Source organism: Acinetobacter marinus (genome assembly GCF_900096915.1).
Lineage (GTDB): Bacteria > Pseudomonadota > Gammaproteobacteria > Pseudomonadales > Moraxellaceae > Acinetobacter > Acinetobacter marinus.
On record NZ_FMYK01000002.1, the window covers coordinates 461,372 to 519,042 of the forward strand.

At 43.7% G+C, this 57,671-nt stretch carries 50 protein-coding genes and 1 tRNA gene (2 of these 51 running past the window's edge); 18 read left to right on the forward strand and 33 right to left on the reverse strand.

The window, feature by feature from the left end:
• Positions 1-157, reverse strand: the beginning of a protein-coding gene (locus BLQ60_RS05580; RefSeq protein WP_092617162.1) for an Lrp/AsnC family transcriptional regulator. 314 nt of this gene lie to the left of the window's left edge; 157 of the gene's 471 nt are visible here — the first part of the coding sequence; its start codon is at positions 155-157; its stop codon lies beyond the left edge, outside the window.
• A 126-nt stretch (positions 158-283) separates the two neighbouring features.
• Between BLQ60_RS05580 and rarD the strand changes: the two genes are divergently transcribed.
• On the forward strand, positions 284-1,183 hold the full coding sequence (rarD, locus tag BLQ60_RS05585; protein WP_092617447.1) for an EamA family transporter RarD: 900 nt from the start codon (positions 284-286) through the stop codon (positions 1,181-1,183).
• Between the two features lie 33 nt (positions 1,184-1,216).
• Here rarD and ribA read toward each other — a convergent pair whose 3' ends face one another.
• Entirely contained in the window at positions 1,217-1,804 is a 588-nt protein-coding gene (gene ribA, locus BLQ60_RS05590; protein WP_092617165.1) for a GTP cyclohydrolase II, read from the reverse strand.
• Positions 1,805-2,138: 334 nt separating this feature from the next.
• Between ribA and dxs the strand changes: the two genes are divergently transcribed.
• Both dxs and BLQ60_RS05600 read left to right on the forward strand, forming a co-directional pair.
• Positions 2,139-4,091: a 1-deoxy-D-xylulose-5-phosphate synthase gene (gene dxs, locus BLQ60_RS05595; RefSeq protein ID WP_092617168.1), complete on the forward strand. Its 1,953-nt coding sequence runs from the start codon at positions 2,139-2,141 to the stop codon at positions 4,089-4,091.
• Positions 4,092-4,499: 408 nt separating this feature from the next.
• The gene (locus tag BLQ60_RS05600) at positions 4,500-5,336 is read left to right on the forward strand and encodes an inositol monophosphatase family protein (RefSeq protein ID WP_092617170.1); all 837 of its coding nucleotides are present in this window, start codon (positions 4,500-4,502) and stop codon (positions 5,334-5,336) included.
• Positions 5,337-5,442: 106 nt separating this feature from the next.
• Here BLQ60_RS05600 and BLQ60_RS05605 read toward each other — a convergent pair whose 3' ends face one another.
• The 3 genes from BLQ60_RS05605 to BLQ60_RS05615 are packed head-to-tail and all read right to left on the reverse strand — an operon-like array spanning position 5,443 to position 7,290.
• Positions 5,443-6,138, reverse strand: a complete 696-nt coding sequence (locus BLQ60_RS05605) for a hypothetical protein (RefSeq protein WP_092617173.1) — start codon at positions 6,136-6,138, stop codon at positions 5,443-5,445.
• A gap of 26 nt (positions 6,139-6,164) precedes the next feature.
• Entirely contained in the window at positions 6,165-6,614 is a 450-nt protein-coding gene (locus BLQ60_RS05610; protein ID WP_092617176.1) for a ClpXP protease specificity-enhancing factor, read from the reverse strand.
• Between the two features lie 10 nt (positions 6,615-6,624).
• Positions 6,625-7,290 (reverse strand): glutathione S-transferase N-terminal domain-containing protein, encoded by a 666-nt coding sequence (locus BLQ60_RS05615; RefSeq protein ID WP_092617179.1) that lies wholly within the window; start codon positions 7,288-7,290, stop codon positions 6,625-6,627.
• A 369-nt stretch (positions 7,291-7,659) separates the two neighbouring features.
• Here BLQ60_RS05615 and BLQ60_RS05620 point away from each other — a divergent pair, with 369 nt between their 5' ends.
• The 7 genes from BLQ60_RS05620 to BLQ60_RS05650 all read left to right on the forward strand — a co-directional run bounded on the left by BLQ60_RS05620 (position 7,660) and on the right by BLQ60_RS05650 (position 12,716).
• Positions 7,660-8,019 carry a roadblock/LC7 domain-containing protein gene (locus tag BLQ60_RS05620; protein WP_092617183.1) on the forward strand — a complete coding sequence of 120 codons (360 nt, stop codon included), beginning with the start codon at positions 7,660-7,662 and terminating at the stop codon, positions 8,017-8,019.
• 81 nt (positions 8,020-8,100) lie between these two features.
• Positions 8,101-9,072: a hypothetical protein gene (locus tag BLQ60_RS05625; RefSeq protein WP_092617186.1), complete on the forward strand. Its 972-nt coding sequence runs from the start codon at positions 8,101-8,103 to the stop codon at positions 9,070-9,072.
• A gap of 9 nt (positions 9,073-9,081) precedes the next feature.
• The gene (locus BLQ60_RS05630) at positions 9,082-9,621 is read left to right on the forward strand and encodes a GTP-binding protein (protein ID WP_092617189.1); all 540 of its coding nucleotides are present in this window, start codon (positions 9,082-9,084) and stop codon (positions 9,619-9,621) included.
• A gap of 34 nt (positions 9,622-9,655) precedes the next feature.
• Positions 9,656-10,072 carry a roadblock/LC7 domain-containing protein gene (locus BLQ60_RS05635; RefSeq protein WP_092617192.1) on the forward strand — a complete coding sequence of 139 codons (417 nt, stop codon included), beginning with the start codon at positions 9,656-9,658 and terminating at the stop codon, positions 10,070-10,072.
• A gap of 235 nt (positions 10,073-10,307) precedes the next feature.
• On the forward strand, positions 10,308-11,681 hold the full coding sequence (locus BLQ60_RS05640) for an amino acid permease (protein WP_092617195.1): 1,374 nt from the start codon (positions 10,308-10,310) through the stop codon (positions 11,679-11,681).
• Positions 11,682-11,753: 72 nt separating this feature from the next.
• Positions 11,754-11,826, forward strand: a tRNA-Arg gene (locus tag BLQ60_RS05645).
• A 194-nt stretch (positions 11,827-12,020) separates the two neighbouring features.
• On the forward strand, positions 12,021-12,716 hold the full coding sequence (locus BLQ60_RS05650) for a YidX family protein (RefSeq protein ID WP_092617198.1): 696 nt from the start codon (positions 12,021-12,023) through the stop codon (positions 12,714-12,716).
• 91 nt (positions 12,717-12,807) lie between these two features.
• Here BLQ60_RS05650 and aspS read toward each other — a convergent pair whose 3' ends face one another.
• Positions 12,808-14,592, reverse strand: a complete 1,785-nt coding sequence (gene aspS / locus BLQ60_RS05655; RefSeq protein ID WP_092617201.1) for an aspartate--tRNA ligase — start codon at positions 14,590-14,592, stop codon at positions 12,808-12,810.
• A gap of 284 nt (positions 14,593-14,876) precedes the next feature.
• Between aspS and BLQ60_RS05660 the strand changes: the two genes are divergently transcribed.
• Complete coding sequence (locus BLQ60_RS05660; protein WP_092617204.1) at positions 14,877-17,057, forward strand: TonB-dependent receptor domain-containing protein; 2,181 nt, start codon at positions 14,877-14,879, stop codon at positions 17,055-17,057.
• A gap of 110 nt (positions 17,058-17,167) precedes the next feature.
• The gene (locus tag BLQ60_RS05665) at positions 17,168-17,677 is read left to right on the forward strand and encodes a methylated-DNA--[protein]-cysteine S-methyltransferase (protein ID WP_092617207.1); all 510 of its coding nucleotides are present in this window, start codon (positions 17,168-17,170) and stop codon (positions 17,675-17,677) included.
• 4 nt (positions 17,678-17,681) lie between these two features.
• Here the strand turns inward: BLQ60_RS05665 and bla are convergent, their stop codons facing one another.
• From bla to BLQ60_RS05680, 3 genes are all read right to left on the reverse strand, one after another.
• Positions 17,682-18,506 carry a subclass B1 metallo-beta-lactamase gene (gene bla / locus BLQ60_RS05670; RefSeq protein WP_171259057.1) on the reverse strand — a complete coding sequence of 275 codons (825 nt, stop codon included), beginning with the start codon at positions 18,504-18,506 and terminating at the stop codon, positions 17,682-17,684.
• 28 nt (positions 18,507-18,534) lie between these two features.
• The gene (locus BLQ60_RS05675; RefSeq protein WP_092617212.1) at positions 18,535-19,071 is read right to left on the reverse strand and encodes a lytic transglycosylase domain-containing protein; all 537 of its coding nucleotides are present in this window, start codon (positions 19,069-19,071) and stop codon (positions 18,535-18,537) included.
• 104 nt (positions 19,072-19,175) lie between these two features.
• Positions 19,176-20,564, reverse strand: coding sequence for a dihydrolipoyl dehydrogenase (locus BLQ60_RS05680; RefSeq protein ID WP_092617214.1), 1,389 nt, complete (start codon positions 20,562-20,564; stop codon positions 19,176-19,178).
• A gap of 198 nt (positions 20,565-20,762) precedes the next feature.
• Here BLQ60_RS05680 and BLQ60_RS05685 point away from each other — a divergent pair, with 198 nt between their 5' ends.
• Positions 20,763-22,742 (forward strand): Ig-like domain-containing protein, encoded by a 1,980-nt coding sequence (locus tag BLQ60_RS05685; RefSeq protein WP_092617217.1) that lies wholly within the window; start codon positions 20,763-20,765, stop codon positions 22,740-22,742.
• A gap of 273 nt (positions 22,743-23,015) precedes the next feature.
• Here BLQ60_RS05685 and BLQ60_RS05690 read toward each other — a convergent pair whose 3' ends face one another.
• Positions 23,016-23,351 (reverse strand): protein tyrosine phosphatase family protein, encoded by a 336-nt coding sequence (locus BLQ60_RS05690; protein WP_092617220.1) that lies wholly within the window; start codon positions 23,349-23,351, stop codon positions 23,016-23,018.
• Between the two features lie 237 nt (positions 23,352-23,588).
• The gene (lgt, locus tag BLQ60_RS05695) at positions 23,589-24,401 is read right to left on the reverse strand and encodes a prolipoprotein diacylglyceryl transferase (protein WP_092617223.1); all 813 of its coding nucleotides are present in this window, start codon (positions 24,399-24,401) and stop codon (positions 23,589-23,591) included.
• A gap of 129 nt (positions 24,402-24,530) precedes the next feature.
• Between lgt and BLQ60_RS05700 the strand changes: the two genes are divergently transcribed.
• Together BLQ60_RS05700 and BLQ60_RS05705 are read left to right on the forward strand one after the other, a co-directional pair.
• Positions 24,531-25,334 (forward strand): NRDE family protein, encoded by an 804-nt coding sequence (locus BLQ60_RS05700; RefSeq protein ID WP_092617226.1) that lies wholly within the window; start codon positions 24,531-24,533, stop codon positions 25,332-25,334.
• Positions 25,335-25,490: 156 nt separating this feature from the next.
• Positions 25,491-25,865, forward strand: a complete 375-nt coding sequence (locus BLQ60_RS05705) for an endonuclease domain-containing protein (protein ID WP_092617229.1) — start codon at positions 25,491-25,493, stop codon at positions 25,863-25,865.
• Between the two features lie 174 nt (positions 25,866-26,039).
• Here the strand turns inward: BLQ60_RS05705 and BLQ60_RS05710 are convergent, their stop codons facing one another.
• Positions 26,040-28,235 (reverse strand): PhoX family protein, encoded by a 2,196-nt coding sequence (locus BLQ60_RS05710; RefSeq protein WP_092617232.1) that lies wholly within the window; start codon positions 28,233-28,235, stop codon positions 26,040-26,042.
• A 193-nt stretch (positions 28,236-28,428) separates the two neighbouring features.
• On the opposite strand from BLQ60_RS05710, the gene BLQ60_RS05715 reads away from it, so the two are divergent.
• The gene (locus BLQ60_RS05715; protein ID WP_092617235.1) at positions 28,429-29,106 is read left to right on the forward strand and encodes a hypothetical protein; all 678 of its coding nucleotides are present in this window, start codon (positions 28,429-28,431) and stop codon (positions 29,104-29,106) included.
• A gap of 11 nt (positions 29,107-29,117) precedes the next feature.
• On the opposite strand, the gene tatC is transcribed toward BLQ60_RS05715, so the two are convergent.
• The 9 genes from tatC to BLQ60_RS05760 all read right to left on the reverse strand — a co-directional run bounded on the left by tatC (position 29,118) and on the right by BLQ60_RS05760 (position 37,666).
• On the reverse strand, positions 29,118-29,897 hold the full coding sequence (gene tatC, locus BLQ60_RS05720; protein ID WP_092617238.1) for a twin-arginine translocase subunit TatC: 780 nt from the start codon (positions 29,895-29,897) through the stop codon (positions 29,118-29,120).
• A 58-nt stretch (positions 29,898-29,955) separates the two neighbouring features.
• Positions 29,956-30,435, reverse strand: coding sequence for a Sec-independent protein translocase protein TatB (gene tatB / locus BLQ60_RS05725; RefSeq protein ID WP_092617241.1), 480 nt, complete (start codon positions 30,433-30,435; stop codon positions 29,956-29,958).
• Positions 30,436-30,481: 46 nt separating this feature from the next.
• Positions 30,482-30,697, reverse strand: coding sequence for a Sec-independent protein translocase subunit TatA (gene tatA / locus BLQ60_RS05730; protein ID WP_092617244.1), 216 nt, complete (start codon positions 30,695-30,697; stop codon positions 30,482-30,484).
• A gap of 133 nt (positions 30,698-30,830) precedes the next feature.
• Complete coding sequence (ruvB, locus tag BLQ60_RS05735; RefSeq protein WP_092617247.1) at positions 30,831-31,838, reverse strand: Holliday junction branch migration DNA helicase RuvB; 1,008 nt, start codon at positions 31,836-31,838, stop codon at positions 30,831-30,833.
• A gap of 57 nt (positions 31,839-31,895) precedes the next feature.
• The gene (gene ruvA / locus BLQ60_RS05740) at positions 31,896-32,501 is read right to left on the reverse strand and encodes a Holliday junction branch migration protein RuvA (protein WP_092617250.1); all 606 of its coding nucleotides are present in this window, start codon (positions 32,499-32,501) and stop codon (positions 31,896-31,898) included.
• 98 nt (positions 32,502-32,599) lie between these two features.
• Positions 32,600-33,925, reverse strand: coding sequence for a deoxyguanosinetriphosphate triphosphohydrolase (locus BLQ60_RS05745; RefSeq protein ID WP_092617450.1), 1,326 nt, complete (start codon positions 33,923-33,925; stop codon positions 32,600-32,602).
• Positions 33,926-34,206: 281 nt separating this feature from the next.
• The gene (locus tag BLQ60_RS05750; protein WP_092617253.1) at positions 34,207-35,247 is read right to left on the reverse strand and encodes an HlyD family secretion protein; all 1,041 of its coding nucleotides are present in this window, start codon (positions 35,245-35,247) and stop codon (positions 34,207-34,209) included.
• A gap of 68 nt (positions 35,248-35,315) precedes the next feature.
• Entirely contained in the window at positions 35,316-35,522 is a 207-nt protein-coding gene (locus tag BLQ60_RS05755; protein WP_092617255.1) for a DUF1656 domain-containing protein, read from the reverse strand.
• Positions 35,519-37,666 carry an FUSC family protein gene (locus BLQ60_RS05760; RefSeq protein WP_092617258.1) on the reverse strand — a complete coding sequence of 716 codons (2,148 nt, stop codon included), beginning with the start codon at positions 37,664-37,666 and terminating at the stop codon, positions 35,519-35,521. The genes BLQ60_RS05755 and BLQ60_RS05760 overlap by 4 nt, the downstream gene beginning before the upstream one ends.
• 294 nt (positions 37,667-37,960) lie before the next feature.
• Between BLQ60_RS05760 and BLQ60_RS05765 the strand changes: the two genes are divergently transcribed.
• Together BLQ60_RS05765 and purL are read left to right on the forward strand one after the other, a co-directional pair.
• Entirely contained in the window at positions 37,961-38,749 is a 789-nt protein-coding gene (locus BLQ60_RS05765) for an IclR family transcriptional regulator (protein WP_092617261.1), read from the forward strand.
• A gap of 194 nt (positions 38,750-38,943) precedes the next feature.
• The gene (purL, locus tag BLQ60_RS05770) at positions 38,944-42,777 is read left to right on the forward strand and encodes a phosphoribosylformylglycinamidine synthase (RefSeq protein WP_092617264.1); all 3,834 of its coding nucleotides are present in this window, start codon (positions 38,944-38,946) and stop codon (positions 42,775-42,777) included.
• A 191-nt stretch (positions 42,778-42,968) separates the two neighbouring features.
• Here the strand turns inward: purL and BLQ60_RS05775 are convergent, their stop codons facing one another.
• From BLQ60_RS05775 to leuA, 12 genes are all read right to left on the reverse strand, one after another.
• Complete coding sequence (locus BLQ60_RS05775) at positions 42,969-43,745, reverse strand: hydroxypyruvate isomerase family protein (RefSeq protein ID WP_092617267.1); 777 nt, start codon at positions 43,743-43,745, stop codon at positions 42,969-42,971.
• A 28-nt stretch (positions 43,746-43,773) separates the two neighbouring features.
• On the reverse strand, positions 43,774-44,649 hold the full coding sequence (locus BLQ60_RS05780; protein ID WP_092617269.1) for an NAD(P)-dependent oxidoreductase: 876 nt from the start codon (positions 44,647-44,649) through the stop codon (positions 43,774-43,776).
• A 36-nt stretch (positions 44,650-44,685) separates the two neighbouring features.
• Positions 44,686-45,480 (reverse strand): crotonase/enoyl-CoA hydratase family protein, encoded by a 795-nt coding sequence (locus tag BLQ60_RS05785; RefSeq protein ID WP_092617272.1) that lies wholly within the window; start codon positions 45,478-45,480, stop codon positions 44,686-44,688.
• Between the two features lie 143 nt (positions 45,481-45,623).
• Positions 45,624-48,467, reverse strand: a complete 2,844-nt coding sequence (locus BLQ60_RS05790; RefSeq protein WP_092617275.1) for a response regulator — start codon at positions 48,465-48,467, stop codon at positions 45,624-45,626.
• A 173-nt stretch (positions 48,468-48,640) separates the two neighbouring features.
• Positions 48,641-49,729, reverse strand: a complete 1,089-nt coding sequence (locus BLQ60_RS05795) for an ABC transporter permease (RefSeq protein WP_092617278.1) — start codon at positions 49,727-49,729, stop codon at positions 48,641-48,643.
• Complete coding sequence (locus BLQ60_RS05800; RefSeq protein ID WP_092617281.1) at positions 49,726-50,856, reverse strand: ABC transporter permease; 1,131 nt, start codon at positions 50,854-50,856, stop codon at positions 49,726-49,728. The genes BLQ60_RS05795 and BLQ60_RS05800 overlap by 4 nt, the downstream gene beginning before the upstream one ends.
• Before the next feature lie 52 nt (positions 50,857-50,908).
• Entirely contained in the window at positions 50,909-52,087 is a 1,179-nt protein-coding gene (locus BLQ60_RS05805) for an HlyD family secretion protein (protein ID WP_092617284.1), read from the reverse strand.
• Positions 52,084-53,529 carry a TolC family protein gene (locus BLQ60_RS05810; RefSeq protein WP_378235231.1) on the reverse strand — a complete coding sequence of 482 codons (1,446 nt, stop codon included), beginning with the start codon at positions 53,527-53,529 and terminating at the stop codon, positions 52,084-52,086. Before BLQ60_RS05810 ends, BLQ60_RS05805 begins: the two co-directional genes overlap by 4 nt.
• Before the next feature lie 305 nt (positions 53,530-53,834).
• Positions 53,835-54,428, reverse strand: coding sequence for a tetratricopeptide repeat protein (locus tag BLQ60_RS05815; protein ID WP_092617290.1), 594 nt, complete (start codon positions 54,426-54,428; stop codon positions 53,835-53,837).
• Positions 54,425-55,018: a methionine biosynthesis protein MetW gene (gene metW / locus BLQ60_RS05820; RefSeq protein ID WP_092617293.1), complete on the reverse strand. Its 594-nt coding sequence runs from the start codon at positions 55,016-55,018 to the stop codon at positions 54,425-54,427. The genes BLQ60_RS05815 and metW overlap by 4 nt, the downstream gene beginning before the upstream one ends.
• 2 nt (positions 55,019-55,020) lie before the next feature.
• On the reverse strand, positions 55,021-56,202 hold the full coding sequence (gene metX / locus BLQ60_RS05825) for a homoserine O-succinyltransferase MetX (protein WP_092617295.1): 1,182 nt from the start codon (positions 56,200-56,202) through the stop codon (positions 55,021-55,023).
• Positions 56,203-56,278: 76 nt separating this feature from the next.
• Positions 56,279-57,671: the 3' portion of a 2-isopropylmalate synthase gene (gene leuA, locus BLQ60_RS05830; RefSeq protein WP_092617453.1), read on the reverse strand. It continues 302 nt past the right edge of the window; the window shows 1,393 of its 1,695 coding nt (coding positions 303-1,695); its start codon lies beyond the right edge, outside the window; the stop codon is at positions 56,279-56,281.

The following is a 57,671-nucleotide window of genomic DNA, read 5'->3' on the forward strand; positions in this document are numbered from 1 at the left end:
TATTGCCCGTAATATAGCCATGTTCACGTAATTTTTGGATACGGCGTTGCACGGATGCGGTCGATAGATGCACCGTGTCGGCTAAGCTGCGCAAAGGCGCCAAACAATCCTGTTGCAATAAGCGAAGTAAGTGCAAATCAAAGGCGTCAAGATTCATATTTGAGCAAATACAGCTGATTGTGTGATAAATTTTCTCATTCATCCTATGAATTATCAGTAAAATTATCAAGTGATGTGCAATAAAATATTAAGCATTATATTAATGACCAGATGTGTGCTGAAAATGTCGATCTCATCCAATACTACGCTCGGTGTCACGCTCAATGTGATTGCTTCGATGTTATTTGCATTGATGTTTGCCTATACCGCTTTGTTAGATGTGTTACAGGGCAATGAAATCTATGGGTGGCGCATCTTGTTGACTTTTCCTTGTCTGACGCTTTTTATTATTGTTCAAGGTCAATGGTCTCAGGTTCAGCGTATTTATCAGCGCATCATCAAGAATCCTTATTTTCTACTGACGCGTTTTGTCTCGTCAGCATTAATTGGTGTTCAGCTCTGGCTATTTATGTGGGCACCTGCAAATGGCTATGGGCTGGATGTGGCACTTGGCTATTTTATGATGCCGATTGCGATGGTGGTGCTTGGTGCAGTGGCTTTTCGGGAAAAAATGTCCACCTTGCAAAAAGTATCCTGTGCTTTTGCGGTGATCGGTGTGCTGAACCTATTGCTGATTTCGAGCAGTTTGAGTTGGGTGACTTTATTGATCTGTCTGGGCTATCCGCTTTATTTTTGGTTAAGGCAAATTAGCCAGACCAATAATGTGGGTGGGCTGTGGTTTGATATGATCCCGAGTTTACCGATCAGTCTATTTTTTATCATTCAGGGCGGGGTGTTGTCAGGTGACTTAGGCACAGTGTTTCACGCCACTTGGTTGATTCTCGGCTTGGGTCTCATCAGTGCATTGGCATTAGGCTTTCAATCGTTGTCTGCACCGCATTTAAACATTAGCCTGTTTGGGCTGTTGGTTTATGTCGAGCCGATCTTATTGCTTGGCGTCGCACTGATGCTTGGCGAAAGCATTCAAGGTACAGAGTGGTTGACTTATATTGCGATTTGGTTGGCAGTGAGTGCGCTATGTCTAGAAGCGGTTTTGCATCTCAGAAAGCCAGCCATCGCTTAAGTTTAGCCACGGCTCGAATTAGGTCAATCTGCGTTAATACATATGATCCATACGATCACGCTTGGTACGCAGGTAATCTTCATTCAACGGATTTTTCCCCACCACCAACGGTAAGCGATCGACCACATCGATGCCGAGTTTTTTTAGGGATTGGATTTTCTTTGGATTATTGGTAATCAGTTTGACTTTTTGAATGCCAAGCTGTTTCAGCATAATGGTAGTCATGTCATAGCGACGTGCGTCGGCAGGCAAATTTAATAATAGATTAGCATCAACCGTATCGTGCCCTTGATCTTGTAAGGCATAAGCACGGATTTTATTGGTCAAGCCAATGCCACGACCTTCTTGGCGCAAATATAAAATTGCCCCACGTCCTTGCTGTTGAATCAACGCCATCGTGGCATTGAGCTGAGGACCACAATCACATTTTAATGATGAAAATGCATCGCCCGTTAAGCACTCTGAGTGTACACGCACCAAAGTTGGCTCGTTAGAAAACTGCTCCAAGCCCACAGATAGCGCCACATGTTCTTCTTTTGTTTCAGGATCTTGAAAAACACTAATGATAAATTCGCCATGTGCAGTAGGGAGTTTTGAACTGGCAACAAATTCGATCGACACGTCGTACACTCAAGTTTAAAAAAGCACTCCATTATAACTGAATCCTTCACCAAAACTGAAATTTGGCGTTGTTTTTGTGCAAGAACAACACTTTTTTGTATTCATCAGTCAATAATAGTTGCTATCACAGTGCAATATTCAGGATAATCTACGCTTTATTTTGCGACCTAAATTTGCGCAATGTGCTGAAATTGTGCGTGTTATGGCACAGTAGCATTGTTTGCAATTTTTTTAATTAAAATGTGGCAGTGATATGTTGTAATATGAATATTGCAATGCGCTGACAAACATTCCCGAGCAACCTTTCGCAAGGCATTTGAAGGCATAGCCACATATGTTGTATACCAAGATTCCTACACAAAGACCGCATACCCCACTTTTAGATAGCATTGATTATCCAGCACAGTTACGTCAGTTGCCAAGCGATCAGTTAGCGACTTTGGCGGATGAGTTACGTCATTACTTGCTCTATGCCGCAGGGCAAAGCGGTGGGCATTTTGGTGCGAATTTGGGTGTGGTTGAGCTCACGGTTGCTTTGCATTATTGCTTTAATACGCCACATGATCGTCTGATTTGGGATGTGGGTCATCAGGCGTATGCGCACAAGGCATTGACGGGTCGTCGTGAGGCGTTGACCTCGATTCGTGCGCAAGATGGTTTGGCGGCGTTCCCTGCCCGTGAAGAGTCTGAATACGATACCTTTGGTGTTGGGCATTCGTCTACTGCGATTTCAGCGGCGCTCGGTATGGCGCTTGCGAGTCGTTATCAAAACCAACAACGTGAATGTATAGCTGTGGTTGGCGATGGTGCAATGACCGCAGGTATGGCGTTCGAGGCGATGAATGATGCAGTCGCACATCAAGCCGATGTGTTGGTGGTGCTAAATGACAATGATATGTCGATCTCATGTAGCACAGGTGGTTTTGCTAAGCATTTAGCAGCGATTTGGAAAAGTGGTCAGTCGGTCAGCTTGGATGCACAAGGTCAAGTGGCGATCTTGCCTCATCCTGAGTGGACGTATACTTCTCGGTTGCACGATGCAGCAACAGATGCAGCAGATAATCTCTTTAAAGCATTGGGTTTTGAGTATTTTGGACCTTTTGATGGGCATAACATTGAAGAGCTCACGCAAGTTTTAAATGCAGTGAAACAGCGCAAAGGCCCTCGCTTAATCCACGTCTATACTAAAAAAGGCAAAGGCTTTGAGCCTGCCGAAGCTGATCCAATTGGCTACCATGCGATTAGCAAAATTAGCCCAAATGTTAGTAAGTCTGTCCCAGTTAAATCTGCAAAAAAATATTCTGATGTATTCGGTGATTGGCTCTGTGATGAAGCCAATTTAGATCAACGCCTTTTAGCCATTACTCCTGCGATGTGTGAAGGCTCGGGCATGGTTGAGTTTGCCAAACATTTTCCACAGCGATTCTTTGATGTAGCGATCGCAGAGCAACATGCGGTGACGCTTGCTGCGGGTATGGCGTGCGAAGGTGCAAAACCTGTGGTTGCGATTTATTCGACTTTTTTACAGCGTGGCTATGATCAGCTGATTCATGATGTGGCTCTGCAAAATCTTGATGTGACTTTTGCTATTGATCGTGCGGGCTTGGTCGGTGAAGATGGTCCAACCCATGCTGGGGCGTATGATTATGCCTACATGCGTACTGTACCGAATATGGTAATTCTCGCACCGAAAGATGAAGATGAATGCCGTCAGATGTTGCACACCGCTTACCATTATCCAGGCCCAGCGGCAGTGCGTTATCCACGTGGCGTAGGTGTAGGTGCAGAGATCATGAGCGAAATGGCGATCCTGCCACTTGGGCAAGCGGAAATCGTTGCTGAATATGGTACTGCACCGTATGCGGTATCTATTCTCGCTTTTGGTAGTCGGGTTTATCCTTGTATGGCAGTTGCAGAGCAATTGGCTGAACAGCTCAATATTGCCGTGCGTGTAGTGAATATGCGCTACGTCAAACCGATTGATCATCGTATAATTCAGCAATGTGCTTTAGACAGCGAGCTGCTGGTTACGGTTGAAGAGCATGCCGTCATGGCGGGTGCGGGCAGTGCTGTGAATGAAAGTTTGGTGGCGCAGTCGTTGTCAGTGCCGAGCCTGAATATTGGTTTGCCTGATCAGTTCTTGGCGCAAGCTACTCCTGCACAAATGCTTGCCAGTGTCGGACTTGATGAGGTGGGTATTTTCCATCAAATTAAACAGCGTTACCTATCGCTTACAGAACAGTCAGCATCTACGCAGAATTCTGCTAAAGTTTTCGCCTCACAATAAGTTGGTTGTAAAAAGATCATTTCCTGACAAGAAATTCTACTTCACCAAAATGCTTAAAGTTTGCTAGAATACGCAGGCTTTAGGCATAAGGGTTTGTTGACACTTCACAGATGCTTGCGACAACAGAAGCTTTTTAGGCGATACTAGGCATGAATGATGAAATTTAGTTATTCTAAATGAGTTATTCATAACGACGTAGCGTCAAAAAGCTTCTTTGTCCCTAAGGGTTATAGCTAAAACTGCTATAAACTTCGTTATGAAACTTGGCAAGGGAGTAACCATTCCCTTCGTTTCATGCCTTGTTTATATTGTTTTAGCTAATAACGCAATGCATGTATGAAGTGTCAACAGACCCCACTCTTTTTAATCTGTATTTTCTCATCTGTAATTATTCAAGGTCGGTGTTCAATGGAACCTATGGTGGTGATGGCTGCTCGTGCGGCACAATTGGTCGGTGAAGAGCTACTCAAGGCGCATAAAAATCGCCATATGCTCGATTTACAAGTCGAAGAAAAGGGCATTGATGGACCAGTTACCCGTGTAGACCGTTATCTTGAACAGATGATTATTGATACTTTAAAACGTAGTTATAAAAATCATAGCTTCCTCGGCGAAGAATTTGGCTATCAAGAAGGCAAAGGTCATGATGCGGACTGGTGCTGGATTATTGATCCACTAGATGGCACACAAAACTTTATAAATGGTTTTCCACATTTTTGTATTTCAATGGCTGTGCAACACAAAGGCGTTACGCAACATGGCGTAATCTACGATCCTGTGCGTGATGAGTTGTTCTCTGCAAGTCGTGGTCGTGGTGCGATGCTCAATCAACGTCGTATCCGTGTCAATGTGAAAGACAGCCTTGAAAATACCTTCCTTGCAGTCGGTCATCCATTCAAATCTTTACGTGGTGAAGAAGTCGTATCCCATGCGGAACAACACTTTGCATCATTACTTGCGGTGACCAAAGCAGGTGCGCAAATCCGCCGTGCAGGTTCGGCAGCCCTTGATTTAGCCTATGTAGCAGCAGGTCGCTTTGATGGTTTCTTTGAAGTGAATCTTAAGCCGTGGGATATCGCATCGGGTGAATTACTGGTTCGTGAAGCAGGCGGTACGGTAGTCGATGCACGTGGCGGTCAAGATAGTCTTGATAATGGTCAAGTCTTAGCATGTTCATTAAAGCTATTAAAGCCATTGATGAAAACTGTAGTGCCTGCGTGGGGTGATGCGGTGAAAAGCAAATAATTGCTCAATCAACATTAGAAAAGAAAAAACGCATGCGCTGTTGAGCTCATGCGTTTTTTTTATGGCTAGGATTTAATATCCAAGATTTAAAGTCATGATTGAAACTTTAGAAAAGCACTTTATAGATAAAAATAATGATCGCCAATGCAATCAGTGGATTTAAAACTAAAAAGAATCTTGACGCTTCAGCACTTGGAATGATTTCCACGCTTTGATGTGCGTGCTGATGTGCATGAGCATGGTCTGCTTGATGCGTATCATGTTGTGCATTTTGACTGATCATTTGGCTAAATTCCTGCATCACTTGTTGACCATCGACTGCGTCATCAACGACTTCAATATCTTCTGCACGCTTATATTCAGGTTGCCCAATACTGTCCCAGAACCAGCCATCGGCATGCACTTGTAGCCAATGATGTTGTCCATCAATCAGCTCAGCAATGCCGTCCTGCCCAAGTGAAGCACTTTGATCGAGATGTGCGAGTTCATTCAAGAATGTTTCAGCGACGATGCGATTGCTTGCTGGGAGCTCACTTTGAATTGGGGCAAAATATTGCTGTGCCAGATCTTCATTTTGGATATGTGTGGCAGTGGCGTTTGCCAATGCTTCAGCATCCGTATTTTGAATTTGTGTATAGACCGTATCGGCGCTTTTTTTCTGCGTAGCGATCAATTCTGCGACTTGTAAAGCCAAAATGTGCAAGATAAATTGCTTGCGCTCAGTCTTAGGCTGTGAGGCTAAAAGCGTTGGCTGTTGCTGTTCGACCTGTTGTTCGATATAGCTAATAAAGTCAAATGCCATGATGATTCCTTATTGTTTTATGACGATTAATCTAACACACGCAGTGATGGTTTTTTCTTCGGCGCATCGCTTTTTTCAGTCGTATCTGAATGTTCTGTACCGTCTTGCGTGAATTCAGGCAAAGCATCATCCTGATTCACGATATTTTCATATTCTTTAGGATCAAAAAATAAGCCCTGACCATTTTCACGACTATAAATCCCAAGTACCGCAGACATTGGCACATAGATTTCTTGGGGAACGCCACCAAATCGTGCGCTAAAGAAAATCGCCTCATTGCTACTTTGAAATTGATGCACTGCATGCGGTGCAATATTTAACACGATTTGCCCATCTTTAATATGTTGCGTGGGTACTTTGACATGATTTTGTGTGGCATCCACCAACAAATAAGGTGTCAGCTGATTGTCACAAATCCACTCATATATTGCACGAGCAAGATAGGGGCGGGTTGGGGTCAAGTTGGCATCTGTCATTCTGAGAACCTTAGTTGTTGAATCGCTTTAAATAATCACTATACCGTGAAAGCTCTACTTGTGTCATGGATTGTTTAAAACTGTCACGATTAAAAACACGTTTACAATAGAGCAAAAGCGCCTTGCTGTGTTTATTTGATAATGAAATCCCAATCGACGGCAAGCGTAATAACAGCGGCGCAAGACTACAATCCAAAATTGAAAATTGATCGGACATAAAATAATTAGAATGTTGAAATAATTGGCTTAAATTAATCAAAATATCTTGCAACTCAAGTTGCGCCTTTTTTTGATCCTGCTCGCTCAGCTGTTCAGGATGACGTAATAGTTGATCTGCATATTTAAACCAATCTTGTTCTATGCGCCATAACAGTTGTTTTTGTTGCGCTTTTTCCGCAGGTGCATCAGAGAATAGACGATTTTGACGATAACGATCGTCGATATATTCATTAATAATCAAGTGGTGATACAGCTTAGTTTGTGGATCGACCAACGCAGGTAACGAGCCATACGGATTGAGCTGGGTCAGATCATCAATTTCTGTATCCTCAACGAGAATCAAGCGATACTGAATCCCTTTTTCCGCCAAAATCAGACGCGTGCTGTGGCATTGATAGTCATTATTATGACTATATAAGGTAATCCCGTGATAAGGCTGAATATCAGAAAGTTGCATAATGACCAGACAAAAAGTCGAAGCGCACATTTTAAAGCAAATTGCGCCGTACAACAAAGGCTTGTGCAAACATGAAAACTTTGTGTAAAGTACATGAGGAGTATTGTTTTTACATTGTAAGAACAAGTTACAAATAAAATAGGTTAATTTCTTGCAAAATTTGTCAAATAGGCAGATAAATTGTCAATGAAAACAAGATTTTTCAATGAAAATTTGATGAATTGTTAGTTGCAAAAATTTGTTTTCTAAGTATAATGTTTTGTTAAGTTGATCACCTTTTTTAAGAATTTTGTTAATTAAAGATAAACTTAACTGAGGGTTAAAAGGATTAACTTAGTTTCAATTTATTTATAAAAAAGGGTATACATCATGGCTAAGGTTTCTCTAGAAGCATTATCAGATATCGACGGTTTCGTTGCAGCAGCATTGGTTGATAGCGAAAGCGGTTTGGCATTGGCAACTCAAGGCGGTGGCGGTATTGATCTTGAGCTTGCAGCAGCAGGTAACACCGAAGTTGTACGTGCAAAACGTAAAGTCGCAGCAGCGTTGAATTTGGGTGACGAGATCGAAGATATCTTGATCACATTGGGTAAAGCGTATCACATCATCCGTCCTTTGGATCGTAACGATGCATTGTTCTTGTACCTTGTACTTGATCGTTCTAAGTCAAACCTTGCAATGGCTCGTCATGAGTTAAAAAGTTTTGAAAAAGGTTTAGATTTCTCTTAATAAGAAATAATATATGCTCATAATTCACAATGTGGTGGATTATGGGCTTTTTATTCAATTTTACCTTGCTTGGTAGTTCTTATGAGTGCTAGAAAATCGGTATATCTTGCTGTATTCGGCTTAAGTCTGCGTGACTTAAATGATTTAAAAGAGCAAATAAAAAAAATAATTCCAAGCAGTGTGGAAATTCATTGGTCGAATGTGGCTGAACCAAAATTACAAGCCTTATTAATCAATGAAAATTTTTTTGAAACCCCAAGTATTCAAAATTTAATTCGCACCAATAATGTCAATGTACTAAGAATTATTAGTCGTTCAGGTCGAGATAGTGTCATCGAAGACAATATTTTGTATTTGCCTGTGATTAATAGCTTGCCACTTGAAAATTGGCTGTCTAAAAATGTCTTGGATGATTCGCAAGTTGCACAGCATCAGCCTGTGGTTGAGAAGAAGACAAGCTCTGAAAGTTTTGCCAATAAAGCGAATTTTATCAAAGAATTATTAAGCCCACAGAATGGTCGTATTCAAGTATTCGATCGTCATGGACAACTCGGTATTGCCGATACACGTAAGCAAATTATTTTTACTGAGCCAGCACGTACGCTGAAAAATACCGATCATTCCTTGAACTTCACCTACGCCACCATGAATGACAGCGCAAGATTGCGTGAACAAAAGCAACAAGATTTGCTGTTTTGGCTGTGGAGTGTGTTGTGGAAATCTCCAGAATATTTGGACTTAGCACCAAGAGATGGTTGCTTGCAGTTGAAGTTTTGGCCACAACCTGAAGAAGGGGTTGACCGTCGAGATATTTTACGAATGTCAGCCTGTTTCTCAGAAGGTGCTGATATTGAAGTCGTTGCCAAGCATTTGGACATTCCATTAGAGCGTATTCGCCAGTATGTCGCAGCAACAATAGCCGTTGGTTTTGGGGAAATGATTCCGAAATCTAAAGCGAAGTTTTCTATTCCAAGCGAAGAGCAAGCGCAAAAAGAAGAAGCGGGCGGAATCCGTAAATTCTTTGGTAGTTTGCGCCGTCGTTTAGGCTTGTAAGGGTAATTCATGATTTTACATCAATATAAAATTGTTTTTGGTGGCTCAATGGGCGCTGGTAAATCCTCAGCGATTCAGGCGCTTTCCGACATTCCAGTACTGACCACGGAGGCGTTGAATACCGATACGGCGGCACATCAAAAAATGCAAACCACAGTCGGCATTGACTATGGTGAAATCACTTTGGAAGATGGCTTGCAAATTGGACTGTATGGAACGCCAGGTCAGGATCGTTTTGACTTTATGTGGTCGGTGATCTGTAAAGGCGCCATTGGCACCATCGTACTGATTGATCACTCTGGTCCAAACTCTTTAAAAGAATTGGATTTTTATCACCAAGCATTTAAAGAATATACCGATAATATTGTGATTGCGGTGACGCACATCGATGCGCAAACTGATCGTGAAACCACGATTTATCGAGATTGGATTGCGAAACAAGATAAGGCATATCCGTTGTATTATATTGATGCGCGTGAAAAGAAAGATGTATTGCTTTTGGTGGAGTCGTTGATTTCTTCGATCGAAGTGAAATTGGCAAAATCGTAATCTAGGTCAGAATAGGCAGAAATAAAGGTAAGTTATGTTTAATCATGCGAATAATCAACGTAAAGCCCCACCTGAGCTTTTACAAATTGCCAAAATTGAAATTAATGAAATTTTGCGTAATGTTGGTGGCGTAGATTTTGTGATGTTGTGTTCAACCGATGGTTTTGAGCTGGCAACTGTACATAAAAAAGATGTGCCAAACAGCAGTAAATTGGCTGCGGTCAGTAGCTCAATTTTGGCGATGGTGACAGCATTTATTACTGAAATTAAGTTACAGGGCTGTCAAACCATTACTTTGGATGCGGAAAATGGTAAAGCGGTCTTGTCAGCAGTACCTGCACCAAAACATCCGATGATCATTGTCACCATGAGTGCCAAAGATGTTTTGCTGGGTCAATTGTTGCATTCAGTGAAAAAAGCCTCAGAAGCGATTGTGAAAGCAGACCAATAATTGCTGACCATGTTTGCATATGCCGTCCTAGTTTAACTGGGTACAAGCGCCGAAGCGAAATCAATGATTCCGCTTTTTTTTATGCCAATTTTCTATGTCAATTTTATGTGCAATAACCATCTTAAAAAATTTACTTTGAAGTAGGGTTTGAGTGACAGCCAATTCACGGAGATAACTATCACAAAGTGCAACGATCTATTACAATGCGTTGACAGTTTTGTGTAGAGTTTTAACTTTGGATCAACACGCTTCACATTTACAGCGCGGTTTAAAAAACCGACATATTCAATTGATTGCCATGGGTGGCGCGATTGGAACGGGATTGTTCCTTGGTTCGGCTGATGTGATTCAGTCGGCGGGGCCTTCGATTATTTTAGGCTATGCGATTGGCGGTTTTATTGCATTTTTGATCATGCGTCATCTTGGCGAAATGATCGTGCAGGAACCTGTCGCTGGTTCATTTAGTTATTTTGCCAATAAGTATTGGGGACGCTTTGGCGGATTTCTTGCGGGGTGGAATTACTGGATTTTATATATTTTGGTGGCGATGACTGAGCTCACTGCGGTTGCCAAATATATTAATTATTGGTGGCCACATATTCCTGCGTGGGCATCGGTATTGTTTTTCTTCATCGTGATTACTTTGATCAATCTGACCAATGTGAAATTCTATGGTGAATCTGAATTTTGGCTGGCGATCATCAAAGTGACCGCCGTGATTGCCATGATTGTGTTTGGTTTATATTTGCTACTTTTCCCAGCACCAGATTCAACCGCATCATTTAGCAACCTTTGGGCACACGGCGGATTCTTCCCGAATGGCTTTGATGGCTTATTCATGATGATGGCATTCTTGATGTTTGCTTTCGGCGGGATTGAGTTGATCGGGATGGCTGCCGCAGAAGCGCAGAATCCTGAAAAAACCATTCCAAAAGCAATCAACCAAGTGGTCTATCGTATCCTGATTTTCTATGTGGGTGCGCTTACTGTATTGCTATCTTTAGTACCTTGGAATCAGCTCGATCTTGGTGGTTTGGATAAGAGTCCATTTGTGATGATCTTTAGTCAAATGGGGATCAACTGGGCTGCGAACTTGCTCAACTTCATCATCTTGACGGCAGCACTGTCTGTGTATAACAGTGGGATGTTTGCCAATAGTCGCATGTTGTACGGCTTGGCACAGCAGGGCAATGCACCAAAAGTCTTCTTAAAGCTGAATAAACAAGGTGTGCCGATTCCTGCGGTATTGATGTCTGCGGTGTTAATCTTCGGCTGTGTATTGCTGAACTATTTCGTTCCTGAAAAGGCACTCAGTCATTTGATCTATGTGGTGGTCGGCGCATTGGTGTTGAACTGGGCGATGATCAGCTTGACGCATTTGAAGTTTAAGCAAGCGACCAAGTCGATCAAGACCTCGTTCCCTGCATTGTTTTCACCATTCAGTAATTATTTGGTCTTGGCATTTATCGCAGTGGTGCTCTACATCATGTGGCAACAGGGCTTTAAAGAATCTGTATTAATGATTCCAATCTGGATCGTATTGATGTGGGGTTTCTTTAAGTTGATTAATCGTCATTCAGCTGATCAAAATGAGCGTGTAGATCAATAAATCGATTAATCACCGATCATCTACTTGCACAATTGTTTGCAAAAACAAGAATTTCAGTTAAGTTATGGGCATACGCCTATAGCTTAACTGGATAGAGCAGTTGCCTCCTAAGCGACCGACGTGGGTTCGAGTCCCGCTGGGCGTACATTAGAAATATAATTCTCACTTTATTGATAGCAAATTATTCATTTGAGTTTAAAAAAACAGCCATTGTTTGTAATTGTCGAAACCCTTAACTTTTGAATTTATACTGATATTTTGCCAATGTTGTGCAGAATTGAGTTTGTTATATTAAACTTTGCTTAGATAAAACAATTTGAAAAATGAAAGGATGTCGTGATGAAAAAGATTTTGACGGTATGTATTTTGGCGCTGGCAGGTTCAGGTTGTGCAACATCTGCACTGATGAATGATACAGGGCGTGATGTAGAAAGAACAGTACGTGAAACCCTGATCAAAGATACTGTGGTGGCATTTGCACAGCCTGCTAAGCCAATCCAAGATGTAGCCAATGATAATGTGGTAATCGTTGGGCAACAATACAGCTATCTACTCACGCAGGGTGGCAAAAATTTTGTCAATGTATTGCGACGCTTGGATGCGAAAAATATCAAAGTCGACAATGAGCTGGCTTTTCTTTCTGAAAAAAATGATGGGACGTTTAAGGGCACTTTGCCATTAACCTATGTGGCGCTGAAAGAAGATATTAGTAAGGACGATCTGAATTTCTTTATTGAATATGATGCCAAAGAGTGCAGTAACTACAGTGATAAGCAGATGAAAGCACAGCGTTTTTGTTTGAATATTCCGCTCAGTGGCGTGATTTATCCGCAAGCTAGAAATATTGCGAGCTTAAATTCAAATCTGCAGCATCTGAGCAAACCGTATCATGTGTCGATTTATACTGAGAAAAAGCAAAAAGAACATATAGATAGTCGCAACAATCCTGCCAAGAAACTGGTGTTATTGCCATTTGCGGTGGCATTTGATGTGATCACCTCACCATTCCAAGTAGCAGCGGAAATTTTTGATTAACAAAAATATGTAGCTGTCAAAAAAGAAGCCTTGCAATCGCAAGGCTTCTTTATTTTTCCAATCAAGAGTTTATCAATCAAGACCTTATCAATTAAGCCTGATCTTCTTTTTTCGGTTGTTCACGTAAGCGAATACCTAAGTCACGAAGTTGCGTTGCTTCCACAGGTGCAGGCGCTTGAGTCAATGGACATTCAGCAGTCTTGGTTTTCGGGAATGCAATCACATCACGGATAGATGAGCCGCCTGTCATGAGCATCACTAAACGGTCTAGACCAAATGCCAAACCACCATGTGGTGGCGCACCATAACGTAGTGCATTGAGCAAGAAGCTGAATTTCTCTTCGGCTTCTTCTTCGCCAATACCTAAGGCTTCAAAAATTGCTTTTTGCATCTCTAAAGTATAAATACGAAGCGAACCACCACCGATTTCAGTACCGTTCAATACCATATCGTAAGCAACTGAAAGCGCTTCACCTGGATTGTTCTTCACTTCTTCAACCGTTGATTTTGGCAAGGTGAATGGATGGTGAACAGATGTCCATTTGCCATCATCAGTTTCTTCAAACATTGGGAAGTCAACCACCCAAAGTGGTGCCCACTCGCATGTCGCAAGGTTTAAGTCATGACCGATCTTGACACGAAGTGCGCCCATCGCATCATTCACAACTTTGGCTTTGTCCGCACCGAAGAATACGATGTCACCATTTTCAGCGCCAACACGTTTGAGTAGATCAAGCACGATTGGCTCGATAAATTTCACGATTGGAGATTGTAAGCCTTCGATGCCTTTTTCAAGTTCATTGACTTTGATGTACGCCAAACCACGTGCGCCGTAGATGCCAACGAATTTGGTGTATTCATCAATTGCAGAACGTGGCAGTGAACCAGCACCCGGTACACGTAAAGCGACGATACGACCTTTAGGGTCTTTGGCAGGCCCTGCGAAGACTTTGAACTCCACGTCTTGCATCAAGTCAGCAACGTCAACCAATTTCAACGGAATACGCATATCGGGTTTGTCAGATGCATAGTCACGCATCGCATCGTTGTATGTCATGCGTGGGAATTTGTCGAAATTCACGTTGAGAAGCTCTTTGAACATCTTCACGGTTAATGTTTCCATTAAATCCATGATGTCATCGTCACTCATGAACGATGTTTCAACGTCGATTTGGGTGAATTCAGGCTGACGATCCGCACGTAAGTCTTCATCACGGAAACATTTTGCGATTTGGTAATAACGATCAATACCACCGACCATTAGCAATTGTTTGAACAACTGCGGCGACTGTGGAAGCGCATAGAAGCTACCATTTGAAACACGGCTTGGTACGAGATAGTCACGTGCGCCTTCTGGTGTAGCACGAGTGAGAATCGGTGTTTCAACGTCTAAGAAACCATTGTCTTCGAAATAGTTACGAATCAGGTTGGTGAGTTTAGAACGGAAACGTAAGCGCTCTAACATCTCTGGACGGCGAATATCCAAGAAACGGTATTTCAAACGAATTTCTTCTGAAATATTAGTATTTTCATCATTTAATGGGAATGGCGGTGTTTCAGACTGTGCAAGCACTTCAATGTCTTTGCCCAACACTTCGATTTGACCACTCACCATATTGGCATTTTCAGTGCCTTCGTAACGACGACGCACACGACCTGTAATCTTTAACACGAACTCTGAACGTGCTTTGTCTGCAGTTGCGAATGCCTCAGGGGTGTCAGGGTCGATCACCACTTGCACTAGACCATCACGATCACGCATATCTAAGAAAATTACCCCACCGTGGTCACGGCGACGATGTACCCAACCGCATAATGTCACGGTTTGATCGATTTGCGCTTCTGTCAAAGAACCGCAGTAATGAGTTCGCATCATGTTATTTTTAAACCTATTTCCAAACTATATTGGGTGTTGTGGCGCATACGTAAACAGCGTACCGCCTGTGAACTAGCGATTATGCCTATTTGTGTGCTTTGGCTCAAGTCGAGTTTGTCTGAGTTGCCAAGAATTGCGGTAAATTTATCGAATGATTTGTCGGACGAATTATTTTGGGTAAAATTTCAACAATTAAAATCAGCATAGATAAAAATAAGTTGTAAAAATAAATACATGTTATAACATAACAATAATTTTTAGAAATATCATTCTGGGGAATCATCATGCGTGTAGCATATACACAGTTAAGTCTTGCGATAACAGCCATTTTATTGAGTGGCGTAGTCCATGCGGAAGTCGATCATGTAGAAGTTGATCAGGTGGAAACTGTCAATACCAAAACAGCGGTTCAGCAATCACAAAATGTGACAACGACAAAAGATGAAATTATAGAAGGCACAGCTACAAAAAGCACAGAACCACAAGTCCATCAATTACAAGTGATTACCGTACAGGCGCACCCACTAAGTCAAAGCGAAAATGACTTGGTACAAGCCAGTAATATCATTGAAAAAGAACAGCTGAGTCAGGGTGCGACGACTTTGGGTGATGCGCTCAATGGTCAGTTGGGTATTCACAGTGATAACTTTGGTGCAGGGGCGAGTCGTCCTGTGATTCGAGGGCAAACTGCGCCACGAGTCAAAGTCCTGACGGATTCATCTGAGGTGATGGATGCTTCGCAAATTTCGCCTGATCATGCCTCAACGGTCGATCCTGCATTGGCTCGACGCATTGAAGTGCTGCGAGGACCATCGACTTTACTCTATGGTGGTGGTGCAGTCGGTGGTGTGGTGAATGTGTTGGATGAAAAAATTCCAACGCAAATGCCTGAGGGCGCTGTCGATGGTGAGGTGCATTTGCGAGGGAACACGGTTGCGAATGAAAAGCTCGGTGCTGCAGGAATTACCGTTGGTTTGGGTGAGCAATTTGCCTTACGCCTAGAAGGGGATAAGCGAGAGGCAGACGATTATGCAGTTTCAGGCTATACGCATGACGGTGAAAAAGAAAAGCGTGTCAATGGCACGTGGAATGAAGGGCAAAATGTGTCAATCGGCTTGTCGTGGATTGGTGATCGAGGTTATGCAGGTGTTGCCTATAGCGAGCGCAAAGATCAATATGCTTTGCCTGGACACAGCCATGAATATGAAGGCTGTCATCCGCATGGTACGCATTTACATTGTGGCTCACATGATGATCACGATGAAGAGGGCGAAGACCACGACCATGAAGCGCATGCACATGAAGATGCGCCGTGGGTTGATCTTGAGTCAAAGCGTATCGATTTCCGTGCTGAATATCAACAACCTTTTGCAGGGATTGAAACCGTCCGCGCACGAGCAGGCTATACCGATTATCAACATGACGAAATTGATGATGGTGCAGTCAGTACAACCTTTAAAAACAAAGGCTACGATGGGCGATTAGAATTTGTCCATGTGCCACTTGCAGGTTGGGAAGGTGTGTTTGGCGCACAATATAGCAACTCAGAATTCCAAGCGCTCGGTGCAGAGGCATTTCTACCTAAAACCACCACTGAAAATTTAGCAGGATTTTTAATTGAGCATTATCAATGGAATGATGTGCATTTCGAAGTCGGTGCACGTGTTGAACAACAGCAGATTGACGCTACCGAAAGTGGTTTAAAAGACTATGACGATACTGCCTATTCAGCCTCTGCATCGGCAAAATGGCAATTTGCACCTGAATATGCGGCGAGCATTGCCTATAGCTATGGCGAGCGTATGCCAAATGCACAAGAGCTTTATGCCAATGGCGTTCACCTTGCCACCAATACTTATGAAATTGGTAATGAAAATCTTGACAAGGAAAAGTCACACAATATCGAAATTGGCTTGAGTAAAGATGCGGGTGATCTCGGTTTTGCCTTGAATGCGTTCTATAACCAAGTCGATGACTATATTTATGCCAATACTTTAGATCGCTATGAGAATTTCAGGTTGGTTGAATATCAACAACGAGATGCAGACTTTATCGGAGCGGAAGGGCAGATTAGCTATCAATTTAGCCCGATATATCAAGGCAAAATTTTTGCCGATCACGTCCAAGCCCAGTTTAAGGATAACTCAGATTTACCACGTATTCCTGCAACACGTACAGGTATGCGTTTTGATGCCGATTTTACGGATGGCATTCATGGTGGCGTAGAATATATTTATGGATTTGAACAAGATCGTATCGCCGATTTTGAAGAAAAAACCTCAGATTATCATCTTGTGAATCTCGACATCAGTTATGAGCAACAGCCAAGTGATTCTTGGTCTTATCAAGTCTATTTAAAAGCCAACAACCTGTTTGATCAGACTTATTATAATCATGCGTCTTATCTGTCGAGTATTCCTCAGCAGGGACGTAACTTTACCTCAGGGATTCGTTTCCGTTTTTAATTCCGCTTGATATTCTTCTTGTGAAATTATTCGTTTAGAAAATGCTTCAAACATTACGTTTGAAGCATTTTTGCTTTAGACTTTAAAGCATCGCAAATCGAATATCAGAAATGTCCACACCGCCTCCGAAACTGTCTTATCAATGGATTGATTCTCCTGTCGGGCAACTTAAGCTGATTGCTAATGACAAGGCTCTGGTTGCTGTGTTGTGGGCGACGGACAAACCAAATCGAGTGCTTTTAGGTGAAATGCAACACGACCCAAATCACCCGATCTTAAAGCTCACAGCGCAACAACTACATGAATATTTCCACGGTGAGCGTCAGCAGTTTGATGTACCGCTGGAGTTTTATGGCACTGCTTTTCAAAAAGCAGTGTGGGCAGAATTACTCAAGATTCCCTTTGGAGAAACCCGCAGTTATTTACAGATTGCAGAAATATTGAATAATCCGAAAGCGGTGCGTGCGGTCGGCGCAGCCAATGGTAAAAATCCCATCTCGATCATTGCACCGTGTCATCGAGTGATTGGTGCGAATGGTAGTCTGACAGGATTTGCAGGTGGACTAGGCAATAAGCAAAAATTACTTGCCTTAGAACAAGCTCAGCAAAGTTTGTTCTAACTATCTACTTCGGTGTATCCACGCTAACCATCAGGAAAAGCGCTTTGGTGTAATGTAATAAAGTTTGGTCACCCGCCTGTCCATGACCTGGAATCACAATTTTTGCATTCGGATAGGTTTTCATCACCTGATCAATGGTGTTTGACCATGCCCCGACATTAGCATCGTCCAAATTGCCTTTTTTCGCATCCAACTCTTTGACAAGACAACCGCCAAATAAGACTTTTTCCGCAGGGTAATACGCTACGACATTGTCTTTGGTATGACCTTTACCTAAAAACTTCACCTCGACATAGCTATCACCAACATCAATGTGTAGACTATTTTCAAAGCCAAATTTTGGCAGAGCAGGATATTTGCCTTTTGCCAATTCAAGCGTTTTCAATGAGGCAAAGGTGGGAATATTGACGTGTTGAAATGCTGCTGTTCCGCCCAAAGTATCTTCATGAAAATGCGTGCTGACTACAGCCAGTGTTTTGGCATTTGAAGTCATTTCAATCCATTTGATCAGCTCAGTTGCGCTTTTATCATCGACGGGTGTATCGACCACAACCGCTTCATTGTGGTTAATCACTACCATGCCATTGGATGGCACTTTTCCCCATGTTTCAGACTTGAAATAAGAGGTATGTTGGTAGACATTTGGCGCCAGTTCGGTGATCACCAAATCTTCAGACTGATAAACGGTTTTTGCCGTTGATTGCGTTATGCTTGACGATTTTGTATTTGGGATTGGCTTTATCAAGGCATCAGGCTCAGCCAAGCTCAGTTGAGTCGTCACTGCCAGTGCTGATATCAGCATCATTTGCATTGCACTGCGAGATTTCATTTTATAGCGCATCCTTTTATTCATTCTTTTATAGTTCGTCCTTGAGTTTTTTCTCAAAATTCTTCACGGATTTGATGTATTTACGCACTTTCCAGCGTGTCCAAAAACTACGCTCATAACCTGTCGGTCCGACATTATAGTAGCCTGTTGCTTTCTTCCAGCTTCCAGCCTTGCTGTGATAATCCGCCAAAATATAGCTACCGCAAAGCACATTGGTGCGCTCATCATAGAGATTGCTCCCACAAGTCGCTTGCCAGTAGCTTGGAATGACTTGCATCAAGCCCACTGCACCAGTAGGCGATCGGGCATCGCTACGATAGTTGGACTCTTGTCTGATCACGGCGGCGATGAGTAGTGGATCGACGTTATATTTTTCAGAACCTTCAATGATATACGGTGAAATGCGCTGTGCGGTATAGGTGTTCACCGCATAAGCACGCTGGATACCTTGGGCGAGTTGTTGGCTTTTTTGCTGCGGGCTACCACGTAAAGTGCTACAGCCCGAAGCAATCAGTGCGATAAAACTAAACAGAAAAATAAGTCGAAAAGTGGGGTGAATGCTCATAAAACGTGAATAAAAATCTTGCCTAGCCGAAACATAACATAAATCAATCATAAATCGGCTTGGCGTGCAGACAAATTCGGCGATCAATAACAATCTGTAACGAACTACTCAGAATCTGCACGCAGTTGACGGCGGGCATGTTTCAACGCAGAGCGTAAGCCTTCCTCCAGCGTTGGATGATAGTACGGACGATCTAAAATATCCGCTAAGGTCACTTGTTCGGCAATCATCCATGACAACATATGTGCAAGATGTTCCGCAGATTCTACGAACAGCTCCGCACCGAGTAAACGCTGTGAGGATTTCTCAATATAGACTTCGATCGCACCGACATTTTTACCCAAGGTCAGGGCACGACCTTGCTTTTCAAAGGACTGAATTCCCGTCACAAAATCGATGTGCTGTTGCTCAAGCTCCTTTTTCGACTGACCTGCAATCGCCATTTGTGGATTACTAAAGATGATTGCTAGTGGGGATAGCTTTGGTAGCGCTTGGATGTCGGGATAATTTAAAGCATTTTGCACGACATGCTTGCCTGTAAAGGCGGCAACATGCTGAATCGGATTTTGACTAAAGGCATCACCAACCACAAATAGCGGATAATCGCCAAGCTGTTTGCTGTCATGATTGATTGGTAGTTTTTTAATGTCTTGAAAGATCGCATCGACCTTGTGCAAATCTAAGGTACTCAGTAATGAGCTACGTCCTGTGGCACTAAGTACATAATCGACTTTGATGGATTGAGATTGCCCTTGTTGATCCTGATATTCAATCGTCACCCCGTCGCCATCTCGAGACATGGATTCGGGGAGTGTTTCAAACAAGATGTTCACGGATTGTGAAAAATGTGCTTGCGCAAGCGTTTGTAAATGTTCTGAAGACAATATCCCAACCTTGCGACTGCGGGCAAAGACCGTAACATCGACACCGAGTTGATGCATGGCGACGGCAAGTTCTATAGCAATCACGCCACTACCAATTACAGCCAATCGTTTTGGCAAGTAAGGAAGCTCAAAGACTTCATCAGTTGTAATGAGTCGATCGCCAAGTATTTTCTTTTGATCTTGATCGATATTGGGGCTTGAACCGACGGCAAGAATAAATGCCTTGGCTTGCAGTTGCTCGCCGTTGACGTCAATGGTATTGGCATTGATAAATTTGGCTTGTCCAGAGGTTTTATGTTCAGGATGCCATGATTCCACATCTTTAATCACAGATGCGGTGAATCGATCTCGAAGCGTTTGCACGTGTTGCATCACTTGACTGGTATCGGCGTCAATTTTTAGATTTAGCCCGACACGATCTGCATGATGAGCGTCGTGCAGTTGATTTGCCGTTGAAATCAATATTTTACTTGGCATACAGCCGACTCGGGCGCATGTGGTATCCCATGCACCATCATTAATGATTCTTAAATTGTTGGTGTGTTTTCGTGCTTCTTTATAGGCACTTATACCTGCGGTGCCTGCGCCAATAATGATGAGGTCGTACATAGTTTTAAGCGCACTGATTATTAATAAGGGATGGGAATAAATTAAATGTATCTTTACTAGATTTTTACCAAAAAAAATAGTTTAATTACATTTAATCACAGAAAATAGCTAAATCTAGATGGTTTTTTTCACAGAGATAACAGTGTAAAAATATTTCTGGGATATGCGAATTGATAACATGGATATATGGGGTAGTTGATGTTAAACAATAATTTATTCAAAATTACAGCACTTGCGTTGGCTGTTTCTCTTTCGGCATGTGGCGGTGGGGGCGGTGGTTACTATGGTGACTCTGATAACGATAGTGGCTCCGATTCGAGCGGTGGTGATACAGTCACTGCAGTCAATGTCAGCACGATTTCACTGTATGATACCAATGGTGATGCGACAACGACGATTTCATCTCAAGGCGTTACTGCACAAGTCACTGTAACCGATGAAAGTGGTAATGCGATTAGTGGTGCATTAGTGACATTTACCAGTACAGGTGATGTGACCTTTGGAACAAGTAATGGTGCGGTATTGACCAATGCAAATGGCGTTGCAACCATTTCGGTCACACCAACAGATTCTACTGATACAGGGACTTATCAGCTGACTGCAACGACGACTTATGAAGACGTCACTGATACAGCATCAATGTATGTGAGTTTTCAAGCAGAAAATATCACCATTGCAAATATGAAAGCAGCGAGTAGCAATTTAGGTTCAGGTGACTCAACGTTAATTACCTTAGTGACTCAAGATGCTGATACCAATACCTATCAAAATAACATCGTTGTCAACTTTACCACGAGTTGTGGTAGCTTAAGCAGTACCAGCGTGACTTCATCAAGCGAAGGTAATGTGGCAACGACATATTCTGCTATCGATGCGGATGGTAATTTGTGTGAAGGTACTCAAACCGTTACAGCAACGACGGCTTCAGGTTCGGCTACACCAGTTAAACTTACCTTAACTATTGCAGCTGCGGAAGCGAACTCAATCGTTTATACCTCTTCTGATACGGTAGAGCTTGGTATCAAAGGTAGCGGTTCGTCGACTTCAGGGCAGGTCGAATTCACCGTATATTCTAATGGTAGCCCACTTGCTAATAAAAACGTAGTTTTAGACTTAGAAAAAGCGCCAAATGACTTTAGCTTTGTTACTCAAGGCAATCGTAGTAGTACAACGGTGGTCAGTGATAGTACTGGTAAAGTCAAAGTCAACCTTTACCCAGGTTATGTACCAGGTCCAGTTGAGATTAAAGCTGCATTATCTACAGATACAAGTATTTATGCGTTATCGAAAAATGTGTCAGTTGCTTCGGGTCGCGCTACGCAAAGTGGCTTTAGTATTTCAATGACTAAAAATGCTCTGCAAAATGCGAAAGATGGTGACACAGCAACCATTACAGCACGCTTGGTGGATCGTACGGGTAACCCAATTCCAGATGATACAGTGGTCAACTTTGTCACCGAGGGTGGCAGTATCACACCATATTGTACGACGACTGATGGTGCGTGTTCTGTGACACTATCTACTCAAGATCCTCGCCCAACGAATAACCGTGTGACTGTGCTCGCTTATGTTGAGGGTGATAAATCATATACAGATACCAATGGTGATAATGCCTATACCGCAGGTACCGATACATTAATCAGTAATCTCGGCAGTTTCTTTAGAGATGATAATGAAAGTACTGCATACGATTCTGGTGAGTTTAAGTACACTCGTGTCATTACGGGCACATCAGCGACTTGTGCAAGTTCTACCATCGCACAACCAAATATCTCAGGCACTTGTGATAATAACTTGGCGACCGTGTTACGCAGTCAATTCTTAGTTGCATTCGCTGAAGACACTCCAGTGATTTATAATCCAAGCGTGTCAGGAAACCAGTTTAGCTTTCAGTTATTCGGAAATGGTTCGTTATCAGTGCCGATGCCATCTGCAACAACAGTTGGCGTCTCTACTGTAGATGATACAGAGAATGATTTGAGTTGTACTGCTGAATTACGTGAAGGACAAGAAACAGTACCAGCAATCTTTAATTTGCTTACACCGACCACGTTTGTGAACAGTGCTGCGACTTATTACGCCTATCGCTTAAAAGATTGTGATACGAATGATAGTGTAGTATTAACCATTACCACACCAAGTGGTAGCGTGTATAAAAAAGAGTATTTTTATCCGTAAGTCATAAAGCTAAAAATGAAAAAACAGCACCTCGGTGCTGTTTTTTTGTTGCAAAATTAAAAAATCAGAGTCCCGTACCAACACTGACCGATGCAGTCGGACGAACTTGCATTGACGAGCAGGCAGTGAGACTCAAAAGACAACATAAAATTAAAAAAGTTTTCATGATTCTAATCCAAAGGAAAAGAACCATGATTCAAAATTTATGCGTGAAAGAATAGCTAAAAGTCGTGTATATCTTGTAATGGACTATTAAAGGAAAATCGAACCCACTTAATCGTCTAATAAATCCATTTGTTTGGCAAGTTGATACAGGTTGTTCGAGCGGTTGCCCGTACGACAAAACATCAAGATTGGCTTTGGTAATTCATGATAATGATTGGCAAATGTACGCACATCAATCTCCGAAATCTGACCAGCGACTACAGGTTGATAGACATAATCCAAACCGACGGCACGTGCGGCTGCTTCGATTTGGGCACTGGTTGGCTGTTCTGCACCACCTTCTTGATCAGGACGGTTATTAATCACCGAGCGAAAGCCTTTTTCGACCACTTGTGGAATTTGTTCAGCAGAGATTTGTCCAGCAAAACCAACAGGTTGTTCCATAATCATGTCCTAAAATTTATGCAGTGATAAAAATGAATCATTGTTAAATCATCATAGCACTTTTATCCAGCGAAGAAAAAACCTCGAGATTGATTTTGTAAATGAGTTTGAAGTATTTCATGATATTTTAGACAATGCCCAAAACCATTTTTCAATTGTTATCTAAAATAGTATGGACAAAAAAACACCTGAGCGAACTTGATTTATTCAGCTCAGGTATTTGTTTTTGCAAATCTTTTAAAATACAGAAGGACGCTGCCAGTCGTAGATATTACGTTTATAGGCATACCAGAACATCCAGATCCCAACCAAAATCATTGGTAAGCTGAGGAATTGTCCCTTACTCATCCAGCCGATAAACAGCAGTCCATTATCAGGTTCACGGAAGAACTCGATGACGAATCGTGCCACGCCATAACCGATCAAAAATACCGCAGACACCGCCATACGTGGGCGAGGTTTTGAGCTAAACCACCATAAGACAATAAATAGCAGTAAACCTTCACACAGCGCTTGATAAAGCTGAGAGGGATGGCGCACCAAATGCAATGGATCAGTCGGGAAAATCATGCCGAGCGGAAAGTTTGGATCAGTGACTTCACGACCATACAATTCTGCACCGATAAAGTTACCCAATCGTCCAAACATCAATCCTGTCGGGACGCAAGGTGCGATAAAGTCCAGTGTTTCAAACCATGATTTTTGGTACTTTCGGCACCATAAAATCATCGCCAACATGACGCCCAAAAAGCCACCGTGGAAGCTCATGCCACCTGTCCAGACTTGGAACAGCCAAATTGGATTTTCTAAAAACTGTTGAAAGCCGTAAAACAACACGTAGCCCACACGACCGCCAATGACCACACCGAGCGCACCGAAAAACACCAGATCGGACACCATTTCTGAGTTCCAGCCATCACGCCGTTTGGCACGGTAGGTTGCCAATCCCCAAGCAAATAAAAAGGCTAATAGGTACATCAAACCATACCAATGGACTTTGACTGGACCTAGAGAAAGTGCGATCGGGTCAATGTTGGGATAAGTCAGCATTGATTTTCCTTGAATGATTTTAAGTGGAGGGTTTTAAATGATAATTTTGAGCAGGATTGTAAAGGAAAATGCTGAAAAATGATGTACATTCAATGTGACTAAATCACTTGGCAAAAAGAATAGACCAATATGTGCATTGTGGCATTGGCATGGCAGACCATCGACGAGTTTCCGTTATTACTTCTTTCCAATCGAGATGAGTTTTATCAGCGTCCAACTAAAGCGTTACATTACTGGCAAGCGGATCAGCTCTATGCAGGGCAGGATTTACAGCAGGGCGGTACGTGGATGGGAATGACGCCATCGGGGCGTTGGGCGGTGGTGACCAATTTTCGGGAAATGACAGAACAGCAGTTTGCTACCTCACGAGGTGATTTAATTCGTAATTTTTTAATTTCTGATTTGGCGCCACTGCGATTCGCACAGCAATTGGAAAAACAGCAAAATGATTATGCGGGCTTTAACTTGATCGTGGGTGATCAACAGCAAGCGGTGTATATGAGCAATCGAGGTGAAGCACCACAGGTGTTAGCACGTGGGGTCTATGTGGTATCGAATGGCTTGATGAGTGAACATTGGGAAAAAACCGCACACCTGCGTAAGCGCTTTACCCAAGAGTTTTTGCCCTTACTTCAACAATCTGATTTGAAAAATGATGTTGATATTGAACAGCATATTTTGCCTGTAGCTTGGGATGTATTGGAAGATCAGCGCAAAATTGACACGGATAAATTGCCACAGACGGGGATCAGCCTTGAGATGGAAGAATTATTGTCTTCGAGTTTTATCCAAAGTCCTGTCTATGGGACACGTTGTTCTAATTTTCTGCTTATGCAAGCTCACGGCAATCAAAAACAAATGCAATGGTGGGAAAAAACACAATATGGTGAGAACTTGGGTGAAGTTGTGGAAGTGGATGTGGACTTGAGTTAATCATTTTTCAAAAAAATCAATAAAACCCTCCATTAAAAAGGGAGGGAACTCTGCTTATTAACGGATGTTAGTTCTAAACCTGCATCACTCCTCCCCTTTAAAGTGGGTGAGCTACTGTTGTAGCGCAAGGGTGGGGTTTCAGATGGTGGAAAAATAATGTCAGATCAAATATTTAATAGACCTGATTATAAGCAACGTCGCCAAGAACTTCGAAATAATATGACTGAACCAGAGAAAAGGCTTTGGTCAGTTCTTCGGAAGAAACAACTTGGTGTGAAATTTAGAAGACAACATGGAATAGGTCACTACATTGCTGACTTTTATAGCCCTGAAATCAGATTGGTTATTGAGTTGGATGGAGATTCACATTTTCACCAAGATGCAATCCAATATGATGCTGTGCGGGATGAGTATATGCGAGCGTTGGGTATCGTGGTTATTCGTTTATTAAATCAGGATGTTATGTGTAATTTTGATGCTGTAAAGTCTTATATCCACGCGCAAATAATAGATAGAAAAGCGAATATTTAGCGGGTGATAACCCTCCCTAGCCCTCCCTTAGAAAGGGAGGGAATTCCGCTTATTAGCGGATGTTGGTACTAAACCTGCAATACTCCTCCCCTTTAAAAGGGGAGGTTGGGTGGGGTTTTACTAAAAAACACGCTAAATTTAGCGTGCTATTTTTATCGAAAAGGATATCAAGCGTTAACCTGCGATGACACCACCATCATCACGTGTAATTACCACAGTTGCCGAGCGAGGGCGAGCGGTTGAGTTTTCACGATCAGTCTGGGTTGCAGGCCAGTGGCTAGTCGGTGCATCATAGCTTGCAGAGCGTTCACCTGGATGTTGTACATTGATAAAGATTGCCTTGTGGTCAGGTGTCGTCGTGACACCTGTGATTTCACATTCTTTCGGACCTGTCAGGAAGCGGCGTAGATTTTCATCAGTGACTTGTGCGCCAACGATGGTGCTTTGACCATTTGAAGTGGTTGCGGTTGTACCATCGCCAACTTGACCAGGTAGGGCAGCTAGCATCATACAGTTGGTCACATCGGTATATGCGCCATCATCTGTTTGTAGCCACAGTACGCCACGGGTATCGAACCACATACCATCTGGGCTAGAGAGGTCGTTGGCGTCTGTCAAGCCTGACAAGTTGATGTTGGCAGCCATCGCAGCTTCTGCACCGAACAGGTAAATGTCCCAAGCGAAAGAGGTTGCGGTGGTCATATCGCCTGTCTCACGGAAGCGAATCACGTGACCATTAATATTACCTGCGAGGTCACCGCCATCAGCATAATTACGTGGATTGGCAGCATCCGTGTCGTAGCTGGTGCCACGATTGGAGTTGTTGGTGAGGGTCACATAGACTTCGCCATTGTTTGGATTGACCGCACACCATTCTGGACGATCCATCTTGGTTGCGCCAACGGCATCGGCAGCCAGACGAGCAAAAGTCACCACATCCGCTTGTGAGCTAAATGGATAGACGCTGTTGGATGCTGTTAAGCCATTTTGACCATAAACTAAAGCAATCCATTCGCCTGTACCATCATCATTGAATTTGGCAACATATAAAGTGCCGTTATTCATATATTTGTCGCCAGCGGTATAACCTGCATTGATGTCGCTATTGCTCCACTTCGCATCAGAGACAAATTTGTAAATGTATTCGCCACGTGAGTCATCGCCCATGTAGAACGCCAATGGCTGACCTTCAATGGCACGGCTGGCACGGCAGTCTTCATGCGCAAAACGACCAAGCGCAGTACGTTTTACAGGATTTTGTGAGCGATCAAATGGATCAATTTCCACAATCCAACCAAAGGTATTGGCACTGTTGCGGAAATCTAAGCTGGCATCATTTGCAGTCACAGATGAATTCCAACGGTCGAATAGATCTTGTTCATTGGTGCTCGAAATCGCTGATTCCCAGCCATAGCGTGAGCTTGCGCCTTGTTTTAGACCATAGCGGTTAAATGCGATAACTTCCGCCGCAGTACGGTTGGCATCATCATCGCTATTACGGACAAAGTAGCCGATATAGTTTTCTTCTGTGGTGAGATAGGTGCCCCAAGGCGTATAACCATTACCACAGTTGTTATGTGTACCACGAGTTTTGGTGCCATCGCTAGAATAAGCGGTGCGTACTAATGCCGAGTATTTCACAGGGCCAGCAAAATCCATTTCTGTTGATGCAGTGATACGACGATTAAATACCGAGCCTTTATTGATACTTACAGCTTGGCTGTCATTGTCTTTTTCCAGTTCAATGATCGAGACGCCGTGCGCATTCATTTCACGCAGCACCTCATCTTCTGGGCGGTGACCATCTGCATCTTCTGTTGCACCTTGCGCATGCAAAAAGGTTTGGTTGATATATTCGTGGTTCATCACCAACAAACCTTGCTCGGAAATATTGGCATCATATAAGCCACTATCCGAGTCTAAACCAAAGAAAGTCATGCCATCGTGGCAGTCGCCAGAGCGCTGATTGAAGCTGGTACCACTTGGCACATTATTGTCATCCCATGCACTGACATTTTCCGCCAATGGATCACCGAGTGCATAGAGAATGGTTGCGGTATAGCCCTCTGGTACTGTCACCCAGTCATTGAGGTTTTTTTCGACTGCGCTAAAGGTTAGGCTTTCTGGCAATGTATTGCTTGTATCATCGCTGTCTGAGTCGCCATTTGATGGATCGTCAGAAGAATTGTCGTCATCATCGCTACATGCGGCAAGGCTTGATGCCAATGTTAGTGCAACGGTTGCGGACGCAGTTTTTTTAATCAGGCTACGGCGTGAAATGTGATGTTCTAAGATGTCACGAAAATGTGTATTGTCTGAGTTGTTGTTATCTAACTCTTGATCTTCAAAGTATGGTGTACGCTCGGTCATGAGAATTCCCTGGCAAGTGCGTGTTGATGTGAATGGAACAAATGTTTTCCGTAAGGCTACGCAGGGAATATGTCAGTGCGGTGAAGTTTTCTTTACAAAGTGATGAATGAACTGCTAATTTACAAGGGAGCTGAAAGACAATACGTGGTTTGCTTGAATCGTTTTTAATATATGTGCCATCGGATAAAAAATAATGAAATTCAAATATTTGATTTTAATTCATATTGCATTTTTGGGTTGGTTGGCAGGCTGTACTGGAAAATATGTGGAAGTTTTTGAGCCAGAACAGCATATCCAAGTATTGATTGCTGATAGAGAGTTCCTTGTCCCGAAAAAGTATATTGATAATCCTAGTTTACCAGTTCAGAGCCCTCTGACTTTCGATAAAAATGGAAGTATGATTGCTTACTTCTATTTTCCATCACTATCAGGTTTAACCGAAACGGATGCACAACAACGGTTTGGACGATTTAATCATCAAGTGATATCAATGCAATGGTATATAAAAAGTGAACATTATATTGATGCAAAAAAGTCAGGAAATAATATACTTGAAAGTCCGATTATAAATATTGTTCATAAAGATTGTGAATGGGCAAGTTTGAGCTGTTTAAGTATAAAAGATCCTGATTTTTTTAAATGGGTTGGATCGTATCAAGGTATTGGTTCATTTTACATTAGGTGTCATATAGATCGAGAGAATCCTCAGTTATTACCAAATCAAGTTTGTAATTTATATTTAGATTATGATGATAAAGATATCTATATAGAAAGTCTTATTAGTAGTAACTTTATTACTGATAAAGAGGCTCTGCCTAAAGTCATGATGCAAATGAAAGCGTTCATTGATGAGTGGGAGGAGTCCCCATGAATCAGCTTCAATTAATCAGGAATTTTACGTTTCTCAATCAATTTCCCAAACAACAATCCTAACTCAAAGAGCAACCACATTGGAATCGCCAGCATCAACATCGAAATCGCATCAGGTGGTGTGGCAAACATCGCCACAAAGAAACAACCGACAATGATAAAGCGACGTTTTTCAATCAAATCTTGCGTGCTCACCACACCAATCATGATCAATAGCAAAGTTGCTACAGGAATTTCAAAAGTCAGCCCAAACACCACAAAGAGTTTTAAACAAAAACTCAGATAACTATTGATGTCAGTCATCGGTGCTACGGTTTCAGGTGATACGTGGATAAAAAAACCTAAAATTGCAGGCAAAGTAATCAAGTAGGCAAAAGCAATCCCGATATAAAACAAACTGATACTGGCAATCAACAAGGGCAGGGCAAGTTTTTTTTCCCGTTGATACAGCGCAGGTTTGAAAAACGACCAAATTTGATACAGCACATAAGGCATGGCAATCATAAATGCCAAAAAGAAATTCAGCTTAAACGGTGCCATGAATGTCGCGGTCACATCAGTGGCAATCATTGATGAGGTCGAAGGAAGTTGGGCACGTAACGGTTCAGACAGCAGTTGATAAGTATCATTGGCAAACGGCAATAACGCAAAAAACAACACCAAAATCGCAATCACCATCTTGATGAGATGTCCACGCAAGATCATCAGATGCTTGGTGATCGGCATACTGTCTAAAGACTCGGTCTGTGCATCTAAACCGATTTGTGAGGTATTGGCATTGGACTGTGTCATATCGAATACTACATTTTGATGATGATTGGCGTGGTCGTGGTATGGCTAGGTTGAATCGTTAGACAGCATGTCGATATTCAATGCGGTGACATTTCCCAAGCCGAAGAAATTGGCTTTGAAATGGAATGTTCAGCACATAGTCATCACAATATTGAAATGGAAACTCAGCAATAGTTTTCGAATCAATTGGTTTCTCAACACTTTGAGACAGCTCAACAATTTCCGCATTGATCAGTTCACCATTACCCACGACAGGCGATTTGAATGGCATCAGTTTCTGATGTTTAGCTTGCTCATATTGTGCTTGCATCTTGGCTTCTAAATCTTTGATGCGTTGTAGTTCTTGTTGCATTTGTGCTTTGAGCTCGGACATGCGTAACTCACGATCAATATCGTTTTGTACGCTATTGACCATACGTTTCAGCTTGCCATACCAACGCCCTGCAAAGCGTGCAGCCTCAGGCAGTTTATCAGGGCCCAGCACGATCAATGCCACCACCGCAAACAACAATAGCTCGGAAATTCCCAAATTAAACATGACGTTTCTACTTGATTCGCATCGGCATGATGTCGATTAAAAATGCTTAACCGTTTTGTTGCGCTTTAGATTCAGTGCGAATCTCTTGTGCAGTCGCTTCATGCTCGAGAAGTTTTTGTTCTTCGTCGTCACGGACTGATTTTTTAAAATCCTTGACCGCACCACCAACGTCTTTGCCGATGTTTTTCAGTTTTGATGTACCGAATAATAAAATGACCACGATTGCGAAAATCAAAACATGCCAAATTGATAAGCCTGCCATGCGACTGCTCCATAGAATTCTTCAAATTGAACACTATGAAAACAGTCGGCGATGACATCAATATGACAGGAATGTTGCAGTTTTAAGACAATGATCTTTTTGGGAAATTGATTCTTGTTGAAAAAAAGTCGAGTTATTTTTCTTTGGGTTCAGGTGGTGTCATGCCAAATTGTAAATAGGCCTGATTGGTGGCAATCCGTCCACGAGCAGTACGCATCACATAACCTTGCTGAATCAGATAAGGCTCAATCACATCTTCCAATGTGCCACTATCTTCCGCCATCGCTGCCGCTAAGGCTTCCACCCCTGCAGGGCCACCATCAAAACGCTCTAAGAGCATAGACAAATAACGACGATCTAAAGTATCCAAGCCATCTTTATCGACATTGAGCATATCGAGTGCTTTATGCGCCATCTCTTGGGTGACTTCGCCTGTGCCTTTCACCTCAGCATAGTCACGTACACGGCGTAACAAGCGATTGGCAATACGTGGTGTACCACGAGAGCGACGTGCGACCTCATGCGCACCGTCTTGGGTAATTGGTAAATCCATCAGCCGAGCCGAACGAAGCACGATACTGGTCAAATCCTCAACAGAATAAAACTCAAGGCGTTGCACAATACCGAAGCGATCACGTAGTGGCGAAGTCAGCAAACCAGCACGTGTGGTTGCAGCGACCAAGGTAAACGGCGGTAAATCTAGTTTAATCGAACGTGCCGCAGGGCCTTCACCGATCATGATGTCAAGCTGATAATCCTCCATCGCAGGATAGAGAATTTCCTCAATCACAGGCGAAAGGCGGTGAATTTCATCAATGAAGAGCACATCGCCCTCTTCAAGATTAGTCAGCATCGCCGCCAAGTCGCCTGCACGTTCCAGTACAGGCCCTGAAGTGGATTTGAGATTGCCACCCATTTCCCGAGCGATAATATTCGCCAACGTGGTTTTCCCGAGTCCTGGAGGACCAAAAATCAGGGTGTGATCCAATGCTTCGCCACGACCACGTGCTGCGCCAATGAAGATTTCCATTTGTTCACGCACCACAGGCTGACCGACATAATCGACAAGCGAAGTCGGGCGAATGGCACGATCAAATTGATCTTCTGGTTTTTCTAGTCCACTGATTAAACGGTCTTGCATGAGGTACTCAGATTTTGGCTTTTAAGCATAGTAAAGGGTAACGCATTTTAGTGAAATTTATTTCATCATGGATTTGAGTGCTGCACGAATCAGCCCTGCACTATCGTTATGTTCAGATTTCACAGCGGCAATGGCTTTTTGTGCTTCCGCAGGTTTATAACCTAAGCTGACTAAGGCTGATTCAGCTTCTGCCACAGGCGAGTCAGGAATAAACTGAATGCGCTCTAGACTGGTTGATCCTGAACCTGTGCTACTCGTACCCAATGCTTTCAGGCGATCACGAAGTTCAATGATTAGACGCTCTGCGGTTTTTTTACCGATTCCTGGCACTTTGACCAAAGTATTCACATCTTCATGCTCAATGCAATGAATCAGCATCTCCACGCTTAGACTAGATAAAATGCCCAAAGCCATTTTTGCACCGATGCCGTTGACTTTGAGCAGGGTGCGGAAAATGACTTTATCTTGGAGTTCGCTAAAGCCATACAATTGCTGTGCATCTTCACGTACCACGAAATGCGTCCAAAGCGTCACCGTTTCGCCACGTTTGAGTTGGCAAAAAGTGGAGAGGGGTGTATCGACTTCATAGCCGACACCGCCGACATTGAGGATAACAGTAGCACCTTCGAGGTGTTGGATTTCGCCAGTAAGTGAACCGATCATAATAATAAATTTCTTAATTTAAGGTTTTGAGCTGCAACTATTATAAGGAAAAAATAGTGCAATGTTGGATTTAATAGATTTCATGGGAGTTGATACCTTTACAATAAACCCACTTTATTTCCCTGCAACTCTTGCGAAATTGCATAGGCTTGATGATCAGAAAATTTACTGATCACATCCAAGACCTGCATGACATTTTGGAAATAATCCTCACCAATCTGAATGCCCAAACTATTGAGAATAATCATCAAACGCTGTTCTTTAAAACTCACTCGACGTTCAGGATCAGTCAGTGGAATAAAGGCATTCAATAAATGTTGCACACTAGCATGCGCCAATAGCTCCAAATCGGCTTTATGACGATGATTAAAAATCTTCGTGCGGGCTAAATCTTTGGCTTTTTGAATCCCATGCGCAATGTCGGCACTGCAATAATGCAACAAACCATGTGGCAATTCACCTGCGAGCAATTGATCATGATGATTGACAAAGGCAGTGGTGACTTCATCAACTAACCGCTTCATAGCACGACCACGTAGCGCTGCGATTTTTTGTTGCCAAGAGGTGTTTTTTCCAAGCTCCTCAGGTAAACCGTAGTCGGCAACGAGCTCAGTAAAAATCGGTTCAACCTCTTCATAGCTCAGCATATTGAGGATAATGCCATCTTCTAAGTCAATCAGTGCATAGCAAATATCATCGGCAGCTTCGAGTAGATAAGTCAGCGGGTGACGGCAATAATGATATTCGCCGAGTTGAATTAGTCCAAGCTGTTCAGCGACCAATTTAAGGACATCTTTTTCCGTGCGATAGCAACCAAACTTTGGGCGATGATGGTTCGGAGTGCGGTCGGTATCATCAATGATTTTGCTAAGCCACGGATATTTCAGATAGGCACCAAGCGTGGCATAAGTCAGACGCATACCGCCATCATTGGGATGATAATCAAGACGTGACAGGACTCTTAAACCTTGCGCATTACCTTCAAACTGACGTAAATCCGCCCATTGTTCTGAGGTGAAAAGATAGGGTTTATTGAGATAGGTCTGATCAAACCAATCTCGAATCGCATATTCACCTGCATGCCCAAACGGTGGATTACCAATATCATGTGCCAAACACGCCGCCTGAATGATCGCACCGACATCGGCAGGGCTAACCCACGATGGTAGATGTTTTTCGATCTTTTCCGCTGCGAGCATCCCGAGCGACCGACCGATACAAGACACTTCGAGCGAATGCGTCAGGCGAGTGTGAATGCCGTCGTGCTGGGTCAGTGGATGGACTTGGGTTTTACGATTCAGCTGTCTAAAACTTTGTGAAAATATGATGCGATCATAATCTTTGTGAAAAGGGCTACGTGCTTGTTCTGATGTGCTTTTTTTACTGCCAAGTCGGGAGGCGGCAAGTAAGTTGACCCAATTCATATAATTCGTCATTGGCGATATGCTCTCTTGTTTCGTTCTTTCTCATCTTTGGCTCATCATGCCACGCCTTGCACGAAAATTCATTAGTATGGCGACTTCATTTGTCGTTTTAATGTGGTTCGCACTGAGCAATAAAAGTTATTCTGATCGGCAGATAAGTGGCAAAAAAATACTGCTGTCGGCATGGCAACCGACAACAGCTTGAGGAAAAACATTGAAAATGTAGTGAAGTAGTTTGTAAACCTATTTTTAATAGCAGTTTTTTGATTGAGTAGTCATGCCTATTTCTGAACCTGTTTGTTCTGGGATTGCTCATTTTCCAAAATATGTACGGTGGCAGTACGCCCAGCGACAAAGGCAAGATTGTTGGCAGGCACTTCGTCCAAAATGATTTTCACAGGAACACGCTGTGCTAAGCGCACCCAGGTAAAGGTCGGGTTGACATTGGCGAGTAGGGTCGAGCTGGTGCTGCGTTCACGATCTTCGATGCCTGTGGCGATGCCTTGTACATGACCTTGATATTTGTGGGAATCGCCCATCAGCTGAATGCTGGCACGATCACCGACATTGATTTTTGCCAATTTGGTTTCTTCAAAATAGCCCACCACATACATTTGTTTGCGGTCAATCAAGGCGGCGATGGCGGTACCTGTTTGCACATAATTGCCCTTTTTCAGGGAGAAGTTCGATAATGTACCGTCCGCAGGCGCAACCACTTCAGAACGATTCAGGTTGAGTTTGGCGAGGTCAAGATTGTTTTCTGCAACCAGAACCAAGGCTTTTTGCTGTTCGACACTCGCCACGGCTTGTTCGAGTGAGGCTTGCATTTGGCTATATTCGGCATGCGCTTGGTCACGTTCTGCATAGACTTGATCTTGTTCTTGCTTTGATATCGCACCTTGCATCAGATCGCTGTAACGATTGGCCGTTTTGTCTGCGAGCTTGATGCTGGATTGAGCTTTATTAATATTGGCTTTGGCAACACTCACTGCGGCATTGGCTTGGGCGAGGCTGGATTTGGCTTTGGCAAGATCAGATTGTGCTTCTTCGACATCGAGTACACGGCGTGATGTATCGATTTTAAATAGCACTTGTCCTTGTTTGACCACTTGGTTGTCTTGGACGAGGACATCAGTGACCAAGCCCGCCACATCAGAGGATACATTGATCACATCAGCACGTACCCGACCATCACGTGTCCACGGCTCATTGTTATAATAGCGCCAGAGGTGAATCACGGTAAAGATCGCCAATAACACCACGAGCCAAAAGATCAACGGACGTAGCCATTTTTTTAGATCAAAAGAAGTGTTGTTGCTCATGAATGTTGTCCTAAATCAAATCGGTTGCCATATAAAAAATGAAAAAATATTGTGTGAATCAATGCATGCTAATGCAGAAAAAACTGATAAATCGCATGCACGACAAACAGACACACCACGTACCAACACAGATAAAAAATATTTGGATAAAGAATCCAGCCCCGTTGTTCTAAACGATCAACCCAACGACTGCTGATTAAATATAAAATATAGGCCAAAGCCACCTGAATCAGGAGCACAGGCACGTACACCCCGTAAAAATCAACTTCACTCATACCACACCGCCTTGTAAAGTTGCTTGGCTTGCTTGAGTTGCGCTCGGTGTTTCGGGCTGGTGCGTGGTCAGGGCATATTGCAAATTATTAATACTCATGGCGAGGCGTTGTTTTTGCCCAGCAGTGACAGAAGCGGGTTGTTGCCATTGGAGATTTTGCTGTTGCAAGTTGGCAAGCATTTCGATCAGGCGCTGGTAATGATAGTGGCTAGGGGAATACATTTTGCTCTGTGCTGAAAATTCATCGTCAAAGGCTTGAATCAGTTGTTGAATGTCCGCTTGGATCAGTGCAGGGGTATCAGGATGCGCTGCAACCTCACTCAGACGGGTCAAGTCGATCGCCACGCAACTTTCAATCAACACATCTTGCATGGCATATTTGAGTTCGCTTGACGCGACCATTTTGGTATTGAGTAATCCAATGCGATCGACCATGCGGCGCAAATAAATTTTGTAGGTGGTGCCAAAGCGCAGATGAATTGCACTACGCATCTCTTGATAATGCTGATGAATGAGGCGTTTAGCAGTCATGTCGGGCGACATCGCACGGATAAAGTACAGCGCCAATACGGGAATAATTGGACCAAACAAACCTGCCAATGCCGCATCGATCGACGGCAATGGTGAGATTTGGTAGTGATTTTGCAGATTCAGCGCCATAATTACATTGATGGCAATCGGCAGTCCAATCCCTGTCAATGGCGGGTGGGGGATCAGACATACCGCATAAATAATCACAGGCGCAAGCACCAGCGCCAATTGCAAAAATGTCTTCACATCAGGCAGGATAAAAAACAGATAAATGAAGGTAATGATCGTCGCATACAGCGTACCCCGTAAAAATATCTTCAATAGCGGGATCGGATCATCCAGCGCCGTGAGGATACAGGCAACCACCGCTGCCATTTGCGCCAACATATAACCGTACTGCCAACCAGAATAAATCCAAATCGAAAATCCAATCAGTATCGATACAAAAGCCGCCATCGCACCACGCACCGCCACACCATGATCACGATGTAGACTTGGATAACGGGTAGACATTGGAGCAATAAACTCGGGAATCTTGCGTTGACCTGCTTGAATCAATTGCCAAATCACTTTGACGTTGTAGACATTTTGCATGAAATGGCGCAGATCCATTTGCAAACTGGCGAGTGCGGTGCGTGCGTGCGGATAGCGCTGCGAGAGTTGTTGAAACGCCATTTCCAAATGTTGCGGAAATTGAAAAGCACGCAGTTGATCAATTTCAATCGGTTGCTTTAATTCAGCAATACATTGATCGGCAAGCGATTGTAATTCAGGACTGAGATGTGGGTCGATTTGTCTCAGTTGATTGACCCGTTCAGAGATCGCCACCATGTTAATCAATTGCAAAGAAAATTGATGCAACATTTCTTGTAGTGGCTTGGTCATGCCTTTGAGGCGACCTTTTTCATAGTTGAGATGCACTGCCAAACCGTGCAAATCATTGGTATCACGGTTAATCGCAGAGAGCAGTTGCACCACATTTTGATTCGATTGTGGCGATTTTCCATCCTCAGTCGTCAGATTGCTGTCCGCAAAAATCTGCCGAAAAGCATGTTCGGTATCGCTCAGTGCCTTTTGCACCCGCTGCTGTATTGCATCGCCAATATGTAGTGGAAAAATCGTTGCCGAGACCACTGCAGTACAAATAATCGCAATGGAAATTTCCAAGACACGACCCAAGGCAAGATCAAAAATACTGTAGGTATTGATACTAAAAATCGCATTACACGCCACCATCACACAGGTATAGCCCGCCAACATAAAGGCATAGCTACGTGGCGTGCGATCTAGCATGGAAATATACAGACAAAATCCTGTCCAAATCGCCAAAACCAAAGTAAAGAGCAATGGCGTATTGATCAAATGTGGCGTTAAAATCACCGCCACAGCTGCACCGACAAAAGTGCCAGCCAAACGGTACAAGGCTTTGGAGGAGACCATGCCTGAATACGGATTGGCGATGATAAACACCGTACCGATCGCCCACATTGGATAGAGTAAATCCAAGCGAAAAGCGATATAAAGGGCGAGCATCCCTGCAAAAAAGGTTTTGCAGGCAAAAATCAGGTCGACCTTACTCGGGCGAAAAGCCAGTAATGGTTTGATCAATAACATGAAAGTGCCGTGGCGTGGTTCAGAAGCCTCGGATGATCTATGCGAAATGGAAGATCATCAGAAAATATAGATTCTGAATCTTGATAGGATAAAATTTGCGTGTATTTTGAGCTTTTATTTTTATAAAGTCAATAAAATATCTTTATATGATAAATTTATTGATTTAATCTTTAATTTATCGCTTAAATCTTGCGTCAATTTTGATAATGTGAATAATTAACCGCATTGAATAATATTTAACACATCCTGTAGCCAAACATCAGTAATTACGCTACAGCTAAGTTGGAGTGCGCTGTGAGTACATCGAGTTTTGCCCGCATATTGATGATTTTGGACGTGTTTTCTGTACAGCGTCCAGTGATTGATGTCGATGATATTTGCACTGAGCTGGATGTGTCCAAACCGATGGCGTACCGTTATCTCAAAGAGTTGGTCGAATCGGGACTGTTAAAAAAGGCGCATCATACGGTTGGTTCCTATGTGCTCGGTTCAAAAGTGGCGCTACTGGACTATATCGCTCGAGAAAGTGATCCGTGGGTACAGCTGTGCATTCCGCAGATGCGTGAAGTGGTCAATCGCACGGAAATGTTGTGTTTAATCACCGCATTAGAGGGCAAGAGTTGTATTGATATACACCATGAATCATATCGCAATGAAGGCTTGGTCTACGGACGAGGCTGTCCTCGTGCCTTGTCTGCGGGCTCATCGGCGAAGATTATTTTGGCGAATCTGACCAAGAAACAGCAAATCGAATATTATCAATATCTTGCTGAGGATTTGGCGAAGAATGGCTTTGCTGAAAATGAAGCCGAATTTATCAGTAAACTCAGACAAATCAAAAAGCAAGGCTATTACATTTCACAAGGTGAGTTGCATCCTGATTTTTCCAGTATTTCTGTCCCTGTGCGTTATTCTTCAAAAGAAGCACCGTGGGCGCTCACCGTATTGGCGTCGACCAATCGTTTTGAATTCATTGATACGCAAAAAATCGTCGAGATGCTCAAACGTAGTACAGAAGTGGTGGAGCAACAGGCTTTACAGATTGAAAATGAGATTGCGCAAAGTCCTGAAACCGATAAATAAACCTGCTGATTTTTTATTTTGGTAAATTCAAGCAAGAAGTTCTGAATTAATTGTCCACTGTCGCTAGCTGAAAATGTCGATTCGAAGTAGAATATGACTCTTCATTTTTGCCGTATTGTCACAGCTAATTTCTTTGTCACAATCTTAGTCACATTGCGCAGGTTCAAAAGACTTGCCGTGGAGCCAAAATCAACATGTTTATCGTGGCCGGTGCGTCTGCACATTCTGCTTTTAAGCAAGCTCAATTACTCTCTCGCCTCTCGTCAATTGATACTGTCCAAAGTGTGGAAAGTCAATGGGTTTACTTGTTTGATCAAGCCTTAAATGATGAAACTTTGCAATCGGCAAATGCGCTGTTAAATGACAATCAAACCTTTGTGCTTCGCCAAACAGACGGCGATGAAGTACAAGTTTTGGTGACACCACGTGTCGGGACGATTTCGCCGTGGTCATCGAAAGCCACCGATATTTTTAAAAATTGTAATACGCCAGTGCATCGCCTTGAACGTGGCGTACTGTATACCTTGAAAGGTGTATCAAGCGTTTCAAATGAATTGAAATTGGCATTGCACGATCGCATGACCGAAAGTGTGTTTGATCAGATCGACGACGCCAACGCATTATTTGTGGAAACTGCACCAAAGCCATTAAATAGCATTGATATTCTTGGGCAAGGTAAAGAGGCTCTTGTCAAAGCCAATCGTGAATTTGGTTTTGCATTGTCTGATGAAGAAATTGATTATTTAACTGATGCGTTCAATAAGCTCGGTCGCAATCCGCATGACATTGAATTGATGATGTTTGCACAGGCAAACTCAGAGCATTGCCGTCATAAAATCTTTAATGCGCAGTGGACCATTGATGGTGAGAAGCAACCATTGTCATTGTTCCAAATGATTAAAAATACTTATAAAGAATCGCCAACTGATGTGTTGTCTGCGTACAAAGACAATGCTTCAGTGATCGTTGGCTATGATACTATGCGCTTTTATCCAAAAGCCGATGACAATGGTCAATATGTCTATAAATACAAGAGCCAAGCCGCACATATCTTGATGAAGGTGGAAACCCACAACCATCCAACGGCGATTTCTCCGTTTGCAGGGGCGGCGACTGGTTCGGGTGGTGAGATTCGTGACGAGGGCGCAACAGGTCGTGGTGGTAAACCGAAAGCAGGTTTAACAGGCTTTACCGTATCGAACTTGAATATTCCAGGCTTTGAACAACCGTGGGAAGACAACTACGGCAAGCCATCTCGGATGGCTTCACCGCTACAAATCATGATTGATGGACCACTTGGTGGTGCAGCATTTAATAACGAATTTGGTCGTCCAAACCTGAATGGTTATTTCCGTACCTTTGAACAAAATATCAATGGTGAAGTGAAAGGTTTCCATAAGCCGATCATGATCGCAGGCGGTTATGGCAACATTCGCCCTGACCATGTGGAAAAAGATGCCATTCAAGAGGGTGATTTGCTGATCGTCCTTGGCGGTCCTGCCATGCTGATCGGTCTTGGTGGTGGTGCAGCGTCTTCTGTAGACAGTGGTACCATGGGCGAGAGTCTAGACTTCGCTTCCGTGCAACGTGAAAATCCTGAAATGGAACGCCGTTGCCAAGAAGTGATTGATACCTGCTGGCGTTTAGAAGATGCCAACCCGATCGTGTCCGTACATGATGTCGGTGCGGGCGGGATTTCCAATGCCATGCCTGAATTGGTCAATGACCATGAGCTCGGTGCAGTGCTGAATCTGCGTAAGATTCCATCGCTTGAGTCTGCTATGTCACCAATGGAAATTTGGTCAAACGAAGCGCAAGAGCGTTATGTCTTGGCGATTCGTCCAAGTTCGTTGGCACAGTTTGAAGACATCTGTGCGCGTGAACGTTGCCCATTTGCGGTATTGGGTGAAGCAACTGAAGCACGTCATCTGACCGTTGAAGATCCATTATTTGAAAATCATGCGGTGGATATGCCAATGCAAGTTATGCTTGGCGGTACACCACGCATGCAACGCAGCTATGAAAGCATCACTCGTCAAGGCAATGACTTTGATGCGTCGAAAATTGATCTCAGCGATGCGATTTTCCGTGTATTAAAAAATCCAACTGTGGCGTCTAAATCATTTTTGATCACCATCGGTGACCGTTCAATCACAGGTATGGTGGCTCGTGATCAGATGGTCGGGCGTTGGCAAGTGCCTGTTGCTGACGCGGCAGTGACCACCACCAGTTTGCAAGGCTTCACAGGTGAAGCGATGGCAATGGGTGAGCGTCCGCCAGTGGCACTGCTCAATCCTGCGGCATCGGTACGCCTTGCGGTGGCAGAGGCGATTACCAATATTGCCTCGGCAAATATTGAGCAACTCAGTGACATTAAATTGTCTGCAAACTGGATGGCAGCCGCAGGGCAAAAAGGTGAAGATCAAGCCTTGTTTGAAGCGGTGAAAACCGTCGGTATGGAAATCTGTCCTGCGCTCGGTATTGCGATTCCAGTAGGTAAAGATTCATTGTCGATGCGCACCACATGGCAAGATGATGGCGTGGATAAATCAGTCACTTCACCTGTTGCAGGTGTGATGACTGCATTTGCGCCTGTGACTGATGTGCGTAAAACATTGACACCAGAATTAAAATCAGGCGATGAGTCTGTATTAGTGCGTATTGATTTGTCTAAAGGTCAATTCCGTCTTGGTGCCTCAATCTTAGTGCAAGTCTATAAAGCGATCGGTACAACAGCACCTGACGTTGATAACTTTGACGATCTGAAAGCATTCTTTGCACTTATTCAAGATTGGAATAATCGTGGACTCATTCAAGCCTATCATGACATCGGTGATGGTGGTGTATTGGCAACGGTTGCTGAAATGATGTTCGCCTCTCGTCGAGGTGTTGCACTTGAGCCACAAACGATTGAAAGTCTATTCGCAGAAGAAATTGGTGCGGTTTTACAAATTAAATCTACAGATTGGGAAAGTTTGCAAAGCGAAATTTCCAACTCTAGCCTAAAAGATGCCATTTCATTGCTTGGTCAAGTCAATGATAATGATCAACTGACGGTAAATGGTTTGAGCTTTGAACGTGTTGCACTACAGCAAGCATGGTCAGAAGTATCTCATCAAATCCAACGTCTACGTGACAATGTGGACACTGCCGATCAAGAATTTGCCTTGATTGCAGATACACATCATCAAGGTTTGATTGCTAAACCGACTTTTGATTTAAATGAAGCGATTGAAGCATCCATGATCAATGTACGCCGTCCAAACATGGTGATCTTGCGTGAACAAGGCGTCAATGGTCATGTGGAAATGGCGGCGGCATTTGATAAAGTTGGCTTTAATACCGTCGATGTTCACATGAGTGATTTGCTTGCGGGTCGCATTAACCTCGATGATTTTGAAGGTCTAGTGGCGTGCGGCGGCTTCTCATATGGTGACGTACTTGGTGCAGGCGGTGGCTGGGCGAAATCAGTACTGTTCAATGCCAAACTTCGTGATCAGTTTGAAAAATTCTTTAACCGTGATGAAACTTTCAGCCTCGGTGTATGTAATGGCTGTCAGATGTTGTCACAGCTTGCACCATTGATTCCTGGTGCTGAGCATTGGGGACGTTTCCATCGCAATACCTCGGAAGTCTTTGAAGCACGTAGCGTCAATGTCCGTATCGAAAAATCAGCATCTGTGCTTTTGGATGGTATGCAAGGTTCGATCTTACCGATCGCTGTGGCGCATGGCGAAGGGCGTTTGGTCGCAAATGCAGAAAATCTTGCAACACTAAATGCGAACAGCCAAGTGGTGATGCGCTATGTCGATAGTCAAGGCAATCCGACACAGCATTATCCACTCAATCCGAACGGTTCACCTGAAGCAATCACAGGTCTAACTTCGCTCGATGGGCGTGCCACGATCATGATGCCACATCCAGAGCGTAACTTCCGTGCGCTACAACATTCTTGGAAGCCTGAAGATTGGCAACAAGACGGCGCATGGCTTCGTATGTTTAGAAATGCACGTCGTTTCTTAGGTTAATAATGCATTTGGGTTCATGCTTCGGTTTTTGATGAGTGTCGTGTTGGGCTGGATTTGATATGAAATTTAAGCCCTCTACTTTGATCATTTGAATCCGATTAGCTTGCTCATAAAAAAAGACTCGACATCAGCAATGTCGAGTCTTTTTTATTTTATGGTTAAGATTGGGGGGCTACACTTACGGATCATGCTTAGATATAGGCTTTGAGCCAATCAAAACTGTCCTTTGAATTTTGACTTGGTTTGTACTCTGCAGCGCAATAGCCGAGATACGGGCTGTTTTGAATCCAATCGAAAAATTCAGCAAAGTTAATATTGCCTGTGAACGGCTCATGACGATTTGGATAGTCGGCAAACTGGATATGTCCGATCATGTATAGATTTTCTTGTAAGGTGCTCATGATGTCTTCGCCCATCATCGCCAGATGGTAGCAGTCATATTGCAGACGAAGCGCAGGGTGTTGTACCGCCTCCAGCATTTCTTGAGCTTGTGCAATATTTTGCACGAGGAAACGTGGCATATCGGTGCCGTTGATCATCTCGATCACAGGGCTAATATCGGCACTTTGCAACTGATCACACGCCAGTTTGAGATTGCTGGCAAGGGTTTGTAGACAAGGTAATAAATCCGCATCAACTGGTTGTTTCCCTGCCAGAATATTCACAGTCGGGACATTGAGTGCTGTGGCATATTCGACCGCAAGTTGCACAGCTTTTTCAAACTCATACTCACGCCCAGGTATACAGGCGAGTCCATCACCACCTTGCATTAAATCACCCGCAGGTACATTGATCAAAATCAGGTCGAGCTCATGCTGATCCAATTGTGCTTGAATCTGATCAATGCTGAGCTCATAGGGGAATTGGATTTCTACGGCACGAAAGCCTTGTGCTTTGGCGAGGGCAAAGCGCTCAATTAATGGCATTTCGTGAAAGATTAAGGAAAGGTTGACCGCAAGATTAAGCATCGAAAGTCTCCTAAATCTCTGTTGCAATTCATTTTAGAATCTGAATATTTAATATTATGCTCGAAAGGTCGTGCTGTGCATAGCCATTTTGTTGATGTTGTTGTAATTGCTCGAGTGCATGTTTTGCCACAGGAATTTTCACACCTAAATCTTTTGCTAAAGTTGTGGCATTATTTAAGTCTTTACTCAGGGTTTGTACTTTCCACTGTACAGGTTCAAAGTTTTGATTTGCCATTCGAGGGGCGAGGATTTGAAAAGGTTTGGAATCCGCAAATCCGCCTGCCAGCGCAGGCGCCAGCAACGTGGCATCAACACCTGCTTTTTGCGCAAGTGCGACAGCTTCGGCGATGAGTGTGCTATTGGCAGCAACAATCAGTTGATTGCAAATCTTAGTGGCTTGACCTGTACCGACAGCACCCATACAGGTCACACGTGCAGATAAGGGTGCATAGACAGGCGCCAGTGCTTCGATCAATGTGGCGTCGCCACCTGAAAAGATCACCAAACTGCCTTGTTCTGCGCCAGCTGTACCGCCTGATACAGGGGAATCAACCCATGTGGCATTTTTGCTGGTGACTTGTTTGGCGAGTTCATAGGTTTTCGCCACTGACAGACTGGAAAAATCAATGATGATTTGACCAGCGTCAAGATATGGCATCAGTTGATCAACCACGGCGTGTACCGCATGGTCATCTGCAAGGCACAGCATGATCACAGGATAGTCTGAGATTTTTTCAAGACTTAAAGCACTTGCGCCATACTGAATCACCTCATCACAAGCAATTGCGGTACGATTCCAAACCGCCACGTTAAAGCCTGCATCGAGCAAACGTTTGCTCATGCGAGTGCCCATCAGTCCCATACCGAAGAAGGCGATTGCGGTCTCTGTAGAAAACTGTGGCATGGTTTGAACCTAACTATAAATGGCGATCAGCCAAGATTAACCATTAAATTGGCGAGGTGCAAAGTTGGTTTCGGGATGTTTATCCTTTTTACGTGCCAATTTACTATTTTTCCCGACAATTAGGCGAAATTGCCACATTTTTTCTAAACGTAATGCTTTTTTCGGCTGATGTTCCATGGCATCAAGCACCCGTTTCGCTGCCAGCAGGGCATCAGGTGAGCGTTGAATCAGCTCAGCAGCGAGAGTTTGCGCTTTAAACATTGGATTGTCATCGAGGTGCGTGACCAAGCCAATCTCTTTGGCATATTGCGCATCAAAAATTCGTGCGGTTAGGGTGAGTTCTTTTGCGAGGTCTAAGCCGATCAAGCCTTTAAGTGATCGGGTCAAGCCCATATCAGGCACCAAACCCCAACGACTTTCCATGATCGACATTTGCGTGTCTGGATGTGCGATACGAATATCCGATGCTAACGCCAGTTGCATTCCTGCGCCAAAGCAATAGCCTTGAATCGCACTGATCACGGGCACAGGTAGGCTTTGCCAGATCAGAAAGGCTTTTTGGAACAGGCTTTGTCCTGGTTTGATCAGCTCCCACGCAGCGAATAACCGATTTTTGGGATTATTTAAATCGCTGAGGTCAATCCCTGCGCTAAACACATCGGCTTCACCCGTTAAAATAATACAGCGGACTTTTTTATTCTTTTTCAGTGATTTTGCGGTATCGACTAAGGCTTGAAGTAGAGCGAAGGTCATGGCATTGCGCTTTTCTGGGCGATTTAGTTTGACGATGGCAATGCCTTGCGGGCTGATGTCTACTGTGATGAGCGCCATGAAATATTCCTCAATTTGTGTTGTCATTTGCGCAAATCATAGCATGTGAAAAATTCCCCTTGGGCAAAGAATTTGACGCCAAGTTCACGATCCATGTTGACATGCAGGATTCCCGTTGAGTTTAAGGGAGAGCCATGACTCCACTAAAGATATTCTTGCGCCGCAATGCGTACATGCGACATTGCTTCGAGTAGGGCATTGTACCGCTGTAAGACCTGTTCGATAAAATCATCATCTGCAGGGCGCTGTTCTTTGCGTAAGATCGACACGAACTGCTCAAATTCACCAGTCAGCTGTTGTAATTGTGGTGTGCCGACATAGCGCGTCGCCCCATAGATACGATGCAGATTTTGTTCAAGCTGTGGGAAGTCCTCCAGCTCGATCAGTTGCTCCATATCACTTTGCTCATCATCAAAGCTATCGATCAACATACGCAACAAATCTTGGGCAAGATCGGCTTTGTTGGCTGCCAATTGTAGACTGAGATTCCAGTCCAAAATCACATCGTTTGTATGATCGCTTGCGATATGGTTGTAATGCGTCGACTGAATACTCATCTCTGGGGTTGCCAAAGACGGCGCATTGACATGACTGTCGATCGTTTGCAGTTGATCTGCTTTAGTCCATGTACTCAAGATTTGCATGAGTTGCTCGAGCTGAATCGGCTTGGTGACGTAGTCATTAAAGCCTGCTTGCATCAGGTGTTCTTTCTCATCTGACATGGCGTGTGCGGTCAGTGCAATAATCGGCAATTGATGGGTTTGCGTGGCGTGATGTTCCATACCACGGATTGCTTGAGTGGTTTCAGGCCCTGACATCACGGGCATCTGAATATCCATAAACACCAGATCAAACAGCGGTTGATTTTTATCGAGACGTTCTTGGATGCGATTCAGTGCATTTTGTCCATTGAGTGCAGTGGTGACTTCGACATTTAGCTCATTGAGCAAGGCTTCTAAAACCACCAAATTCGGCAAATGATCGTCGACCGCAAGCACATGTAAACCTTGACCATTGAACACTGGGGCGCTAGTGGTTTGTGTTTGATTAAAGAACAACTTCAGTAAATTTTGACGACTTAGAGGTTGATTGAGTGCAAGGGCTTGATGCGTCTGCAAGATTTGTGGATCGAGCAACATTTGATAGCCATAAATCGCCAGATTGCCTTGATAACGGGTGCGAATTTCTTGTAATAATGCATCTAAATCACTGGAGTGATCGACAATCACCCATGCTTTTTCGCCCAAGCCATTAAACTGTTTTAAACGACTGAATAAGTCCAAAATCGAGCTACATTCATGATGCGCTGCATCGTAGTCTTCCAAATACTGTTTGAAAATATTTGCCGTGGCAGGATGCGCAATATAACTCAGCACATTAAACTGCGACATCACGCTTTCAAGCTGTGGCTGTTCATCAGGTAGTTCAAATTGCACATTAAACCAAAAGGTGGCGCCTTTTTCTGTCGGGTTGCGCTCTTGATTGTCTTCAAAACCAATCTGACCGTGCATCAGTTGCACCAATTGTTTTGAGATGGCAAGCCCAAGCCCCGTCCCACCAAACTGGCGAGTAACTGAGGTGTCCCCTTGGCTAAATGAGGCAAATAATTTCTTACGATCGGTACCACTTAGACCAATACCGCTGTCTTGAACGGTGCAGTGCATGGTGATGCGATTGGCGTCCTGATGCTCCAGCCGAGTGCGCACAATAATATCGCCTTCAGGGGTGAATTTAATCGCATTCGACACCAGATTGGTCAGCACTTGTTTAAAACGTAAAATATCACCGCAGACTTGGAAGGGCAGATCATGATCATAATAAATCGCCATGTCGATTTGCTTTTCAGAAGCCAGCGGAGAAAGCATATCCATCACATCAAAAATGGCTTCTTCTAAATTAAAATTTGCGACTTCCAGTTCGAGTTTGCCCGCATCAATTTTTGAAAAATCAAGGACATCGTTGATGAGCGCCAAAAGATGCGCTGATGATTTGCGAATGGTTTGTACATAGAGCTGATTTTCATCATTGAGCTGTCCACGGCGCAGCATCAGATGAATAAAACCATCGATACTGTTCAGCGGTGTGCGTAGTTCATGACTGATATTAGCAAGGAATACCGATTTGGATTGGTTGGCGGAAATCGCTTGGTCACGGGCCTTTTTATAAGTGATGTTTTGTACTTCTAAGGTGTCAAGCGTCTTGCGCAAATCATCTTCGGTTTGTTCGGTATGCTCTTTCAGCTCTAAAAAACTAAAGTTCAAACGGCGTAGCAAAGTCGCAATGTCTTTTTGCAGTAGTGCCAATTCACCCGTCGAGTTGGTCTGAAAACTTTTGCCGAGGCTGTCGGCATTCATGCGTTGCAACTGCAAGCGAATCTCGTACATCGGTGCGATCCAGCGCCGTGCGTAGAAGTTTAAGCACAATAAAAGCAATAATAAGGTGAATAATCCAGTTGCCACCAACACCAACCAAACCCGATACTTCGCCAAAGTGAGCGGTTGATTATCCATTTCGATCATCAGCCATACAGGACCTTGTGCGCTGTAACCGATACGCATGCCATAGATGTGATTATCATCGAACTGGATTGGCCCAAAAAAATCGCTATCTACAGGAAATGCTGGCCACGCCCGATGATTGCGATGTCCAACGCTGATTTGCGCCATACCATGTACATTCACCAAGGCTGCTCGGATCACATCAGGTTCATTCAGCATATATTGCAAAATATGCTGTGCTTCGGCATGTTTGGCGATGCTGGTATGGTCGAGTTTAAGTAGGATCGATGCGGTTTTTTGATAACGAGTGAGCACGGCAGACGCAGCGGTGATTTGTTGAGACTGCATGGAGCGAGAAGTTTCTTGCAAGACGATATAAGCGCCCGCCAAAGCGAGGATCATAATCGGTAAAAAGATCAGTGCAATTAATTGCCCGTAGGCATTGCTGATCTTAAATCGGTGCCAAAAACTTTCGGATCGTTGCTGCATTGCAAATTGTCATAAACAAAGGATAATTATGCACAGATATTAGCATGCTTTCTCTGAACTGCGATTAAGTTAACACACTTGCAATGTATCGCTGATGTCTAACCGCTAGAGCATAGAGCGACTGGGGCATAGCCACTTTGTCATAATACTTTGGCTTAGCCTAAATGCAGCGTTTAGATTTTGCGCAAACGATAATATGCCAAACCTAAAAATATCATCGTCATGACCGCTAAAAACCACACATGCTCAGCCACCTGAGACAACGTTGCGCCCATTTGATTGAGTTTGACGAAGAGCATAACACCATGTGTAGAGGGCAGTGCGGTGGCGATAGATGAAATCCACATCGGCATGGAGGAGTGAGGCCAAGCGATTCCAGACAAAATAAACAAAGGCACAGAACTTACCACAATGACATGCCCCGCACGTTCAGCGATATCGAGAAAAGTGGATAAAAACATGCCCATTGCAGCCACACACGCCACAAAGATCGGCACAGCGATCAGCATTGCAAAAAAATTCCCGCCACGCGGATAGTCATACAGCCAAAAAGTAAAGCCAAATAGGTAATAACAGCCCAAGCTCCCAATGGTGAGCGCCACAGCAAAAATCGCCCAAAACTCACTCGGCTCGGGTCGCCAATTCGACTCTCGATAGCCTGCGATGAGCATACATAAACCCAAAAAAATGGTCTGATGAATGATGACAGGTGCCACCGCAGGAAAAATATAACTGCCATAACCCGATAAGGTGTTGAATAAGGGAATCTGATGAATCGGAATACTCGGCTCAAAGGCGCTGATATTGGCATATTTATCGGCATATTCAGCCAGCGTCGATTCCACCGATTCTGCAATTGCCACACCGATTTGCTTGGTTTTGAGGAAATATGCAGCGCTCAGATAAATACCAATGCCACCATTTTCACCATGTCGAATACTTTTGGTGAGATGATTCGGCAACAGCAAAATGCCATCGGCCTTTTGTTCCTGAACCAGTTGCTGTGCTTCTAAAAAATTTGCAGTGACGGCACGGATTTCGACATTGGGACTTTTTTGAATTTGCGTGATGATTTGATTGCTGAGCTGGCTTTGTTCTTCATCGACGATCACCAATGGTAAAGATTCGGCATGTTGTCCTTTATATGCAGTTGGATAGAAAAAGCTGTAAAAAATCACCGATAAAATCATGGTGGTCAGCACCGATTGATTTTTGGCAATATTTTTAAAAGTTTGCAGATAATAATAAAAAAAAGATTTCATGCGCTGACCTCATTTTGGGTTTTTTTGATCAGCAACAGGGCAAAAATAAAGAATACTGAAAAATGGAGCACTAACAATCCAAAGGGTTGTAGTGAGGTGGCAATCGGACTACCAACCACCCATTGTTCCGTTTGTAATCTAGCATATGGTGTATAGGGGATGATGTACGACCAAAATTGAGTAAAAGTCGGCGCATTATTTAGTGGTAAAGTCACGCCTGCGAAGCTCAGCGAAGACCCACCATATACCGCAATCAAGCCAAAAGTTTTGAGTAAATCTTTGCTGCCTAAAACTAAGCAGACGGCAAGCAGAGCATATGCGGCATAAAATAAAAATTGTCCAAGCAATAAAAACCACAATGAGCCTGCAATCGACCAGCCACGAATCTCCGTTAGCCAAAACATCCACACCCAAGTCCATAGTGAAAAAATCAGGATATAGGGCATGGTCTTGGCAAATAAAATGGCGAAAATATTGTGTCCGCCGAGCCAACTCTTTACAGTCCGATATTTAAGTTCTTGCCCGACGCTAAACGCCACACAACAGCACAGCAACAGATGCATAATTGCAGGAATCAAAGACGGTTCAAGATACAATTCATAGCTTAGCGTCGGGTTAAATAAGGGCGATATTTTGACATTTGGTGTGGGCGCTTCGACATAAGGCAAACTATTTTCTAAGTACGCATTGCCCATGTAGTCGGCGATGCCTTGCACTGTCGCAAGCGATACGGCAGTGGACAACGTATTGCCAATACTAAAAAACGATAGATTATACGCAATGCTAATCTGTGGGTCTTGCGCTTGCACCAGATTGCGCTCCGCACCTTCGGGAATATGCACATATCCCCAAATTTCAGTGCGATTAATCAAATCTTCGGCTTGGTCAATCCGTTCAATACCGTGTTCGATGTGAATGGTGTGATTGAGCGCCAAATGCTTCTCAATGGTTCGACTCAGTTCAGAATGATCTTGATCGATGACGGCGATGGGTAGGTGTTCAGGCTTACCGTCTAAGAACATGGCACTAAATACTATGATCAAAAAAGCAGGCACCAGCGTCACCAAACACAGATCCCACGGATGAGTGATCAAATAGTTTAGTTCACGCTTGAGTGCAGTCCACATTGATGTTTTACCTATCGCCATGCGCTATCGAATTTTTGGAAAATTCAAGGCTTTATTGTCCTTCAACTTCAAAGATCACGCTCATGCCGACTTTGAGATCAGGGATTTTTTGTTCAGGTTCAAGATGCAATTTAAAACTACGAATATCATATCCACCCGTCTGACGTGTGGTTTTAATGGTGGCAAAATCACCTTCTGCATCAATGGTTTTGATCAAAAAAGTCGTTTTTTGATCTAGCGCAGGGATATAGCCTTCAAGGCTTTTCTTTTTATAAACATTGGCATATTGATCTTCACGCACATTCAGACTCACCCAATAATCATCCGTCAGCAGGCTAATAATCGGCACGCCCATCACCACCAATTCACTGGTTTCACCATAAATCTCTGACACGGTGGCATCTTGTGGTGCATGCAGTAAGGTTTCTGCTTCCATAGCATTGGCTTCACTCACCGCAGCACGAGCAATTTCTACTTGTGCATCGGCAGAGGATTTTTGCTGTGTGGTACTGCCACGTTCGGCACGGGCATATTGTTGGTACGATGCTTCCGCTAGTTCGTTGGCAGAAATTTTGGCAGCGTGCATTTGGTCACGACGTTGACGAGAGATCACGCCTTGTTGATATAAAGTTTGTCCACGTTGATAGGTGGTTTCTGCCAGTGCTGCTTGTGCTTTGACACTTTGCCAGTTGGCGTAGAGCGTATCAATATTTTCTTGTTGCGAGCCACGTTCTGCGGTGGATTGTAGTGCGAGCGCGGATTGAAGTGAGGCGAGGGCTTGTTGCTTTTTCGCTTCGACTTCAGGACTACTGAGTTTGATCAGTGCCTGACCTTGTTTCACCTGTTCACCTTCATGCACAAAGAGTTGTTCAATACGACTCGGCACTTTGCTACTGACATGAATGGTATCGGCTTCAACACGTCCTTGAATGCTAATGGTTTTTGGCTGATAGCTTTTCCATAGTCCAAAAATAATCAAGCCCAGTAAGATCAATACCACCAATACAGCAATGGCTTTTTTCAGTTTTGATTTTTTCTGCGCATTTGAGCTGTTGTCATTCAAATTGCTTTCAGAAAAATTACTCTCAGACTGGTTTTGCGGTGCGTTATTTTCTACGCCATTATTGGATACATCGTTGTTTGATGAATCTTTGCTTGTTGAATTACTGTTTGATGAATTATTGCCTGAAGCATTGTTGCCTGATACATCATTGTTGTGTTGATCGTTCATGGTGTACCTCCTGCAACTGTGGTGACAATTTTATCGCTATCAGGTGCATGGATAAAATTTTGAAATTGATCGAGTGAGCCGTGACTTTGTAACAATGTCGCCAAGGACATGACATATTTATAAGCATTGGTGGCAATCTCGGCATGCAATGCATTGATATTATTTTCAGCGTCGATCACATCGGTCGCTGTGCCCATATCCTCACGAAAAGACAGGGTTTGAATGCGCAAGTTTTCTTCGGCAGCCCGCATATTATCTTTTAATAATTGATGACTACGCTGAGCGCCGAGCATGGATTGATAGCTACTATAAATCACATTGGCAAGTTCAACTTTACTTTGTTCGGTAAGTAGCTGTGCAGCTTGGCTTTGTAGCTGTGCAGCTTGCACTTGTTTGCGTTTATCAATGCCAGAGAACAGGTTATAGCTCGCCATCACGCCAACGATCCAATTTTCTTCATCATCTAAAGCATATTCACCAAAGCCAAATACTTTAGGCTTTTGTGCGGCTTGTTTGACTTTGACGTTTTGCTGGGCCAGTACCGTATTGTTTTGCAGTTTCTGAATCAATGGCGAATTTTCTGCATAGCTGTCCATTAATGCAGTCAGATCCAAAGACTGTTGTTCATTGACAAATAGGGGCGTACTCGGCTCGATGGTGTCGAGGCTATGCAACAGATTTTGTAGTTGATATTGGCTAGACTGTAATTGACGCTGAGCGCTTTGATACAGACGATCGGCATTGTTGCGAGCCACTTCGAATTGCATGCGTTGCCCACGGCTGATAAAGCCTTGTTGTTCGAGTTTTAAAGCATTGTCTAAATGGCGCTGCATCGCATTCAGATTGTTTTGACTGGAGGCAAATAACTGTTGTTGTAGTTGCACATCGAAATAGCGAGTAATGAGTTGATAGCGCTGTGCATTTTCATCTTGTGCTTGATCAAAGCGACTGCCTTGTGCTCGAATTTTGGCAATTTCTTTGGCGCTACTGGTTAAGCCACCCGTATAGATCGGCATACTGACCGAGACCGTTGGGCGAAATACTTCATCTTCGAGTTCGAGATGGGCGTAGTTTGGAAATTGGCTGACCCCATCATGGATAATATTGTTAATCCCAGACTGTACGCCATCCAATGCGCTACTCGGCACACCTGCATTTTCAAGTTCAGAGATTCGATCGCTGACCCGCTGCGAGAGCTGATCTTCAATACTTTGTTTAAACTGGTCAAGCGGGACATCAGTTTCGGCATGAAATGCATAAGCACGTGCGTTTAAATCGACTCGAGGTAAACCTAAATGTTTGACAGCTTGTGCCTCGAGCTCAGCAGCTTGCTGTAAAGCACGTTGCGATTGCATGCTGTACGATTCGTTAAAAACACGTTGTTCGGCTTGTTCAAAACTATAGCTTTGCGCAAATGCCATGGAGCTGGCAAGCGCTGTCATACCGAGCAACAGGCGTGAGGTATTTTTATTAAGAAAATTGTCAAATAAAAAAGAGCTGTAAGCTATGGTTTTAGAATCGTTTTTTTGGCGCATTGTCACCGCTCATCGCAAGTCAACCTGCGCATAGTATAAAGCATGCATAATTCAGAAAAAATGATTTTCGTTACTTCCAAGTCGGTGAGCAGCTGTACACCATTGGCAATTCAAATGGGAAATCGCCCGATAAACATATCCATGGCAGTGCAAAATGCAAAAAAGCCAATGATGAACATTGGCTTTTGAGAAATGAGATGATGACTGTTGAATTAATCCGTTTGAATCCAACGATCAGCACGTTCACGGGCAAGGCGCATATCGTTTTGACTGAGATTCGCTGCCAATTTAACAATTTTCTTTTCAGACATATCTTTTACACGATAGTCGAGCATACCATCACGAGTAGATAGCTCGTACCATTGATAGGCACCCGCATAGTTTTTAGCACGTTCTTCAAGTACAGCGAGATTGTAGCTGGCACGGTTATCACCGAGCTTAGCCGCTTTCATCAAATATTGTTTTGCTGAGTCGATGTTTTTCTTCACGCCATTACCGCTGGCATACATCTGACCGACATTGAGCTGTGCAGCTGGAATCCCTTGATCGGCAGCTTTTTTAAACCATGCAAAGGCTTGGTTCATGTCTTTGGCAACGCCTTGACCACGCTTATAGCGATCTGCCAAAAAAAATTGTGCAGGCGCTTGACCAGCTTGGGCATTTTGCGCCAATTGTTGGATCGGCATGGTTGCGTATTGTGCAACGGTAGATTGGCTAGACGGCTGTTGACTGATAAGTTCGGCATGAGTCGACATCGCAGCAACACTAAGGAAGCCAAAAAGGCTACTTATAGCGAGTTTTTTCATAGGGCACTTACTCTGTAAATGGCAATTTCCCCAAACATGTTGGGCATGTATTTCATAATCAAACTGCCTTGCTGATTATCGTTTACAGCGAGGCGATTGATAATTCGAATATTGTTTTCTGCACATAAGGCTTCAAAATCTTTGAAGGTGCACAAGTGAATATTGGGCGTATTGTACCACATGTATGGCAATGCGTCAGAAACAGGCATTTTCCCTTTTAAGGCGAGAAAAGATCGAGTTTTCCAATGGGCAAAGTTCGGAAAGGTAATAATCGCCTCCCGTCCTACACGCACCATGTCACGAAGCAATACATCAGGTGTATCTACTGCTTGCAAAGCTTGTGCCATGACCACGTAGTCAAAACTCTGGTCTGCAAACTGTTTTAAGCCTAGATTAAGGTCTTGTTGAATAATATTCAAGCCCCGACCAATGGCAACAGCGATTTTTTCTTGATCAATTTCGAGTCCATAGGCTTGTACACCGTGCTTTTTCTGCATATGGGCGAGCAATTCACCATTGCCACAGCCCAGATCGAGTACACGAGAGTTGGGTTTGATCCATTTTTCTGCCAATTGTTGATCTAAACGCATGCTTAAGCTCCTTGTCCCGTGGTTTGAGTGTGCGTTTGTGGTGCAGAGATGCTATTCAAACTGCTGGTCAAAAAGTTGTGCATGGTTTTTACATACAACGGCACTGGAAATAAGAAGGAGTCATGACCTTGTTCTGCTTCGATATCGACATAGCTGACAGGCTTGTGGTTTGAGGTCAGCGCTTTGACGATTTCTTGAGAACGTGATGGGGCAAAGCGCCAGTCGGTGGTGAATGACACGACTAAGAATCGACATTTGGTCTGTGCAAGTGCTTTGGGTAAATCACCATCAAACTCTCGTGCAGGATCGAAATAATCTAAGGCTTTGGTCATGATCAGGTAGGTATTTGCATCGAAGTTTCGGCTAAATTGTTCACCTTGATAACGCAAATAGCTTTCCACTTGGAACTCGACATCGAAGCCGTACATGAATTTGCCCAGTTTTAGGTCACGCCCAAATTTCTGCTTCATCGCTTCTTCAGACAAGTAGGTGATATGTCCGACCATGCGTGCCAAAATCAAGCCACGCTTTGGATAGCTGTCATGCTCAAGATAACGTCCATGATGAAAATCTGGGTCAGACAAGATTGACTGACGTGCTACTTCGTTAAAGGCAATATTTTGAGCAGTGAGTTTTGGTGAGCTGGCAACAATCACACAATTGCGTAAATCATCAGGATAATCGACCGACCATTGCAGTGCTTGCATACCGCCCAATGAACCACCGATCACCGCATGCCAAACCGCAATGCCGAGACGCTCAGAGAGCATCTTTTGAGTTTTGACCCAATCACGCACCGTCACCAACGGAAAATCTGGACCATACGGACGATTGTCATTTTCGGGATTTGGCGAGGTTGGTCCCGTGGAGCCATTACAACCACCGATATTATTCAGCGCCACCACATAGAAGTGGTTGGTATCAATGGCTTTACCTGGTCCGATGCACTCATCCCACCAGCCTGCTTTTTTATCATCTTCGTGATGATAGCCTGCGGCATGATGATGTCCTGATAGGGCATGACAAATCAAAATCGCATTGGAGCGATCTGCATTGAGTTGTCCATAAGTTTCCACCATGATTTCAAAACGTGGCAATACTCGACCACATTCCAGCTCAAGTGGCTCTTCAAAACTAAACTTTTCTGGACTGACGATACCTACTGAATCGCTTGCAAAGCTCACGCTAATCCCTTGATTGATTTTTCATAACAAAAGGATACCAATAAATTGGTATCCTTCCATATATAAATCTGTGTTTTTACGCAGATTCTGTAATTTGTTCAGCTTCAATTGCACCATTTTTGATCATGCGATTGATACATGCCAAGATCGCTTCGATCGAAGCTGTGACGATATTGTCATGAATACCGACACCAAAACCACTAATTGGTTGACCTTGGATTTGGAGTTCAATCATGGCAAGTGCTTTGGCATTGGCACCATGACCGATGCTTTTCTCTTCATAGTTCAATACATCAATCGGTAGGGCAATCGCATCCAAAATCGCAGAAATTGGTCCATTACCTTCACCTGTGAGATGACGCACTTCACCGCCTGCCAACACTTCAAATTGTACCGCTTGACGACCATTGTGATCCGACAAGTGATAATTTTTCACTTGATAATAATTCATTCCAGTGTAGATGTAAGTCTGTTTGAACAATTCCCAAATTTGATCCGCACTGATTTCGGTGCCGTGCTCATCGGTGTGTTGTTGCACAATCTGACTGAATTCAATCTGCAAGCGACGTGGCAAAACGACACCATAGCTTGATTCAAGTAAGTAGGCGATACCGCCTTTACCAGACTGACTGTTGACACGGATCACTGCATCATAGCTACGTCCCAAATCTTTCGGGTCGATTGGCAAATATGGCATGTCCCAAATGTCTTCGTCTTTTTGGAATTCGAAGCCTTTTTTAATCGCATCTTGGTGCGAGCCTGAGAATGCAGTAAACACCAAATCACCTGCATATGGATGACGTGGATGCACTGGCAACCCTGTGCATTCTTCAATGGTCGCAATGATTTCATTGACGTTAGAGAAATCTAAGTTAGGCGCAACACCTTGGGTGTACATATTCAAGGCAACGGCTGCCACATCGACATTCCCCGTACGTTCGCCATTACCGAACACACAGCCTTCGACACGATCTGCGCCTGCCATCAAAGCAAGTTCAGCAGCAGCGATACCACAGCCACGGTCATTATGCGGATGAACAGAAATGATCACACCTTCACGGCGTTGTAAGTTGCGGTGCATCCACTCGATCTGATCGGCATAGACATTTGGCGTAGACACTTCAACCGTCGCAGGTAAATTTAAAATGACTTTGTTGTCCGCAGATGCTTCCCAGATCTCAGTGACGGCGTCACAGACATCTTTAGCAACTTGCAATTCTGTTGCAGTAAAGCATTCTGGGCTATATTGGAATACCCATTCTGTTTCAGGATATTTTTCCGCAGTTTGCTTGACCTTCTTCGCTGCATTCATCGCTAAGGTTTTTGCACCCGCTTCATCGACATTTAAGACTTTTTTACGGAAAGTTGGCGAGTTTGAATTATAAATATGCACGATGGCACGCTTCGCACCGATTAATGATTCAAAAGTACGCTCGATCAAGTGATCACGGGCTTGAACCAAAACTTCG

Coding starts and splice junctions, on each gene's coding strand:
- BLQ60_RS05785 (WP_092617272.1), bottom strand. CDS start 45,480: ATGGCGCTCATCACAGTAGACATCAGCCCGCAAGGCATTGCCATCGTC.
- tatB (WP_092617241.1), bottom strand. CDS start 30,435: ATGTTTAATTTGGGAATTTCCGAGCTATTGTTGTTTGCGGTGGTGGCA.
- BLQ60_RS05805 (WP_092617284.1), bottom strand. CDS start 52,087: ATGAACGATCAACACAACAATGATGTATCAGGCAACAATGCTTCAGGC.
- BLQ60_RS05710 (WP_092617232.1), bottom strand. CDS start 28,235: ATGACCGAGCGTACACCATACTTTGAAGATCAAGAGTTAGATAACAAC.
- BLQ60_RS05755 (WP_092617255.1), bottom strand. CDS start 35,522: ATGAGTGAAGTTGATTTTTACGGGGTGTACGTGCCTGTGCTCCTGATT.
- tatC (WP_092617238.1), bottom strand. CDS start 29,897: ATGACACAGTCCAATGCCAATACCTCACAAATCGGTTTAGATGCACAG.
- BLQ60_RS05685 (WP_092617217.1), top strand. CDS start 20,763: ATGTTAAACAATAATTTATTCAAAATTACAGCACTTGCGTTGGCTGTT.
- rarD (WP_092617447.1), top strand. CDS start 284: ATGTCGATCTCATCCAATACTACGCTCGGTGTCACGCTCAATGTGATT.
- lgt (WP_092617223.1), bottom strand. CDS start 24,401: ATGCTGACTTATCCCAACATTGACCCGATCGCACTTTCTCTAGGTCCA.
- BLQ60_RS05650 (WP_092617198.1), top strand. CDS start 12,021: ATGAAAAAGATTTTGACGGTATGTATTTTGGCGCTGGCAGGTTCAGGT.
- tatA (WP_092617244.1), bottom strand. CDS start 30,697: ATGGCAGGCTTATCAATTTGGCATGTTTTGATTTTCGCAATCGTGGTC.
- BLQ60_RS05810 (WP_378235231.1), bottom strand. CDS start 53,529: ATGACAGCGCTTGCCAGCTCCATGGCATTTGCGCAAAGCTATAGTTTT.
- BLQ60_RS05690 (WP_092617220.1), bottom strand. CDS start 23,351: ATGGAACAACCTGTTGGTTTTGCTGGACAAATCTCTGCTGAACAAATT.
- BLQ60_RS05775 (WP_092617267.1), bottom strand. CDS start 43,745: ATGCTTAATCTTGCGGTCAACCTTTCCTTAATCTTTCACGAAATGCCA.
- BLQ60_RS05760 (WP_092617258.1), bottom strand. CDS start 37,666: ATGTTATTGATCAAACCATTACTGGCTTTTCGCCCGAGTAAGGTCGAC.
- purL (WP_092617264.1), top strand. CDS start 38,944: ATGTTTATCGTGGCCGGTGCGTCTGCACATTCTGCTTTTAAGCAAGCT.
- bla (WP_171259057.1), bottom strand. CDS start 18,506: ATGAAATCTCGCAGTGCAATGCAAATGATGCTGATATCAGCACTGGCA.
- BLQ60_RS05630 (WP_092617189.1), top strand. CDS start 9,082: ATGATTTTACATCAATATAAAATTGTTTTTGGTGGCTCAATGGGCGCT.
- BLQ60_RS05715 (WP_092617235.1), top strand. CDS start 28,429: ATGAAATTCAAATATTTGATTTTAATTCATATTGCATTTTTGGGTTGG.
- BLQ60_RS05665 (WP_092617207.1), top strand. CDS start 17,168: ATGTCCACACCGCCTCCGAAACTGTCTTATCAATGGATTGATTCTCCT.
- metW (WP_092617293.1), bottom strand. CDS start 55,018: ATGCGTTTAGATCAACAATTGGCAGAAAAATGGATCAAACCCAACTCT.
- BLQ60_RS05610 (WP_092617176.1), bottom strand. CDS start 6,614: ATGACAGATGCCAACTTGACCCCAACCCGCCCCTATCTTGCTCGTGCA.
- BLQ60_RS05675 (WP_092617212.1), bottom strand. CDS start 19,071: ATGAGCATTCACCCCACTTTTCGACTTATTTTTCTGTTTAGTTTTATC.
- BLQ60_RS05605 (WP_092617173.1), bottom strand. CDS start 6,138: ATGGCATTTGACTTTATTAGCTATATCGAACAACAGGTCGAACAGCAA.
- BLQ60_RS05750 (WP_092617253.1), bottom strand. CDS start 35,247: ATGAGCAACAACACTTCTTTTGATCTAAAAAAATGGCTACGTCCGTTG.
- BLQ60_RS05615 (WP_092617179.1), bottom strand. CDS start 7,290: ATGCAACTTTCTGATATTCAGCCTTATCACGGGATTACCTTATATAGT.
- BLQ60_RS05625 (WP_092617186.1), top strand. CDS start 8,101: ATGAGTGCTAGAAAATCGGTATATCTTGCTGTATTCGGCTTAAGTCTG.
- BLQ60_RS05680 (WP_092617214.1), bottom strand. CDS start 20,564: ATGTACGACCTCATCATTATTGGCGCAGGCACCGCAGGTATAAGTGCC.
- BLQ60_RS05780 (WP_092617269.1), bottom strand. CDS start 44,649: ATGCCACAGTTTTCTACAGAGACCGCAATCGCCTTCTTCGGTATGGGA.
- BLQ60_RS05795 (WP_092617278.1), bottom strand. CDS start 49,729: ATGAAATCTTTTTTTTATTATTATCTGCAAACTTTTAAAAATATTGCC.
- ruvB (WP_092617247.1), bottom strand. CDS start 31,838: ATGCAAGACCGTTTAATCAGTGGACTAGAAAAACCAGAAGATCAATTT.
- ruvA (WP_092617250.1), bottom strand. CDS start 32,501: ATGATCGGTTCACTTACTGGCGAAATCCAACACCTCGAAGGTGCTACT.
- BLQ60_RS05660 (WP_092617204.1), top strand. CDS start 14,877: ATGCGTGTAGCATATACACAGTTAAGTCTTGCGATAACAGCCATTTTA.
- BLQ60_RS05745 (WP_092617450.1), bottom strand. CDS start 33,925: ATGAATTGGGTCAACTTACTTGCCGCCTCCCGACTTGGCAGTAAAAAA.
- BLQ60_RS05600 (WP_092617170.1), top strand. CDS start 4,500: ATGGAACCTATGGTGGTGATGGCTGCTCGTGCGGCACAATTGGTCGGT.
- BLQ60_RS05815 (WP_092617290.1), bottom strand. CDS start 54,428: ATGAAAAAACTCGCTATAAGTAGCCTTTTTGGCTTCCTTAGTGTTGCT.
- BLQ60_RS05705 (WP_092617229.1), top strand. CDS start 25,491: ATGTCAGATCAAATATTTAATAGACCTGATTATAAGCAACGTCGCCAA.
- BLQ60_RS05800 (WP_092617281.1), bottom strand. CDS start 50,856: ATGTGGACTGCACTCAAGCGTGAACTAAACTATTTGATCACTCATCCG.
- BLQ60_RS05635 (WP_092617192.1), top strand. CDS start 9,656: ATGTTTAATCATGCGAATAATCAACGTAAAGCCCCACCTGAGCTTTTA.
- aspS (WP_092617201.1), bottom strand. CDS start 14,592: ATGATGCGAACTCATTACTGCGGTTCTTTGACAGAAGCGCAAATCGAT.
- BLQ60_RS05700 (WP_092617226.1), top strand. CDS start 24,531: ATGTGCATTGTGGCATTGGCATGGCAGACCATCGACGAGTTTCCGTTA.
- BLQ60_RS05620 (WP_092617183.1), top strand. CDS start 7,660: ATGGCTAAGGTTTCTCTAGAAGCATTATCAGATATCGACGGTTTCGTT.
- dxs (WP_092617168.1), top strand. CDS start 2,139: ATGTTGTATACCAAGATTCCTACACAAAGACCGCATACCCCACTTTTA.
- BLQ60_RS05790 (WP_092617275.1), bottom strand. CDS start 48,467: ATGCAGCAACGATCCGAAAGTTTTTGGCACCGATTTAAGATCAGCAAT.